The sequence below is a fragment of the Nocardia sp. CNY236 genome, assembly GCF_000482385.1.
Lineage (GTDB): Bacteria > Actinomycetota > Actinomycetes > Mycobacteriales > Mycobacteriaceae > Nocardia.
This window is the reverse complement of record NZ_AXVD01000011.1, coordinates 57,672-115,342: the sequence shown is the minus strand read 5'-3', so window position 1 is coordinate 115,342 and position 57,671 is coordinate 57,672. Positions and strand designations below refer to the sequence as shown.

57 protein-coding genes and 1 pseudogene (1 of these 58 only partly in view) are annotated in these 57,671 nt (G+C 65.9%); 28 read left to right on the top strand and 30 right to left on the bottom strand.

Annotated features, from left to right (window positions below; translation table 11 throughout):
• Positions 1–277 precede the first annotated feature (277 nt).
• The 6 genes from K940_RS27550 to K940_RS0108880 form a co-directional block, all read right to left on the bottom strand.
• Positions 278–1,828 carry an FAD-binding protein gene (locus K940_RS27550; protein WP_051407020.1) on the bottom strand — a complete coding sequence of 517 codons (1,551 nt, stop codon included), beginning with the start codon at positions 1,826–1,828 and terminating at the stop codon, positions 278–280.
• A 51-nt stretch (positions 1,829–1,879) separates the two neighbouring features.
• Positions 1,880–2,176 (bottom strand): hypothetical protein, encoded by a 297-nt coding sequence (locus tag K940_RS0108900; protein WP_051407019.1) that lies wholly within the window; start codon positions 2,174–2,176, stop codon positions 1,880–1,882.
• The gene (locus tag K940_RS0108895; protein WP_028477240.1) at positions 2,173–3,027 is read right to left on the bottom strand and encodes a PHP domain-containing protein; all 855 of its coding nucleotides are present in this window, start codon (positions 3,025–3,027) and stop codon (positions 2,173–2,175) included. Before K940_RS0108895 ends, K940_RS0108900 begins: the two co-directional genes overlap by 4 nt.
• Positions 3,028–3,126: 99 nt before the next feature.
• Positions 3,127–3,708 carry a suppressor of fused domain protein gene (locus K940_RS0108890; protein ID WP_028477239.1) on the bottom strand — a complete coding sequence of 194 codons (582 nt, stop codon included), beginning with the start codon at positions 3,706–3,708 and terminating at the stop codon, positions 3,127–3,129.
• Between the two features lie 3 nt (positions 3,709–3,711).
• Positions 3,712–4,203: a general stress protein gene (locus K940_RS0108885; protein ID WP_028477238.1), complete on the bottom strand. Its 492-nt coding sequence runs from the start codon at positions 4,201–4,203 to the stop codon at positions 3,712–3,714.
• A 12-nt stretch (positions 4,204–4,215) separates the two neighbouring features.
• Complete coding sequence (locus tag K940_RS0108880) at positions 4,216–5,172, bottom strand: CoA ester lyase (protein ID WP_028477237.1); 957 nt, start codon at positions 5,170–5,172, stop codon at positions 4,216–4,218.
• Positions 5,173–5,235: 63 nt separating this feature from the next.
• Here K940_RS0108880 and K940_RS0108875 point away from each other — a divergent pair, with 63 nt between their 5' ends.
• The 10 genes from K940_RS0108875 to K940_RS27535 all read left to right on the top strand — a co-directional run bounded on the left by K940_RS0108875 (position 5,236) and on the right by K940_RS27535 (position 13,952).
• Positions 5,236–6,516, top strand: coding sequence for a magnesium transporter MgtE N-terminal domain-containing protein (locus tag K940_RS0108875; RefSeq protein ID WP_028477236.1), 1,281 nt, complete (start codon positions 5,236–5,238; stop codon positions 6,514–6,516).
• A 46-nt stretch (positions 6,517–6,562) separates the two neighbouring features.
• Complete coding sequence (locus tag K940_RS27545) at positions 6,563–7,198, top strand: DUF1003 domain-containing protein (RefSeq protein ID WP_051407018.1); 636 nt, start codon at positions 6,563–6,565, stop codon at positions 7,196–7,198.
• 84 nt (positions 7,199–7,282) lie between these two features.
• Positions 7,283–8,725, top strand: a complete 1,443-nt coding sequence (locus K940_RS0108865) for a lytic transglycosylase domain-containing protein (RefSeq protein WP_028477235.1) — start codon at positions 7,283–7,285, stop codon at positions 8,723–8,725.
• A 111-nt stretch (positions 8,726–8,836) separates the two neighbouring features.
• Complete coding sequence (locus K940_RS0108860) at positions 8,837–9,700, top strand: lytic transglycosylase domain-containing protein (RefSeq protein WP_028477234.1); 864 nt, start codon at positions 8,837–8,839, stop codon at positions 9,698–9,700.
• A gap of 19 nt (positions 9,701–9,719) precedes the next feature.
• Positions 9,720–10,856: an Mrp/NBP35 family ATP-binding protein gene (locus K940_RS0108855; RefSeq protein WP_028477233.1), complete on the top strand. Its 1,137-nt coding sequence runs from the start codon at positions 9,720–9,722 to the stop codon at positions 10,854–10,856.
• Between the two features lie 85 nt (positions 10,857–10,941).
• On the top strand, positions 10,942–11,262 hold the full coding sequence (locus tag K940_RS0108850; protein ID WP_028477232.1) for a DivIVA domain-containing protein: 321 nt from the start codon (positions 10,942–10,944) through the stop codon (positions 11,260–11,262).
• Positions 11,263–11,408: 146 nt separating this feature from the next.
• The gene (locus K940_RS0108845) at positions 11,409–12,089 is read left to right on the top strand and encodes a cupin domain-containing protein (protein WP_028477231.1); all 681 of its coding nucleotides are present in this window, start codon (positions 11,409–11,411) and stop codon (positions 12,087–12,089) included.
• A 79-nt stretch (positions 12,090–12,168) separates the two neighbouring features.
• A complete protein-coding gene (locus K940_RS27540) occupies positions 12,169–12,768 on the top strand; it encodes a DNA-3-methyladenine glycosylase I (protein WP_051407017.1) in 600 nt (199 codons plus the stop codon).
• Between the two features lie 140 nt (positions 12,769–12,908).
• The gene (locus tag K940_RS31510) at positions 12,909–13,076 is read left to right on the top strand and encodes a DUF3117 domain-containing protein (RefSeq protein ID WP_011211259.1); all 168 of its coding nucleotides are present in this window, start codon (positions 12,909–12,911) and stop codon (positions 13,074–13,076) included.
• The gene (locus K940_RS27535; RefSeq protein ID WP_036527996.1) at positions 13,077–13,952 is read left to right on the top strand and encodes a putative RNA methyltransferase; all 876 of its coding nucleotides are present in this window, start codon (positions 13,077–13,079) and stop codon (positions 13,950–13,952) included. It begins immediately after the preceding gene.
• Here K940_RS27535 and glgA read toward each other — a convergent pair.
• On the bottom strand, positions 13,945–15,129 hold the full coding sequence (gene glgA / locus K940_RS0108825) for a glycogen synthase (RefSeq protein ID WP_036528056.1): 1,185 nt from the start codon (positions 15,127–15,129) through the stop codon (positions 13,945–13,947). The genes K940_RS27535 and glgA overlap by 8 nt on opposite strands.
• A 137-nt stretch (positions 15,130–15,266) precedes the next feature.
• Between glgA and glgC the strand changes: the two are divergent.
• Positions 15,267–16,478, top strand: a pseudogene (glgC, locus tag K940_RS27530) (glucose-1-phosphate adenylyltransferase); the annotation flags it as partial.
• A 66-nt stretch (positions 16,479–16,544) separates the two neighbouring features.
• Here the strand turns inward: glgC and K940_RS0108815 are convergent.
• Positions 16,545–17,177, bottom strand: a complete 633-nt coding sequence (locus K940_RS0108815) for an O-methyltransferase (RefSeq protein WP_369797485.1) — start codon at positions 17,175–17,177, stop codon at positions 16,545–16,547.
• Positions 17,178–17,463: 286 nt separating this feature from the next.
• On the opposite strand from K940_RS0108815, the gene sigE reads away from it, so the two are divergent.
• The 6 genes from sigE (at position 17,464) to K940_RS0108780 (ending at position 22,196) form a co-directional block, all read left to right on the top strand.
• Positions 17,464–18,123, top strand: a complete 660-nt coding sequence (sigE, locus tag K940_RS27525) for an RNA polymerase sigma factor SigE (protein WP_036527994.1) — start codon at positions 17,464–17,466, stop codon at positions 18,121–18,123.
• A gap of 56 nt (positions 18,124–18,179) precedes the next feature.
• Positions 18,180–18,578, top strand: coding sequence for a zf-HC2 domain-containing protein (locus K940_RS0108805; protein ID WP_028477228.1), 399 nt, complete (start codon positions 18,180–18,182; stop codon positions 18,576–18,578).
• 10 nt (positions 18,579–18,588) lie between these two features.
• Complete coding sequence (locus K940_RS0108800; RefSeq protein WP_028477227.1) at positions 18,589–20,124, top strand: S1C family serine protease; 1,536 nt, start codon at positions 18,589–18,591, stop codon at positions 20,122–20,124.
• Positions 20,125–20,157: 33 nt separating this feature from the next.
• Positions 20,158–20,574: a Sec-independent protein translocase protein TatB gene (tatB, locus tag K940_RS0108795; RefSeq protein WP_028477226.1), complete on the top strand. Its 417-nt coding sequence runs from the start codon at positions 20,158–20,160 to the stop codon at positions 20,572–20,574.
• Between the two features lie 52 nt (positions 20,575–20,626).
• Positions 20,627–21,484, top strand: coding sequence for a hypothetical protein (locus K940_RS0108790; RefSeq protein ID WP_028477225.1), 858 nt, complete (start codon positions 20,627–20,629; stop codon positions 21,482–21,484).
• 274 nt (positions 21,485–21,758) lie between these two features.
• A complete protein-coding gene (locus tag K940_RS0108780; protein WP_028477224.1) occupies positions 21,759–22,196 on the top strand; it encodes a hypothetical protein in 438 nt (145 codons plus the stop codon).
• Positions 22,197–22,784: 588 nt separating this feature from the next.
• On the opposite strand, the gene K940_RS0108770 is transcribed toward K940_RS0108780, so the two are convergent.
• From K940_RS0108770 to dapE, 5 genes are all read right to left on the bottom strand, one after another.
• Positions 22,785–23,726: a glucosyl-3-phosphoglycerate synthase gene (locus tag K940_RS0108770; RefSeq protein ID WP_028477222.1), complete on the bottom strand. Its 942-nt coding sequence runs from the start codon at positions 23,724–23,726 to the stop codon at positions 22,785–22,787.
• A complete protein-coding gene (folP, locus tag K940_RS0108765; protein WP_028477221.1) occupies positions 23,723–24,607 on the bottom strand; it encodes a dihydropteroate synthase in 885 nt (294 codons plus the stop codon). Before folP ends, K940_RS0108770 begins: the two co-directional genes overlap by 4 nt.
• Positions 24,608–24,676: 69 nt before the next feature.
• Positions 24,677–25,243, bottom strand: coding sequence for a TIGR00730 family Rossman fold protein (locus tag K940_RS27520; RefSeq protein WP_036527992.1), 567 nt, complete (start codon positions 25,241–25,243; stop codon positions 24,677–24,679).
• Positions 25,234–26,091 carry a TIGR00730 family Rossman fold protein gene (locus K940_RS27515; protein WP_051407015.1) on the bottom strand — a complete coding sequence of 286 codons (858 nt, stop codon included), beginning with the start codon at positions 26,089–26,091 and terminating at the stop codon, positions 25,234–25,236. The genes K940_RS27520 and K940_RS27515 overlap by 10 nt, the downstream gene beginning before the upstream one ends.
• A 20-nt stretch (positions 26,092–26,111) precedes the next feature.
• On the bottom strand, positions 26,112–27,215 hold the full coding sequence (gene dapE / locus K940_RS0108750; protein ID WP_028477220.1) for a succinyl-diaminopimelate desuccinylase: 1,104 nt from the start codon (positions 27,213–27,215) through the stop codon (positions 26,112–26,114).
• Between the two features lie 149 nt (positions 27,216–27,364).
• Here dapE and dapD point away from each other — a divergent pair, with 149 nt between their 5' ends.
• Positions 27,365–28,312, top strand: coding sequence for a 2,3,4,5-tetrahydropyridine-2,6-dicarboxylate N-succinyltransferase (dapD, locus tag K940_RS0108745; protein WP_028477219.1), 948 nt, complete (start codon positions 27,365–27,367; stop codon positions 28,310–28,312).
• A gap of 54 nt (positions 28,313–28,366) precedes the next feature.
• On the opposite strand, the gene K940_RS27510 is transcribed toward dapD, so the two are convergent.
• From K940_RS27510 to K940_RS0108730, 3 genes are all read right to left on the bottom strand, one after another.
• Positions 28,367–29,128, bottom strand: coding sequence for a transglutaminase family protein (locus K940_RS27510; protein ID WP_081706235.1), 762 nt, complete (start codon positions 29,126–29,128; stop codon positions 28,367–28,369).
• Positions 29,112–30,236, bottom strand: coding sequence for an LLM class flavin-dependent oxidoreductase (locus K940_RS27505; protein WP_081706248.1), 1,125 nt, complete (start codon positions 30,234–30,236; stop codon positions 29,112–29,114). Before K940_RS27505 ends, K940_RS27510 begins: the two co-directional genes overlap by 17 nt.
• 146 nt (positions 30,237–30,382) lie before the next feature.
• The gene (locus K940_RS0108730; RefSeq protein ID WP_028477218.1) at positions 30,383–31,801 is read right to left on the bottom strand and encodes an acyl-CoA synthetase; all 1,419 of its coding nucleotides are present in this window, start codon (positions 31,799–31,801) and stop codon (positions 30,383–30,385) included.
• 158 nt (positions 31,802–31,959) lie between these two features.
• Here K940_RS0108730 and K940_RS0108720 point away from each other — a divergent pair, with 158 nt between their 5' ends.
• A complete protein-coding gene (locus K940_RS0108720) occupies positions 31,960–32,811 on the top strand; it encodes an oxygenase MpaB family protein (RefSeq protein ID WP_051407014.1) in 852 nt (283 codons plus the stop codon).
• A 149-nt stretch (positions 32,812–32,960) separates the two neighbouring features.
• Here the strand turns inward: K940_RS0108720 and K940_RS0108715 are convergent, their stop codons facing one another.
• The 6 genes from K940_RS0108715 to cofH all read right to left on the bottom strand — a co-directional run bounded on the left by K940_RS0108715 (position 32,961) and on the right by cofH (position 40,761).
• Positions 32,961–33,593, bottom strand: coding sequence for a TetR/AcrR family transcriptional regulator (locus K940_RS0108715; protein ID WP_028477216.1), 633 nt, complete (start codon positions 33,591–33,593; stop codon positions 32,961–32,963).
• A 68-nt stretch (positions 33,594–33,661) separates the two neighbouring features.
• Positions 33,662–34,555 (bottom strand): proline dehydrogenase family protein, encoded by an 894-nt coding sequence (locus tag K940_RS0108710; protein ID WP_081706247.1) that lies wholly within the window; start codon positions 34,553–34,555, stop codon positions 33,662–33,664.
• A gap of 103 nt (positions 34,556–34,658) precedes the next feature.
• Positions 34,659–36,293 (bottom strand): L-glutamate gamma-semialdehyde dehydrogenase, encoded by a 1,635-nt coding sequence (gene pruA / locus K940_RS0108705; RefSeq protein WP_028477214.1) that lies wholly within the window; start codon positions 36,291–36,293, stop codon positions 34,659–34,661.
• Positions 36,294–36,451: 158 nt separating this feature from the next.
• Positions 36,452–37,576 (bottom strand): succinyldiaminopimelate transaminase, encoded by a 1,125-nt coding sequence (gene dapC / locus K940_RS0108700; protein ID WP_231390292.1) that lies wholly within the window; start codon positions 37,574–37,576, stop codon positions 36,452–36,454.
• Positions 37,569–37,892, bottom strand: a complete 324-nt coding sequence (gene fdxA, locus K940_RS0108695) for a ferredoxin (protein ID WP_028477212.1) — start codon at positions 37,890–37,892, stop codon at positions 37,569–37,571. The genes dapC and fdxA overlap by 8 nt, the downstream gene beginning before the upstream one ends.
• Before the next feature lie 187 nt (positions 37,893–38,079).
• Positions 38,080–40,761 (bottom strand): 5-amino-6-(D-ribitylamino)uracil--L-tyrosine 4-hydroxyphenyl transferase CofH, encoded by a 2,682-nt coding sequence (cofH, locus tag K940_RS0108690; RefSeq protein ID WP_028477211.1) that lies wholly within the window; start codon positions 40,759–40,761, stop codon positions 38,080–38,082.
• 252 nt (positions 40,762–41,013) lie between these two features.
• Here cofH and K940_RS0108685 point away from each other — a divergent pair, with 252 nt between their 5' ends.
• Positions 41,014–41,511: a PH domain-containing protein gene (locus K940_RS0108685; protein ID WP_028477210.1), complete on the top strand. Its 498-nt coding sequence runs from the start codon at positions 41,014–41,016 to the stop codon at positions 41,509–41,511.
• A complete protein-coding gene (locus K940_RS27500; protein WP_051407013.1) occupies positions 41,508–43,172 on the top strand; it encodes a PH domain-containing protein in 1,665 nt (554 codons plus the stop codon). Before K940_RS0108685 ends, K940_RS27500 begins: the two co-directional genes overlap by 4 nt.
• Here the strand turns inward: K940_RS27500 and K940_RS0108675 are convergent.
• From K940_RS0108675 to K940_RS0108660, 4 genes are all read right to left on the bottom strand, one after another.
• Positions 43,147–43,614: a hypothetical protein gene (locus tag K940_RS0108675; protein ID WP_051407012.1), complete on the bottom strand. Its 468-nt coding sequence runs from the start codon at positions 43,612–43,614 to the stop codon at positions 43,147–43,149. The genes K940_RS27500 and K940_RS0108675 overlap by 26 nt on opposite strands.
• The gene (locus K940_RS32890; RefSeq protein WP_196812142.1) at positions 43,611–43,769 is read right to left on the bottom strand and encodes a hypothetical protein; all 159 of its coding nucleotides are present in this window, start codon (positions 43,767–43,769) and stop codon (positions 43,611–43,613) included. Before K940_RS32890 ends, K940_RS0108675 begins: the two co-directional genes overlap by 4 nt.
• Before the next feature lie 98 nt (positions 43,770–43,867).
• Entirely contained in the window at positions 43,868–44,743 is an 876-nt protein-coding gene (gene mshB / locus K940_RS0108665; protein WP_036528041.1) for an N-acetyl-1-D-myo-inositol-2-amino-2-deoxy-alpha-D-glucopyranoside deacetylase, read from the bottom strand.
• Between the two features lie 17 nt (positions 44,744–44,760).
• A complete protein-coding gene (locus K940_RS0108660; protein WP_036527988.1) occupies positions 44,761–46,539 on the bottom strand; it encodes an ABC transporter family substrate-binding protein in 1,779 nt (592 codons plus the stop codon).
• 784 nt (positions 46,540–47,323) lie between these two features.
• On the opposite strand from K940_RS0108660, the gene K940_RS30690 reads away from it, so the two are divergent.
• Positions 47,324–47,863: a hypothetical protein gene (locus K940_RS30690; RefSeq protein WP_028477205.1), complete on the top strand. Its 540-nt coding sequence runs from the start codon at positions 47,324–47,326 to the stop codon at positions 47,861–47,863.
• 39 nt (positions 47,864–47,902) lie between these two features.
• On the opposite strand, the gene typA is transcribed toward K940_RS30690, so the two are convergent.
• Positions 47,903–49,801, bottom strand: a complete 1,899-nt coding sequence (gene typA, locus K940_RS0108640; RefSeq protein ID WP_028477204.1) for a translational GTPase TypA — start codon at positions 49,799–49,801, stop codon at positions 47,903–47,905.
• A 153-nt stretch (positions 49,802–49,954) separates the two neighbouring features.
• Here typA and K940_RS32885 point away from each other — a divergent pair, with 153 nt between their 5' ends.
• Together K940_RS32885 and K940_RS0108630 are read left to right on the top strand one after the other, a co-directional pair.
• On the top strand, positions 49,955–50,131 hold the full coding sequence (locus K940_RS32885) for a hypothetical protein (RefSeq protein ID WP_196812141.1): 177 nt from the start codon (positions 49,955–49,957) through the stop codon (positions 50,129–50,131).
• A 53-nt stretch (positions 50,132–50,184) separates the two neighbouring features.
• The gene (locus tag K940_RS0108630; RefSeq protein ID WP_028477203.1) at positions 50,185–50,493 is read left to right on the top strand and encodes a 4a-hydroxytetrahydrobiopterin dehydratase; all 309 of its coding nucleotides are present in this window, start codon (positions 50,185–50,187) and stop codon (positions 50,491–50,493) included.
• Here the strand turns inward: K940_RS0108630 and K940_RS27485 are convergent.
• The gene (locus K940_RS27485) at positions 50,486–51,736 is read right to left on the bottom strand and encodes a mannosyltransferase (protein ID WP_036528037.1); all 1,251 of its coding nucleotides are present in this window, start codon (positions 51,734–51,736) and stop codon (positions 50,486–50,488) included. The genes K940_RS0108630 and K940_RS27485 overlap by 8 nt on opposite strands.
• Before the next feature lie 331 nt (positions 51,737–52,067).
• Between K940_RS27485 and K940_RS0108620 the strand changes: the two genes are divergently transcribed.
• Positions 52,068–52,853 (top strand): hypothetical protein, encoded by a 786-nt coding sequence (locus tag K940_RS0108620; RefSeq protein ID WP_028477202.1) that lies wholly within the window; start codon positions 52,068–52,070, stop codon positions 52,851–52,853.
• Positions 52,854–52,944: 91 nt separating this feature from the next.
• The gene (locus K940_RS0108615; protein ID WP_028477201.1) at positions 52,945–53,304 is read left to right on the top strand and encodes a hypothetical protein; all 360 of its coding nucleotides are present in this window, start codon (positions 52,945–52,947) and stop codon (positions 53,302–53,304) included.
• Positions 53,305–53,375: 71 nt separating this feature from the next.
• Here the strand turns inward: K940_RS0108615 and K940_RS0108610 are convergent, their stop codons facing one another.
• Together K940_RS0108610 and K940_RS0108605 are read right to left on the bottom strand one after the other, a co-directional pair.
• Complete coding sequence (locus K940_RS0108610) at positions 53,376–54,086, bottom strand: DUF1906 domain-containing protein (protein WP_028477200.1); 711 nt, start codon at positions 54,084–54,086, stop codon at positions 53,376–53,378.
• Between the two features lie 245 nt (positions 54,087–54,331).
• Complete coding sequence (locus K940_RS0108605; RefSeq protein WP_231390291.1) at positions 54,332–55,465, bottom strand: hypothetical protein; 1,134 nt, start codon at positions 55,463–55,465, stop codon at positions 54,332–54,334.
• Positions 55,466–55,885: 420 nt separating this feature from the next.
• Here K940_RS0108605 and K940_RS0108600 point away from each other — a divergent pair, with 420 nt between their 5' ends.
• Positions 55,886–56,536 (top strand): ABC transporter permease, encoded by a 651-nt coding sequence (locus tag K940_RS0108600; RefSeq protein WP_028477198.1) that lies wholly within the window; start codon positions 55,886–55,888, stop codon positions 56,534–56,536.
• A protein-coding gene (locus tag K940_RS0108595; protein ID WP_051407011.1) for an ABC transporter ATP-binding protein crosses the window boundary here: on the top strand, positions 56,529–57,671 show its 5' portion. 54 nt of this gene lie beyond the right edge of the window; 1,143 of the gene's 1,197 nt are visible here — the first part of the coding sequence; its start codon is at positions 56,529–56,531; its stop codon lies beyond the right edge, outside the window. Before K940_RS0108600 ends, K940_RS0108595 begins: the two co-directional genes overlap by 8 nt.

Here is a 57,671-nt window from a genome sequence, read left to right as displayed (position 1 = left end):
CAGGTGGGCCCGGACACGACATGCGGTGTGATCCCTCGGCCGCTACGGTATGTCGCGATGCGGAGATCTCCGTATCTTCCCTACCCGGCGGTGGCGAAGGCAAGGAGTTCGAAATATTGTGCCAGCCTCCGGAGACAATCGGCAAACCGGAATCCATCGAGGCCTGGTCGTGCGGCATCGTCCCGCAGTAGTGCGCGTAGGTTGCGCAGACACGAGCGTCGGCTCGCACGGTGGGCAGGCACCTCGGTGAGTCGGCGTGACCCGCCGCCGCGCAGCATCAGGCCACGCTGTTGCGAGCGTGTTCCACCGCAGCTGTCTCCGGTACGTCCGGGCGCACCCACACTCTGCGCACCCCTCCGGACATCAGGCGCACACGCCAGTCTTCGGTAGCGCCGGGATGATCGGTGCGGCGGTGCATTCCCCGAGTCTCGGTCCGCATCAATGCGCTGTATTTCGTCCACCGAGCCACCGCCAGCAGCGCGGCAGCCTGCCGAGCGCGCAAGCGGTCCAGCCCGGTGCCACCGAGGTCGAATTCCGCTCCGGGCCACATCGCGTCGAGTTCGGCGATGCTGTCGCGCAGACTTCCCGCGCTACGCCAGTAGCTGCGCCGCAATGGCAACGTATGTTCTTGGACGAGCCCGATCACCGCTCGCGGATCGATCCGCGCTACGGGGTTTAGTCCCGCGCCGAAGACCGCGTGGGTCGGGGCGTTCAGGTCGGCCATACGCGCGAAATTCGCCGCACCCGCGCCAGCCCACACTCCCGACGCCATTGCCCACGCGCCGCCCAAGCCACTGGATCCACTCACCGCGCCGGTGATCGGCTCGCGGCTGGCCACATCACCTGCCGCGAACAAGCCCGCCACGGTGGTCGCGCAGTCCGGGCCGGTCACCCGCAATCCTCCCGTGCCGCGCACGGTGCCTTCCAGAACCGCGCGCAGCGGGACTCGACCTGCTCGATCGACGAGACCTTGGCGAGTGAGCCGAGCACGAGCGGCGGGTGGCAAGTCGTCCAGCTCCGCGAATACCCGACGACCGCCGGCGATAGCCGCGAGCACCACCGACCGGTGTCCCGGCAACTGCGCACCCGACTCGTCGTAGACCGGGGCGAGCTGCGAGTGGGCAACCAGCTCGGCATCGTCCACCGGATGTGGGCTGCCGACCGGAGCGAGGCTATAGGCGTTGGAGAATTCCATCCCGGACAACTCGGCGCCGGCCTCCGCGGCGATCAGTAGGCCGTCACCGGTGTTTCCCTCGGTGCCCGCGCCGCCGGACAAGAACGCGCATCCACCGGTAGCGACTACGACCGCACCTGCGCGCACGGTCCAGCACCGGAACCCGTTGCGCTGTTGCAGCCCAGTCGCGCCGGACACGACGCCGTCGCGGTCGACGAGCAACTGCAGTGCTGGATGGTGGTCGAGAACGCGCACGCCGACCGCCCGCACGCTATGACGCATCCGGCGCAGATAGCCCCCGCCGTCGAGCAATACCCGCCTGGGTGTGGCAGGTGCCTTCTCGGCGGGCTTCCGATGGCCCCAGCGCACCAACTGCTCGACCCGATGGTGGGTCTCGTCGAATACGCGATGCATCCAGTCCGGGTCGCCGAGTTTGCCACCCTGCGCATAAGTGCGGCGCACCGCCTCGTCCCGCGCCACCCCGGGCGGAATATGCCACAACGAGGTCGCGGCAAATGCCGTCGGTCCACTCGACCCGCAGCGCGCTTTGTCGACCAGCACGACGGTGGCGCCGGTCGCGGCCGCAGAGACAGCTGCCCAGGTACCAGCGGGTCCACCGCCGATAACCAGTACATCTGTCTCGAGTTCACCCACAAAGAGAAATGTTCGGCCACAGTTCACCCACCCGCAACCGGAATCGAAATATCAGCCCCACCATTGTGTCGCCAGCAAGAGTCCGGCCGCGCAGAAGACGACCAGGGACCCGGCGCAGGCCGCCGGACCTCGATGGCGGTCTGCATAGATTTGCGCCATGACCGCCACCGCGGCGGACGCGACATGCCAGGCCACCGACTCGCCCCCCGGGCCGGGAAAGCCGCGCCGGTCGGCCACCACCGCAGCGCCGACGACGACGAGCGTGCCCGCGAACGTCCCCGCCGCGACGACACCGCTGAGTTCACGCACCGACCGGACGAGGGCGCCACCGGCGCCCTGGTGGCTCACGATCCGACCACCGGCACTCCGGTCGCCTTGCTCACCAACTTCTCGAACTGCACCGGGTCTGTCGTGTTCTCGCCCAGTCGAACGGACTTGTTCGCGCCGTGGTAATCCGACGATCCGGTGGCGAGCAGACCGAGTTCGGCCGCCATACCGGTCAACAGCGCGCGATCGGCCGCGGAGTGATCGGGATGCGCGATCTCCAGACCACCGAGTCCGATTTCGGCCAACTCCCGGATCTGCTCGAGCGCGAGCAACCTACCCCGGGTACGAGCTCTGACGTGCGCCAACACGCTGACTCCGCCTGCTGTGGCCACCATCTCGACCGCGTGACGCAGCGGAGTGTCGGCCTTGTCGATGTGATAAGGGCCGTAGGGAGCAAGCAATTCGGTGAACGCGGCGTCGACACTGGGCACCACCCCCGCGGCGACCAAGGCCCGCGCCAGATGCGGGCGTCCTGCCGATGGCCCCGCCGAGGCGAGTACGGCTTCCGGATCGATCGGCAGTCCGTCGGCGGCCATGCGCTCGGCCATGGCGCGCAGGCGCTGGACACGTTCGACGCGGAGTCGCTCGCGCTCGTCGGCAAAACAGCGATCGGTCGAATCGAACAGATACGCCAGTAGGTGCACGGGCACCGGCCACCCGTCGTCGCACAGACCGACGCACGACATCTCCATGCCCCGAACGAGCACCAGCCCCTTCGGAAGCGCGTCGACGGCCCCTGCCCATCCGGCTGTGGTGTCGTGATCCGTGATCGCGACGACGTCCAGCCCCGCGGCAGCGGCGTTCCGTATCAGATCGGCTGGCTCGTCGGTACCGTCGGAAGCAGTCGAATGAGTATGCAGATCGATGCGCACGCCCTCAGTCTTACCGTGTATCGCCGTCGAGCCGCACCCCGCGGCCTCGAAGTTCCCGCCGCACCGCGGCTACACACAGTCCCGACCACACCCGCGGCCTCACAGCGTCGCCGCCGCCCGTACCGGGTCGTGTACGTCGATCCCTGCCTCGTGCCATGCGTCCCGCAAGGCCTGCGCGCCACGAATCCGAATCCACGCAGCCTCGGTTGCGGTCACCGGTGTGACGGTGAAGTACCGCACGGGCTCGGCAGGTTCGGGCAAGCTCACCTCGGGAATGGCGCTGCCGCCGAGCAGAACCGCGGTGAACGGCGCATTGCGCCACATCGGCTCACCCAAGTCCACCAATGCGTCTGCTTGGAGCACAACACCTTCCACGGCCGGCGTAGCGGCAAGCACACCCAACGATCTGGTCAGCCCCGAACTCGCACCCACTCCGGACCGCAACGTCAGCGCCAACTCCGCACGCGGGCCGCGCACCGGGTCCGCATGCGGCGCGGCCGGATCGCTCATCGGATAGCGGGAGCCGCCCAAGGTCAGGTAGTGCACCAACTCCCCCTCGACGACGCGCAGTATCTCGATCGGCTCCACCCCCAGAAAAGTCACCGACGCGGCATCGACGCTCGATGCCGAGACCCTGAAATGGGCCAGGACGTGCGATCGAACCGTTTCCAGCACATCCATGAGTCAGATCGCCAGTCGAGCGAGCATATCGCGCGCCTGCTCGGCCGACTTCGGATCACACAACACGTCGTAGCGGCCCGCCACCAGCTGCATCGTCGATGCGAAATCGCGCTGCCCTCTGGTCGCCGCGTAGGGGATCGACGTCGAGATGACGCCGAAAACGATGCCGCCGAGCAGCCCCACGAGCAGTGGCCCCAGAGCGCCGTTGGTGGTGAACAGGCTCAGCAGCAAACCGAGGAACAGGCCCAGCCAGGCACCCGACACCACGCCGCCCCCGATTACCTTTCCCCAGGTCAGCCGGTACAGCACTCGCTCGACCTGCATCAGGTCGACACCGACGATGGTTACGTCCTGGACTGGGAACTGGTGGTCGGCCAAGTAGTCGACCGCTTTTTGCGCCTCGGCATAGGTCGGGTAGGAGCCGACCGGCCAGCCGGACGGGGGCGTCGGCAGATTCTGCCGGGCGCGACTCGCGTTCCCCAAGGGATTCGTCATGTCTCTATTCTGCTATCGCTTCCGGTGCTGTGGTGGAGTGAAACGCGTGGTGCGCGTCATTCCGGCGGCCCGCCCCTTCTCCGCGATCACCCGAGCCATCGTGGCGCTCGCCTCGTCGATCATCTCGTCGCCGAGTACGACCGCACCGTGGGCGCCGCCGGCCCTAGAGCTGTGGAAAGCGTAGGCCTCCAGGATCAGTTCGGCTCGATCGTAATCGGTCTGGCGCGGACTGAACGCCTCGTTTGCCGCCTCGATCTGCGCAGGATGTAGCACCCACTTGCCATCGAACCCCAGCGCAGCAGTTCGCGCTGCCGCGCGCCGGAAACCGTCGACGTCTCGAATCTGGACGTAGGGTCCGTCGATGGCCTGGAGTCCGTGTGCCCGAGCGGCGAGCAGGATGGTCATCAGGACGTGGTGGTAGGCATCCCCGGTGTCGTAGCCCTCCGGCTGTTGCCCGACCACAAGCGTTCGCATCCCGATGCTGGCCATGAAGTCGGCCGGACCGAACACCAAGGTCTGCACCCGTGAGCTCGCCGTGGCGATCGCGTCGATGTCACGTAGTCCTCGTGCATTTTCGATCTGCGGTTCGATACCGATGCGGCCGACGTCCAAGCCGTGCACCTTCTCCAGCTGAGTCAGCAGCAGGTCGAGCGCGCGCACCTGGCCGGGGTCGGTCACCTTGGGCAGCACGATCGCATCCAGTCGTGCACCCGCGCCGGCGACCACCGACGTGACATCGAGGTAGGTCCATTCGGTGGTCCAGTCGTTCACTCGGACGGTACGCAGCTGCAGCCCCCAGCCGGAGTCGTTCAGCGCTGCCACGACATTCGCACGCGCCTGTTCCTTGGCCACCGGCGCAACCGCGTCTTCGAGATCGAGAAAGACTGCGTCGGCCGGCAATGTCTTCGCCTTCTGCATCATCTTCTCGTTGCTACCAGGACACGCGAGCACCGAACGGCGCGGTTTCATGATCACTCCCGTCGATCGTGGCGCAGGGCCGAACACCCGCCCGCGAACCTCTAGCCTGGCAGCATGGCAGCTACCAGGGTGTATGTCGCCAGGCTGGCCGGCCTGGTGGTGCTGGGACCGGACGGCGAGTCTATCGGGCGGATCCGAGACGTCGTCGTGGCCATCCGCTACAACCGCCAGCAGCCGCGCGTACACGGCTTGGTGGTCGAATTGTTCACCCGGCGCCGAATTTTCGTACCCATCCTGCGGGTCACCGCCATCGACCCGGGTGTGGTGACGCTGAACACCGGAACTGTGAGCCTGCGGCGCTTCACACAGCGGCCCGGTGAAATGCTCGCCTTGGCGCAGATCGTCGATTCGGTAGTGCGGGTGCAGGACCCCGACCTTCCGGATGTAGCCGGTGTGGACCTGCATGTGTTCGATCTCGGTATCGAACAGACCCGCAGTCGGGACTGGCTGGTCACCAGGGTAGCTGTACGTGGGCATCGGCGGCTGGGACGCCGACGCACCGTGCACGTGGTGGACTGGACCAGTGTCTCCGGCCTGACGCCATACGAAATCGGCAGACCGGGACAGGAGGTCACCCAACTGCTGGAGCAGTTCGAAGGCATGCGCCCGGCCGACGTCGCCTATCTGTTGCGGGAGTTGCCGGAGAAGCGACGGGTCGAGGTGGCCGTCGCACTCGATGACGAGCGCCTTGCCGATGTCGTCCAAGAGTTACCGGACGACGCACAGATCGAGCTGCTCAGCCACCTGGAAGTGCGCCGTGCCGCCGATCTGCTCGAGGCCATGGACCCCGACGATGCCGCCGACCTGTTGGGTGAACTGCCCGAGGGCGAGGCGGAGTCACTCCTGGCTCTGATGGACCCGCAGGAATCCGAACCCGTGCGCAGACTGCTCGAACATTCGCCCTACAGCGCGGGCGGCCTGATGACGCCGCGACCGGTTGTTCTGACACCGTCGACGACAGTGGCCGAGGCGCTGGCACGGGTACGCAACCCCGACCTGACCCCCGCGCTGGCCTCGATGGTTTTCGTCGTTCGTCCACCGACCGCGACACCGACCGGCCGCTATCTGGGCTCGGTACACATCCAGCAGCTACTGCGCGAGCCGCCGGCCCACTTGGTGGGCGGCATCCTCGACACCGACCTGTCCCCCCTGCGTCCCGAGCTGTCACTGGTCGCCGTGACCCGCTACTTCGCGACCTACAACCTGGTCTGCGGACCGGTGGTGGACGAGGAAAGCCACCTGCTCGGGGCGGTCAGCGTCGACGATGTGCTCGACCACCTACTCCCCGAGGGCTGGCGTGATCAGGAAGAGAACGACGAGAGGGGTACGGCATGAGCGGGTACGGCACGAGCAGGTCCGCTCGTTCCGGAAAGGCCACAGCATGAGCGAGAAGGCTTCCGATATGCGGCTCGGCTATGGAACCGCGCGCCAGCGCCTGGAAACCCCGGTCGAATCGCGGTTTCGATGGGATTGGGATGCCGAAGCGCTGGCGCGCAGCAGCGAACAAGTGGCTCGGTTTCTCGGCACCGGGCGATATCTGGCGATCCAAACGCTCGTGGTGCTCGCCTGGATCACTGCGAATATCTTCGTGGTCGCATTGCGGTGGGATCCATATCCGTTCATTCTGTTGAATTTGGCGTTTTCCACTCAGGCCGCGTATGCCGCGCCGTTGATCCTGCTCGCCCAGAACCGACAGGACAACCGTGACCGGGTCGCCTTGGAGGAAGACCGGATGCGGGCGGCGCAGACGAAGGCGGACACCGAGTTCCTCGCGCGGGAACTGGCGGCGCTGCGCATCGCGGTCGGCGAGGTGGCCACACGCGACTACCTGCGTCGTGAATTGGACGAGGTAAAAGGGATACTCGACCGGATCGAGTCCGTGGAATTCCCGAACCGGGAGCATCACGCGGAAGGCCTCGGAAAGTCTGGCCGCAAAAGGGGCTCCGGCCGAAAACCTGTCCTGCCGACCATCGATGATCGGTCGGAAATGCCGAACAACAACCTAACCGGTGAGTAACCTGGACCACGTTGTCCCGAGCGGCCCGGGCCTGCGTAGCTCGGACCGACCGCTCCCGTGACGTCGACGATTGGGTGTGGCCGAATGCGCGTATCTGTTCCGGTGACGGTATCGGCATTGGTTGTTGCTGGTGTCGTAGCGAGCGGGTCGGCGCCCCGGACCTCACACGGAGAGCCGGAAATGGTGGCGGTGGCGTCGGACGCAACCGATGCCGGGCTGTCCCGGACGGTGGGGGTACTGCCCGCGCCGACACAACGGCCGCGGACATTGCGCGCGGTGCAGCCGAGTACGGTGGCTCCGTTCTCGGGCGTTGTTCCCTTGCGAGAGATTTCGCTCCCGGCGCACCGGGGCGGGTTGGGCATTCCAGAGGTCGTGTTGGCCGCGTATCGCAACGCGGAGCTGGCCATGGCATCCTCGACACCGGGCTGCGGACTGTCGTGGAATCTGCTGGCTGGAATCGGGTGGGTGGAGTCCGCGCACGCGCGAGGCGGACGCACCGACGCGGCGGGCACGACGGTGCGACCGATCTACGGACCGGCATTGGATGGCACTCTGCCGGGCAACGAAGTCATTCGCGCCGCCGACGGCGGGTATGTGCGGGCGGTGGGGCCGATGCAGTTCCTACCGGGGACATGGGCGTTGTACGGCACCGACGGCAATGCGGACGGCGTTGCCGATCCACACAATGTGTTCGATGCGGCGTTGGCCGCCGGGAAGTATCTGTGTTCGGGCGGGTTGAATCTGCGCGATCCGGCTCAGGAGTTGCGGGCGGTGTTGCGCTACAACAACTCGATGGCCTATGCGGCGAATGTGTTGAGTTGGTCGGCCGCATATCGCACCGGCGGGGCACCCGCGCCGGTGCAGATTTCCCCGGATCTGGTTCCGCCGGGAGCATTGCCGGTGTCGCCGCCCGTGGCTCCGGAGCACACCGTGGTCGATCCGTCCGATCCAGGTTCGCCACCGCGCATCGGCCCCGAGCAACCTACGCCGGCACCCCCTCCCGAGTCGGAGCAGGTGATGATCGACATCCCCGGTCTGCCGCCGATTCCGTGTGGCATCTTCTGTCCCGCGCCCGCTCCATTGCCCGCGGATCCACCGGAACCATGTGCGGTCCAACCGGTTCCGGCGCCGATGCCGCGAACCGGCCGCCCGGCGGCCGACGACGAGCCATTGTCGTCGGCGAAGCGTTTCGGCCCACCGCCCGGGACGGACCTGTCGCAGGCCGGGGACGCTTCGGCTTCTGATTGCCTACCACCGGAAAGCGGACCCGGTGCCACGCCACCCACCGATCCCGCACAACCGCAACCACCCGCTGCGCAGCCTGCCGAACCACCCGCTGCGCAGCCTGCCGAACCACCCGCCGCGCAGCCTGCCGAACCACCCGCCGCGCAGCCCGAACCCGCGCCCCCGGCCGCACCCACCGAACCGGCCCCGCCCGCGGACGGACCTCGACCGGAACCCACTCCCCAGCCCGCAATCACGTTGCCCTTCGGGATCGTCATCCCGCTTCCCGCACCGCCCCAATAGGGTTCGAAACCACCTCAGATCACGAAGCAGTAACAAAAAGATCTCGGATGGGGTAACCTTCTCTTCGGATATCACGAAGGGCTCACAGCGAGCCGAGGAGGGTCACCCATCGTGGGGCGTCACCGAAAAAAGCAGCCTGCCACCGCCAGACGAAGTTCCGTCATCGCCCTGACCGGATTGTTTCCCGCTGGCCTCGTCACTGTCGCAGCCGCGTCCGATGTGGACGATGCCGCACCGACCACCGTGGCGATTCACGTTCCGGAAGACGATCCCGCCGCGCGCGACGCCGGTCCGGCCGCAGAATTGGCCGCCGCTACCGACCTGGCCACTCACGCGGTCGACGAACCCACTGCACCGAAACCCGAGCCCGAGGTGAAAACCATTGCCCTGCCGGACGGTCGGCAGGCTGCCGCACTACCCGACGGGCCACTGGGCATACCGGGTGTGGCCGACGCGGCATACCGAAACGCTGAACGCATTCTGGCGGAAGAGGATCCGGCGTGCGGTATGCCGTGGTCGCTCCTGGCCGGCATCGGCCGAGTCGAGTCCACGCACGCATTCGGCGGCCGAGCCGACTCCGACGGAAATCCGCTCAGCCCCATCCACGGCCCGGTGTTGGACGGTACGTTGGCGGGCAATCAGGTTGTCTACGACTCCGACAACGGTGCACTGGACGGCCTGTCCAGCTACGACCGCGCGGTCGGACCGATGCAGTTCCTGCCCGAAACGTGGCAGCACTACGCGGCCGACGGCAACGACGATGGCGTCGCCGATCCACAGAACCTCTTCGATGCAACGCTGGCGGCCGGAAAGTACTTGTGCGACGGCGGCAGCAACATGCGTGACCTGTCCCAACAGTCCAAGGCGATCCTGCGCTACAACCACTCCATGGCATATGTTGCGAACGTCATGGCCTGGGAAGCGTCCTACAGCGCAGGAATTTCTCCGCGGCCCGCGGATCTGCCGAAAATTTGACACGCGTAAAATTCCGGCCATGCCGGCAGTTACGGAATCGGATGTGCGGGGTGCCCTCGCAAAAGTCGACGACCCGGAGATCCGCAAGCCGATCGTCGAACTGGGCATGGTGAAAAGCGTCACGATCGATGCCCACAGCGATGTCCACGTGGAGATCTATCTGACGACGGCCGCGTGCCCCCTGCGCACCGAGATCACACAGCGAGTTTCGAGGGCGGTCGCCGACGTGCCCGGCGTAGGGGCCGTGACCGTCGACCTCGACGTGATGAGCGACGAACAACGTACCGCCCTACGCAAACAGTTGCGTGGTGACTCGGCCGACCCGGTCATCCCGTTCGCCCAACCAGGCTCGCTGACCCGTGTCTATGCCGTTGCATCGGGCAAGGGCGGCGTAGGCAAGTCGAGCGTCACGGTCAATCTCGCCGCCGCACTGGCCGCACGTGGCCTGTCGATCGGGGTATTGGACGCCGATATCTACGGCCATTCCATCCCGCGGATGCTCGGCACCGACGCCAGACCCACGCAGGTCGAGCGGATGATCATGCCGCCGGTCGCGCACGAGGTGAAGATGATCTCGATTGCGCAGTTCACCAAAGGGAACACCCCCGTGGTGTGGCGTGGCCCGATGCTGCACCGGGCACTGCAGCAGTTCCTTGCCGACGTGTTCTGGGGAGACCTGGACATCCTGCTGCTCGATCTGCCGCCGGGCACCGGCGACGTCGCCATCTCCCTCGCCCAACTGATCCCGGGCGCCGAAATTCTGGTGGTCACCACACCGCAGCCCGCCGCGGCCGAAGTGGCCGAGCGAGCCGGGGCGATTGCATTGCAGACCCGCCAACGCATCGCCGGCGTGGTGGAGAACATGTCCTGGCTGGATCTACCCGACGGCACCCGAATGGACCTGTACGGTTCCGGTGGTGGGCAGGCCGTGGCCGACCGACTGACCCGCGCCGTCGGCGCCGATGTGCCGCTACTCGGTCAAATCCCGATCGAGCAGGCACTGCGCGAATCGGGTGACGACGGTACTCCGCTGGTATTGCGTGATCCGCAGAACCCGGCGGCCGAGGCGCTGCTGGCAGTCGCCGACAAACTCGCCGTTCGGCGCCGTGGTCTCGCAGGCATGTCCTTGAACATCGACACCACGCGACACCCATGACCGTGACGGATTCCGTGGTGGGCAGCGCGGGCCAGTGCCGCATCGCTCGCTACGCAACCGTCGCGCCGTTCAATAAGCTCGTCGCATGCTCACCATGCTGCTGTACGTGCTGATCGTCGGCGCGGTCGCCACGATTCTGTTTCTTCTCGCCAGCGCGGTGTTCGGGCGTTCGGAGGAGATGGGGACCGTGCCCAAGGGAACCACGGCCACGGTTCTCCCGGTCGAAGGGGTCACCGGAGCCGATGTGCGCGCACTGCGTTTCCAGCAAGTTGCGCGAGGCTACAAAGCCAGTGAGGTGGACTGGGCGCTGACCCGGCTGGCTGCTCGAATCGATGAACTCCAATACCAGCTGGCCATGGCCCAGGCAACCCAGTGGCAGACGCCGCCGGCTCCCGAATCGACATGACCGGTATAGCGACGACCGATTCACGGCGGCCGCGACAGGAATCCTGAGATACCCCGCCGCCGGGGAATACACTTTCGCGATCGAGACCTTCGTCGAGCTGCACAGTCGAGCGTTGTCACCAGCTATACACGCGAGAATGGAGCACCATGTCGAACGACTCATCGCGCGACCGACCGGAGATGAGCCGGCGCGCCGCCCTGGGAACCGGCGCCGCCCTCGGAGCTGGCTTGGCCGCCACGGCCGCCGCATGCGCGGACGCGACCCCGGGCGGGCTGCCGAATGCCGGCGAACTGGACGATAATCTCAGCGAATCGGCACATCTGTTCCATCTCGATGCGACCGAGCCACTACGGTTCGATGGCGGCGATCTGCGGGGCGCCCACGAGAACAATTTTCCGGTCCTGGCAGGACAATGTGGATCGGCCTATGTCGTCCGACTGGAGCCCGGCGGCATCCGCGAACCGCACTGGCACCCCACCGCGTGGGAGTTGAACTACCACATCTCTGGACGTGCGAAGTGGACCATTCTCGGCACTCATCCCGACGGGCGTTACCGTAGCGAGGAATTCGAAGCCCGTGCCGGCGATCTCGTCTTCGCCCCACAAGGCTATTTTCACTACTTCGAGAATGCTCACCGAGACCACCCACTGGAAGTGCTGATCGTCTTCAATACCAGCGCCCAGGAACCCAATGACGACATCGGGCTGCGCGGCGCACTGAATTCCATTCCACGCGCAGTAACTGCGGCGGTGCTGGGCATCCCCGAGTCGGCCCTGAACGGAATACCGACAGATCTGCAACCAGTGGTGATCACCAAACGACGGTGAGCTCGCCGGCCAAGGTCTCGCTCGGGTGCACGGGATGAACGCGCGGGGAGGAACCGCGCGGGGATGATTGAATGGACCAGTGAGCGAAGTTCGAGCAGGTCAAGGGGCGTGTTGGGGAACGACCGGGCAGTTCGCCGACCCTCTCTACCAGGACTATCACGACCAGGAATGGGGCAAGCCCCTCCACGGCGACGACGCCATGTTCGAGCGGCTGTGTCTCGAAGCGTTCCAGTCCGGCCTCTCGTGGCTGACCATCCTGCGCAAGCGGCCCGCTTTCCGCGCAGCATTCGCTGGATTCTCGATCGCCGACGTCGCGGAGTTCGGCGAGGCCGATGTCGACCGGCTGATGTCCGATACCGGCATCGTGCGCAACGCGCGCAAGATCGACGCGGCCATCGGCAATGCGCGCGTCGCGCGCGAGCTCGACGTCGGCTTGGACGAACTGCTCTGGTCCTTCGCACCGCCGCCGCGCCCGCGCCCACGCACCAGTGCCGAAATCCCGGCGAATACCACCGAATCGATTTCTCTGGCAAAGGAATTGAAACGGCGCGGATTCCGTTTCGTCGGCCCGACCACGGTGTACGCACTGATGCAAGCAACGGGGATGGTCGATGATCATCTGGCCGATTGCTGGGTGAACCATGACCGATCCGACACGATCCGACCGGTCACTTTTTGAACTCAGGTATCCGTCCACGTCCGTGATAGGGAAGAATGGGACAGGTGTAGCTCGCCAGATGCCGGCGAGCTGCTGGTTGGTGACAACTGGAGTTCCGAGCAAGTGCGCAGCAGACCGCGCAGATCTGGAGGGAGCAGAGGATGGCGGCCATGAAGCCCCGCACCGGGGACGGTCCCCTCGAGGCAACCAAGGAAGGGCGGGGAATCGTTATGCGGGTCCCACTCGAGGGTGGCGGGCGTCTGGTCGTCGAACTCACCCCAGACGAAGCGGCGGCACTCGGTGACGAACTGAAGAGCGTCACGAGTTGAGTGGCCCGCGCTGACTATTCGGCTCTTGCCAGCGCTACCCGGTTCCTGGCATGCCCCGAATGCGCGCGCACGCAGCGGGATGCCGCAGCGCTCGAGCTCGAACCGCGCGCTCGAGCGCTGCGTTGCGCAGCCGGCCACAGTTTCGACATCGCCAAGCAGGGCTACGTCAGCCTACTGACCGGCGCATCCACCAAAATGACCGGCGACAGCGCGACCATGCTCGACGCCCGTGCGGCCTTTCACCGCGGGGGACATTTCGCGCCGATCGCCGAGGCGGTCGCCGGCGCCGTTTCGGACTGCCCACCCGAGGGTGCGCTACTGGAAGTCGGCGCCGGCACGGGCTACTACCTCGCGCATGCGCTCGAAGCCACGGCTGTCGGGGTCGGCATCGCAGTGGACGTGGCCAAACCCGCGGTACGGCGATGTGCCCGCGCTCATCCCCGCGCGGCCGCCGTGCTGGCCGACGCATGGCGTGAGTTACCGATTCGCACCGGCGCACTCACTGGCGTGATCGCCGTCTTTGCGCCCCGTAATCCTGGCGAGGTCGCCAGAGTACTCGCCGACGACGGTCGATTCGTGGTCGCGACGCCGACCGAACGCCATCTCGGCGAGGTGATCGGCCCCTTGGGTATGGTGCGCGTCGACCCGGACAAGGACCGCAGGCTCGAAGCAGCGATGGCCGGGCATTTCGAACCGCTCGGACGGCGCCTTGTCGAATACTCGATGACCCTCGCCGGGTCCGAGGTCGCGAACGTCGTGGGCATGGGACCGTCCGCCCATCATGCGTCCGCTTCTGCCGAGCGCGGCATGCATCTACCGCCGAGCGTCGAGGTCACCGCCTCGGTCTCGATCGGCATCTACCGACCGGCTACCTGAGCGCGGGGCTGCTCGTGGCTCGCGCGCGGCCGAGTCTGTGGTAGACCTGCAGCGTTCGTGCCGCGATACTCTGCCAGTCGAACTCGGAAACCGCCCGCGCGCGCCCAGCCGCACCGAACGCGGCGGCCAGCGCAGGATCGCCGGCAATCTCGTTCACGGCAGCGGCCAAAGCACGCTCATAGATCTCGGTAGCACCCGCGTCGTAGTGCACCAACCGGCCGCTGCGACCGTCCTCGACCACCTCGGGTATGCCGCCGACATCGGAGGCGACCACCGCGGTCGCACACGCCATCGCCTCCAGGTTCACTATGCCCAATGGTTCGTAGACCGATGGGCACACGAAAACCGTGGCAGTGGCGAGGATTTGCCGAATCTGCTCGGCCGAGAGCAGCTCGCGAACCCAGAACACATTGCCACGCAGCCGGTGCAGTTCCCGCACGGCCACCGCCACCTCCCGAGCCAGGTGCGGGGTATCGGGCGCCCCCGCGCACAGCACGAGCTGGATGTCTGGATGGAAGTCGCGGGCAGCGGCCAAGAGATGGCCCACTCCCTTCTGCCGCGTGATCCGGCCGACGAACGCCACGGTCGGCCGATCCGTCCGCAGGCCGAGTGTCGCAACCACCGATGGCGCGTCGTCGGCAGCCGGGCCGGGGTGCCACAGGCTACCGTCGATGCCGTTGTGCACCACGTGTACCCGGTCCGGGTCGACCGTCGGGTAGGCGTCGAGCACATCGCGGCGCATGGCCTCGCTCACGGCGATGATCGCGTCTGCGTACTCGACCGCATTGCGCTCCGACCACGACGACAGTCGGTAGCCGCTGCCGAGCTGTTCGGCCTTCCACGGTCTGCGCGGCTCCAGCGAATGCGTGGTCAGCACATGAGGAACCCCATACAGCGTCGCGGCCAGGTGCCCGGCCAATCCGGTGTACCAGGTGTGTGAGTGCACCACGTCGACTTCGCCCACGGCATCGGCCATCCGCAGTTGGCTGGACATCATCTGTAATGCAGCGTTGGCCACCGACAGCGACGGATCCGGACGGTGGGCGAACGCATCCACGCGGGCGCCACCCATGCAGTGCACGGTGACATCACAGACCCGACGCAGGTGGTTCGTCAGGTGGGTGACGTGAACACCGGCCCCGCCATAGACCTCCGGTGGATACTCACGGGTCAGCATCGCGACTCGAAGCCGGTCCCGCACGCCGGAATCCGCCGTCGAGCGCCTGCCGTCCGTGCCGAAACCCACCGATACAAACTAGACGTTCGAGTCGGCGCGGGCCACTCACCGACGCCGCACCCGGTAGTTTGGCAGATGTGAGGAGCCAGCCGCACGTACTCGGGATCGTGCTCGCCGGTGGCGAGGGCAAGCGACTGTTTCCACTCACGGCCGATCGGGCCAAACCCGCGGTACCTTTCGGCGGCGCCTACCGCCTCATCGACTTCGTGCTCAGCAATCTGGTCAATGCCGGTTTCTTGCGGTTGTGCGTACTCACCCAATACAAGTCACATTCGCTGGACCGCCACATCTCGCAAACGTGGCGGCTGTCCGGTTTCGGGGGCGAATTCATCACCCCGGTCCCCGCGCAACAACGACTCGGACCGCGGTGGTACACCGGTAGCGCGGATGCGGTGATGCAGTCGCTGAACCTGATCTACGACGAGGACCCGGACTACATCGTGGTGTTCGGCGCCGACCACGTGTACCGCATGGACCCCGAGCAGATGGTGCGCCACCACATCGATTCCGGAGCCGGGGTGACCGTGGCCGGCATTCGGGTGCCGCGCGGCGCGGCGAGTGCGTTCGGCTGTATCGACACCGACGACAGCGGGCGGATCACCCAGTTCCTGGAAAAGCCCGCCCATCCGCCGGGTACGCCCGACGACCCGAACGTCACGTTCGCATCCATGGGTAACTACGTCTTCACCACAAAAGTGTTGGTGGATTCGATCAAGGCGGACGCGGACAACGGTGACTCCGACCACGACATGGGCGGCGACATCATCCCGTCGCTGGTGGCGGCCGGGCAGGCCGGCGTCTACGACTTCGCCGACAACGACGTACCCGGCGCGACCGATCGCGACCGCGGCTACTGGCGCGATGTCGGGACCATCGACGCGTTCTACGACGCGCACATGGACCTGGTCTCGGTGCATCCGGTGTTCAATCTCTACAACCGGCACTGGCCGATCCGTGCGGCGGCGGAAAACCTCCCGCCAGCAAAGTTCGCCCGGGGCGGCCTGGTTCAGGAGTGCATCGTCGGCGCCGGCAGCATTCTGTCCGCGGCCACGATACGCAACTCGGTGCTCAGCTCCAATGTCGTGGTCGACGATGGCGCGACTGTGGAGGGTTGCGTACTGATGCCGGGCGTTCGGATCGGGCGCAGCGCGGTGGTGCGACACGCGATCCTGGACAAGAACGTGGTCGTCGGGGAGGGCGAGAGCATCGGAGTGGAAGCGGCGCGTGATCGCAGCCGGTTCGCGGTCAGCAACGGTGGCGTGGTCACCGTGGGCAAGGGCACGTGGGTCCAGGGCCCGCTCGGTGCCCGAGCGGGCGCCGGAGGGCCATCGGGCGTCAACCCACCGTAGGACTGTTCAGCCGCGCGAAGCGCAGAGCAATCCGTCGCCCACTGGGATCAGCACGCTGGTGAGTCCGGGGTCCTCCGCAACGGCCCGCGTCGCGGCGCGCACGGCCTGTGTGGTCGCATCGCGGTGTGCCGGGTCCGGCACGCGCCCGCCGAGCAGTGCGTTGTACAGCAGAATGGCGCCGCCTTTGCGCAGCAGACGAACCCCTTGGGCAACATACTCCGGATGTTCCAGCGGTGCCGCGTCGATGAAGACCAAGTCGTAGGCGCCATCGGCCAAACGTGGCAGCACGTCGAGGGCGCGTCCATTGATCAGGCGGGTGCGCGCGAGCGGGATATCCGCGGCGCGAAACGCCTCCTTCGCCGCGCGCTGATGCTCGGGCTCGGAGTCGATGGTGGTCAGCGTGCCATCCTCACGCATACCGTCGAGCAACCATAGTCCGCTGATACCCGCCCCGGTGCCGACCTCGACCACCGCCCGCGCACCGAGCAGCTGGGCATACATGCTCAACAGCGCCCCCACCGAGGGCGGCACGGGCACGGCGCCGAGCTCGGTGGCTCGTTCGCGCGCGCTGACGAGGACCTCGTCTTCCACGACGGATTCCTCCACGTAGGCGAGACTTCGCTCCAGATTCGATGCCACGGGTATGAGGCTAACGCCGAGCGAGCAGTCTCGGGGTTGCGAACAACACGTGCCGCCGCCATTTCCCGAACCCGCTTTCTCAGGTGTCCCTCAGGGTCTCCATACCTCGGCCATATCGGGACCAGACAGAGTATGAGCAACGCAAGACCACCGACCGTGGCTCGACCCGGGAACCAGGAACAACAGCACCCCGTGCTTCTGTTGTATCCGAGCATGATGGTCCGTACACGCGGACCGGAGCAGTCCCGAACGTGTGCGGTCCCTAGTAGGAGGTAACCCCATCCGCATGGTCGACGCGGCGCGCGAGTACGCCACCCTCACCGAGCAAACTCGGCCAGTCGAAGCCGACACCGCCGAAGGAATGGCACAGCTGTCGGGAACAGCTGCCTTCGATGCCACCGGCGATCGGTCGGCAATGCCGTCGTGGGACGAGTTGGTCCGGGAACACGCCGATCGGGTCTACCGCTTGGCCTACCGACTGTCCGGTGACGCACAGGACGCGGAGGATCTCACCCAGGAGACGTTCATTCGGGTGTTTCGTTCGCTGTCGAGTTATCAACCGGGCACCTTCGAAGGCTGGCTGCACCGGATCACCACCAACCTGTTCCTGGATATGGTCCGCCGACGCAGCCGGATCAGAATGGAAGCGCTTCCCGAAGACTACGACCGAGTTCCAGCCGAGGGACCCGATCCGGAGCAGGCCTATCACGACGCGCGCCTGGATCCCGATCTGCAATCGGCGTTGGACGCACTGGCGCCGGAGTTTCGAGCCGCCGTAGTCTTGTGCGACATCGAAGGGCTGTCCTACGAGGAGATCGGCGCGACGCTCGGCGTGAAGCTGGGTACCGTGCGTAGTCGAATCCACCGTGGACGGGCCGCATTGCGTGACTACCTTGCGCATAATGGAGGTAGGCAGCGGTTCGCCGCTGATGCGCATCTCGGGTGATTTGCCGAAGTCGGCGTCACCCCAGGACGGACGTCGGTTGAAAGGGTGAGCACCGCATGAGTGGCGACTACAGTACGTCCGGTCGTCCTCCGCATCGCTTCCGTCCTACCGAGCATCTGGCCAGCGAAGCCATCGCCGCGTATGTGGACGGCGAGTTGCGTATGAACGCCTACCTTCGGGCTGCACAACATCTCGAGCAATGCCCGGAATGCGCGGCGGAAGTCGATGCCCAACACCAGGCCCGCATTGCGTTGCGTCGGGCAGACCAGGTCAGGATGCCCTCCGAACTTCGAGACAGTCTCACCAGAATTCCGCTTGCGGAATTGCCCGGCGGCGCATCCAACACCGGCGCCACATCACCCGGCTCCGGCCAGAACCCGCGTGACGCGGCATTTTCCGGGGCGCTGAGCGATTCGTTCACCGCGGCCCGATGGACAACGTGGTGGCGCAAGTAGAGTTTTCCGAGTGACCACCGAATCGACGAATTCCGGATCGTCCGACACCCCGGATTCGACGGCCGATCGCGGAAATCTCCGTCCGCCGGATGCCCCCGTCCTCGGCCCGCGCCCGGTCTACCGACCCCACGTCGACACGCACACCGCGCATGCCTTCCGCCGACCGGCCGGCCTGTCGGGTTCGTTCGCGCAGCCGCTGCCGATTCGTACTGGTGGTTCGGCGCAACAGTCGGTTCCACAACCGCAGAATCGTCCGCCCGACACGGTGCTGGCCGAGGCATTCGGCCGCCCCGTGGGTTCGACCGAACTGCTGCAGCGCGACCCCGAGCCGATCGTCCCGCCACCGGTTGCCGAACAATCCGACCCGTGGCGTGATCCCGACTCCGCGGCGCGCTTGGGCGCTCCCGCGGTAGCGTCCCCACCGCCTCGACAGCTGCCACGCGCCGAGAAGCTCACCGCGCGAGAAGTGCTCTTCGGCTCTCGGGTCGCGCCGACCGCACTGGCCGCGCTGGCATCGGTGGCACTGGTCATCGGTCTACTCGGAGGCGTGGTCGGGCGGTTGACGGCCGAAACCGCCTCGACACTCACCTCGCGCAAGGTCACCTTGCAACAGAACAGTGCGGACTCCGGGTCACATGGCGTTATCGCACAGGTCGCCAATGCCGTCTTGCCCTCGGTCGTCTCGATCCGCGTGACCGTGGGTGAGAACGGTGCTACCGGTTCCGGCGTGGTGATCGACGGTGCGGGCTACATCGTGACGAACAACCATGTCGTCTCGATGGCCGCGCAGGACACGAGCGACCGTGCCGAAATCCTGATCCAATTCTCCGACGGCACCCGAGTTCGCGCCGATATCGTCGGCCGGGATCCGAAGACCGACCTGGCAGTACTGAAGGTCGAAGCGGAAAATCTCACGGTGGCCCAGCTCGGCAAATCCGGTGAGGTCCAAGTGGGTGATGACGTCGTGGCCATCGGTTCGCCGCTGGGTTTGAGCAAAACCGTCACCTCGGGCATCGTCAGCGCCTTGCATCGTCCGGTGCGGCTGCAGGGAGAAGGTACCGACACGAACGCGGTGATCGACGCGGTGCAGACCGACGCATCGATCAACCCGGGTAATTCCGGCGGCGCATTGGTGGACCTGAACGGCCAGGTCATCGGCGTCAACACCGCCATCCGCAGCCAGACCGGCGGCTCGGTCGGAATCGGCTTCGCAGTCCCGGTCGACGTGGTGACCACCGTCGCCCAGACATTGATTCGGGATGGCGAGATTCATCATGCGAAACTGGGACTCATCCCGCGCAGTGGCCAGGTGGCCAACGAAACGACCAGTGGCGCGCAGGTCGCCGACGTGGAAGCGGATGGACCCGCAGCCAAGGCGGGAATCGTCGAGGGCGATGTGATCGTCAAGGTCGGCGACCGTGAGGTGACCGGCCCGGAGGAATTGGTTGTCGCAGTACAGTCGCACGAGATCGGCGAGACGGTGACTGTGGTGTTGATCCGAGATGGCCGGCAGGTGGACGTATCGGTGACGCTGGAATCCGACTGACCCGCTGGTCGCGCCGCCCGGTAGCCTGATGATGTGTTCAGCAGTATCGGCTGGGGTGAGACGCTCGTCCTCCTCGTCGCCGCCCTCGTGATCCTCGGCCCGGAACGCCTACCCGGCGCCGTGCGGTGGACCATGCGCAGCCTGCGTCAAGTGCGTGACTACGCGAGCGGCGCGACCTCTCAGCTTCGCACGGAACTCGGGCCCGAATTCGAGGATCTACGCAAACCGCTGGCCGACCTGAACGAACTTCGTACCATGACGCCGCGCAAAATGGTGACCAAACACCTTCTGAACGACGACGATTCACTGCTGCGGGATCTGGACGACACATTGTCCCAGACCAAGGACGTGTACGGGACGAAAAGTACGAGGTCGAGCTATCCGACGCCCGCAATGGACAAGCCGTTGGAACGCAACGAACGTCCCCCGATCGACACCGATGCCACGTGATCCGTCAAGAAGTCTAGACACCATGTGGTATTCGGCTGTCTAGACTTCGCACATGCCGGCCGACGACGTGGCGCGCGTATTCGCGATCGAAGACAGGGTCGAGCGACTGAAGGCGGCCACCGAAAGGGTCGCGGCAGCCCAACAGACCATCAACGAACTGACCAGGATTCGTCGTGCCGTAATCCGCGAACTGCACGCCGACGGCTGGACTTTCGCCAGAATCGGTGCAGCAGCTGGTCTTTCCCGTGCTCGCATACACCAGGTGAGTATGCAAGGGCCGGCGCCGGAAGGTCTGTTCTTCGGACATGGCCCGCTGACCGTACTCGTACCCGAACTACGTGCCGGGCGGGTGATCGGCGCGCCGGATCCGGCTGCGCCGCAACGGTTGGGGCAGCTGCTGCGACAACTCGGATTCTCGGTCACGGTCGAGCATTTTCTCCCGGGACGCCGAATCGACCTCCTCCGTGATGGATTGATCGTCCTCGGGGGTCCGGAACTGTCGCCCAGTCTGCGTCAGCTGATGACCGCCGATCCACGGCTGCGTCGCGCGGTGGCCAGAGCCGGCGATGCCCGCCGGGCGATCGAGGACCGCGCGGCGCGGCGAGTGTATCGACCCGGCGGCCCGGATCCACACGACATCGCCTATCTGGCCAGGCTGCCCCGCCCCGATGGACTCGGCAGCGTACTGATCATCGACGGTATGCAACCGGCGGGCTCGCTCGGCGCCATCCGGCTGCTCGCGACCCGGCTGGCCAATTTGCACGAACGCGCGAGCAATCACCGATTCTCGGTCCTGGTCTCGTGCCGTTTCGATCGCGCCACCGGCGAACCGCTGGAAGCCGAACTGCTCACGCCGGTCTACCGGCACGACCCGGAAAAACGGACACCCACGCTGGGTGTGCGGCGCTGAGCTATCGCCTGGCGACTAGCGCCGGCCATCTGCAAGGTGCTGATCGCGGTCGCGGACGCACCCTGGCGAACGCCACAGGCCGGCGCGCCGCGCCGGACATCTGGCCACCTGCGCATCGTGCGCGACCGACCATCTAAAATTGCTAGCAGATAGCCGCGCTGCGATGTAGCCCGATCACACAATCGAAGATCGAGGTCGGCGTCCGTGTCCTGCACGCGGCTGCACGTCGAGCGCCCACCTCGGCCCACACCAATGACAACGACTCGAGGAAATCGTGCATCTGCTTCTGCTCATCAGCAGCGTCGTCTTGGCAGCCGCACTGATCGGCGCGGTCGTCGCCATGCTCTTGCGGCCTCCGCCAGCGCGTATCCACCTGACTGTCGCCGATCTACAGGCCCGACTTGCGCGGGAGCAGGAAACCGGATCGCCCGAGACCGACGGGACGGCCGACTCCGACGAAGCGGCGAATTCCGACCACGATGTCGCCACCGACGATTCCACGCGACCACACGAACCCGCGATCGGCACAGGACCGCTTGCCGACAGTGGTCGCAACCCAGTCGTTCCCATGGAACGGCGCCAGTTGCCCGAACCGTCGACTCGGGCCCGGGACGAGACCACGGACATCACCGACACACCCGTCCATGGCGACTCGGCCGACACGCCGTCGACCGAGCCTCGACCAACCGAACAGCGCCGCAACCGCCAGTAGCCAGCTCATAGCGGAAATGCCTCTCCGGGGTGATTGGACTCCGGCGCGCGGGGCATACCCATGACAAAGCAATCAATTCCGGCTAACAGCATGGTGCAACCTCTTGCACAGCCTGCTATGCCACTTCACACTAAATTTGCTGAATGTTTGCCATCTCAGTTGACGGTGCGCTGCGCTTCGGCTCCGCCACACCCGCCCGGCTCGCCCACCGAGAGGAGAACACGCGCCGTGACCGCCACCCAGATCGCCGTCCTCTGCTCACTCGCAGGCGCCACGAGCCTGGTCGCGGCCTTCGCGTTGTGGTACAGACCAACCGTCCGGCGACGACGAACCCACGACACCGAGCACGGACTGGCGCGCGAGATCGCCGCCCCCCTCCCGACCTGCCCGATCGGTAAACCGCAGCAGCTGCCCATGGACCCATTGACCGTGGCAGAAGCCCACGAGCTGATGCAGCGGCACCGGATATGCGAACCTGCCGAATGTGTCTACAAGAACGCTGCGTTTCGCACTTTGATCGAGGCCGGGTACATGCGAGATACCCGCGCGGGAATCCGACCCGACCACGCATCGGAACAACTCGACCGTTCAGGCCGCCGCCCGCGCGGGCCGCAGGGTGTTCATCGGCGGACGGTCGATCAATGACACCTCGGTACTGCGTGCGGTGAATTCGTCACCGACCATGGGGAATTGGGTCAGTGCCGCACCGGAATCCCGGACGCCACTGCGACCGAGCGCGGTGCCGACGATCTGGCGACTCATCACCCCCAAATCGGCCAGCGGACGATTGCGATGTGTACGAGTGCCCAAGTTGACCTGGCCGATCGCGGACATACCGAACTGGTCGTAGGTGTCCAACAGCAGGCCGATCTCCACGCCGTAGCCCGGTGCGAACGGCACCGACGTGAGCAACTCCCGGGTTCCCGCGTACTCGCCACCCAGTGGCTGGAGCACGTGCGACAGCTGCGGTCGCAGCGCCGCCAGCAGCGGACGTGCGACCAACTCGGTGACTCGGCCGCCGCCATGAGCCTCCACCGCACCGCCGAACCGAAGTGGCCGACGATAATAGGCTTTGGATAGATGCAGGCCGTTCATCGTGAGCAATGGGCCGAGCAGCTTCGGCACGAAATGCGGATCCGGATCGATCAGATCGGAGTCGACGAAGGCGATCAGATCCCCGCCGGTGACGGCCAACGAGCGCCACAACACCTCCCCCTTACCGGGGACGGGTTCCAATTCCGGCACGGCCTGCTCTCTGGTGATCACCTCGGCGCCTGCTGTGCGAGCCCGGTCGGCAGTGGCATCGGTAGAACCGGAATCGAGCACGACGAGCTCATCGACCAATCTGCCGACCAGCGGTCGGATACTGGCCACTACTTCGGCCACGGTTCGTTCTTCGTTCAATGCGGGCAGCACCACCGACACCGTTCGGCCTGCTTTGGCGTCGATGAGCTCGTCCACCGTCCAGTTCGGGGTGTCCCACGTATTCGTTTCCGCCCAGCTGGGCTCACAGTGTTGCACGACTGTCATACCAGACCTCGCAAGGTTCGTACGGGGGGCCGGATGCCCTGGATCGCGGCGATCATGTCCACGACCCGCCGGGTAGCGGCAACCTCGTGGACACGAAAGACCCTGGCGCCGGCCGCCGCCGACCATGCTGTGGCCGCCAATGTGCCCTCCAGCCGCTCGGAAAGGCCGACACCTAGAGTCTCTCCGATGAAATCCTTGTTGCTCAGCGCCATCAAGACTGGCCACCCGGTATTTACAAGACTGTCGACTCCGCGCAACAGTTCGAGGCCGTGGTAGGTGTTCTTTCCGAAATCGTGGGTCGGATCGATCAGAATCGAGTCACGCCGTACCCCTACCGCGAGCGCATCCTCCGCTGCACGCACCACCGTCGCGGTGACCTCCTGCACAACGTCGGCATACCGCACCCGGTGCGGCCTGGTCCGCGGCGACGCTCCGCCGGTGTGACTGCACACCACGCCCGCGCCGTGGGTGACGGCCACGGAGATCAGATCCGGGTCGGCGCCCGCCCAGGTGTCGTTGATCAGATCCGCGCCCTCGCCGACCGCCGCCGAAGCCACCTCGGCGCGCCAGGTGTCCACGCTGATCAGTAATCCCGGATATTTTGCGCGGATCGCCGCGATGAACGGGACCACGCGGCGGGTCTCCTCGGCCGCGTCGACCGAGGTTCCGGGTCCGGCCTTGACACCACCGATATCGATCAGATCCGCGCCCTCGTCCACGGCGCGTGCCACGGCGTCCATCGCAGCGGCGTCGGCGAATGTAGCGCCTGCGTCGTAGAACGAGTCCGGCGTGCGATTCACGATCGCCATGACCAACGCCCGATCAGCCGCGACCGGCCGACCGCACAACGTGGGAAGCCGCGCAGCGGTCGAGCTGAACATGTCAACGACTGTAGACGAACACCCTTTCCGGTCGGTTGGATGTCGCTGCCCGGCGGCTGCGCTCGGGTGTCATCCCTCGGTCCGCGCCGCCTGCAGCGCAGCGAATGCCGACGGGACATCGCTCGCTACGGTAATCCGGGACATCGCTGTCCGGGAGACGAATTTCCGGTCGTAGAGCTCCTCCAGCCAGGAGAACAGTCCGTGGAAGAATCCCTGGTGGTCCAGCACCACAACGGGTTTGTCGTGCTGTCCGAGGTAGCCACCGGTCCAGGTCTCGAAGAACTCCTCCAGGGTACCGATGCCACCGGGCAGAGTGAGAAACGCATCGGCACGGTCTTCCATCACCTGCTTGCGTTGGCGCATGGTGTCGGTGACCACCAGTTCGTCGGCGTCGACGTCGGCGACCTCTTGGTGCACCAGGTGTTTCGGAATCACCCCGATGGTGTGTGCGCCTCCCGCGCGCGCCGCGGTCGCGACCGCTCCCATCATCGAAACGTGCCCGCCGCCGGACACCAACTGCCACCCGCGCCGAGCGAGTTCGGTGCCGACTCGAGCGGATAGCGACAAGCAATCCGGGTCCGTCGTGCTCGCAGAGCAGTAGACACAGACAGCGAAAGACTGTTCGCTCACGACCATTCCTTCGTCGAACCGGCGGCGTCGGTGGCGCTCGAACCGATGGTGTCGGTGGCGCCGACCGAGTTCGTGCCGGCCACCACCATGGCCACGACCTCTTCGACGCTGTCGGTCACCTGCAGCAAGCTCGAATCCTCCGCGGAGATCTTACCCGAGCGCCCGAGTGTGTCTCGCAACCAACCGAGCAGCCCCGACCAGTACTTGCTGCCGAACAAGATGATCGGAAAGCGAGTGATCTTGCCGGTTTGCACCAGTGTCAGCGCCTCGAAAAGCTCATCGAGTGTCCCGAATCCACCGGGCAGGCATACGAAGGCCCGCGCGTACTTCACGAACATCGTTTTGCGCACGAAGAAGTAGCGGAAGTTGATCCCGAGATCCACCCACTCGTTGAGGGTCCGCTCGAAGGGCAACTCGATACCGAGGCCGATCGAGTAGCCGCCCGCCTCGCAGGCGCCCCGATTGACCGCTTCCATGGCGCCCGGCCCGCCGCCGGTGATCACCGCGAACCCGGCCGCGGCCAACGCGGCGCCGATTGCATGCCCGGCCTGGTATTCGGGATGGTCCACCGGGATGCGCGCCGAACCGAAGACGGTCACCGCAGGCGGGGCTTGCGCGAGCGCACCGAATCCCTCGACGAACTCCGCTTGAATACGCAACACCCGCCACGGGTCGGTGTGTACCCAGTCCGAATCACCACGCCCGTCCAGCAGACTCCGGTCGGCGGTACCGACATCGTCTCTACGATCACGCCGAAGCAGAACCGGACCGTGATACGAGGCTGTCGACTGCGGTTCCTCGGGGACTTCACGGCCCTCGGCGGGGACTTCACGGCCCTGGGCGTCGGCGGACATGGCTGCAACGCTACCGCGGCTCAGATCGATGTCCCGGTCAGAAAGTCGCGCAACATGGCAGTGACAGCGGTGATCTGTCGCACCGAGACGTGTTCGTCGCGGGTATGAGCGAGATTCGGGTCGCCGGGACCGAAATTGACCGCCGGAATGCCCCGTGCAGCGAAACGCGAGACATCCGTCCAGCCGTACTTCGCGCGTACGCCGCCCGCACCGTGGCCCCGCACCGAGTCGACGAGGTCCCGGGCCGCCGGCGCGGTCAGCCCCGGGAGCGCTCCCGGTGCGGCGTCGGTGACCTCACAATCGAGGTCGAGTCCGGAGAAGACCTCCCGGACGTGCGCGATCGCCTGGTCCACGGTGCGGTCGGGGGCGAAGCGGAAGTTGACGTCCAACTCGGCCGCGTCGGGCACCACATTGCCGGCCACACCACCGACCGCTCGAACCGCGGACAACGACTCGCGATAGACACAACCGTCGATGTCGACCTGCCGCCCTTGGTAGTCGCACAACCGCTGCAGCGGCGCGGCCAATCGGTGGATCGCATTGTCGCCCAGCCACGCTCGTGCCGAATGCGCACGCTCGCCCGGGGCGCGTAGCCGAACGCGCACCGTGCCTTGGCAACCCGCCTCGATCCAGCCACCGGACGGTTCGCCCAAGATGGCGAGGTCGGCGGCGAGCCAGTCGGGCAGCTCCCGCTCGATTGCGCCGAGCCCGTTGAATTCCGCGGCGATCTCCTCGCCGTCGTAGAAGACCATCGTCAGGTCGTGCACCGGGTCGGTGATGGTCGCGGCCAAGTGCAAGAACACCGCGTCACCGGATTTCATGTCGACCGAACCGCAACCGTAGAGCAGCTGCTCACCGGCCGGGCTCCGGTCGAGGCGGCTGGGCACATTGTCGGCGATCGGCACGGTGTCCAGGTGTCCGGCCAGAATCACCCGGGTCGGCAGCGCCCGATCGGTTCGCGCCAACACCACGTTTCCGTGTCGCAGCACCTCGAAGCCGGTCGTCTGGTCACGCAGCGCCCGCTCGACCTCGTCGGCAATGGCTACCTCGTCCCGCGACACACTGGGGATGTCCACGAGAGCAGCGGTGAGGGCTATCGGGTCGGCACGTAGGTCGATCGTCACGCAGTCAGCGTACGGACTGCGTCTCGGTCACAGCGACAGGTGCGGGCGCGATGCTCCACCTGTTCCACGAGCGTGACCTCGTCCGTCCCACAGGCGCTACCTCGGAGCAACCGCGCCCGCGCTTCGGCGGGCCGGTAACCTCTAGTGCCGTGAGCATCCAGGGAGCAGCAGCAGTCGGAATCGCCAGTGTGACCGCGGATGGGACTGTGTTGGACACGTGGTACCCGGACCCGCAGCTGGGCGAGTTCGCCGAGACCGGCACCAAGCGACTGGACGACGTACCCGCGGAGTACGCGGCGCTGCTCGGCTTCGACGAGGCCCGCGGAGTCGACGTGGTCGCAGTGCGCACCACGATCGCCGACCTCGCTGCCGCGCCGATCGACGCGCACGATGTCTACCTGCGCTTGCACTTGCTCTCCCACCGCCTGGTCACCCCACACAGTGTGAGCCTGGAGGGCCAGTTCGGCCTGCTGACCAATGTGGTGTGGACCAATCACGGTCCGGCCGCTGTCGAGGGATTCGAGGCCACCCGCGCCCGACTCCGCGCCCGCGGGCCGGTCACGGTGTACAGCGTCGACAAATTCCCGCGCATGATCGACTATGTGCTACCCACTGGCGTCCGCATCGGCGATGCGGATCGGGTTCGGCTCGGCGCACATCTGGCTGCGGGCACCACAGTCATGCACGAAGGCTTCGTGAATTTCAACGCCGGTACCCTCGGGGCGTCCATGATCGAAGGTCGCATCTCCGCCGGCGTCGTTGTCGGCGACGGCTCGGATGTCGGCGGCGGCGCCTCCACGATGGGCACCCTGTCCGGTGGCGGCACCACGGTGATCTCCATCGGCGAGCGGTCGCTGCTCGGCGCGAACTCCGGCCTGGGTATACCGCTGGGCAACGACTGTGTCGTCGAGGCAGGGTTGTACCTGACCGCGGGGACCAAGGTCACCGCCCCGGACGGCGCTGTGATGAAGGCGGCCGAACTGGCCGGCCGCGACAATCTGTTGTTTCGTCGCAATTCCACTACGGGCGTGGTCGAGGTGGTTTCCCGCAAAGGCGTCGGGATCGCCCTCAACACCGATCTCCACGCCAACGACTGAGCCTCGTCGAGGCTCGTCGTGCGGGATCCCGGTCCATCGGAACCTGGGAGCAGGCTATCGGCCGAGCCGGACCAGATCTGGATCCGGTCCGGCCCACAGCCGGTCGTCGGCAGCGACACGCTGCTCGTCGATGTCGGAATCCAGAGCGCCGAGGACTTCTCGAGCCAGCCGCATGTACCAGGCAGCCACCTGCGGTGGGTAGTCCGCGTAGCTGCCGTTGTCTCGAAGCACCGCTCCCTCCACGGTGGGTATGTCGGTCCGACCGTCGAACTCCACGGTGTACGGCTTTCCCAGCCGTTGCGCGGTCGGGGCGTCGATGGTGGCATCCAGTTTGATCCATCGGCCATGGAGGAACGCTTCGCCGAGCGAATGCCAGGGCAGCGGTCGACCTGCCCGACCGCCACACATGCGGCGCACCTCGGGCGCGAGGAATTCCATCTCGGGCGCATCGAGCGACTGGAAGGCGACACGCGCGGGGATCTTCGCTGCCCGACACAGAGCGACGAAGGTATTCGCCTTACCCATGCAAAAAGCGACGTCGTGTTCGATCACGTCGCTGGCGGCACTCTTGCCCTCCGCAAGATATCTGAACGACGCAAGGATATCGTAGGGAATGTCACGAACATACCGATATATATTCCCGAGGTGAACGAGGACATCCGACGATGCGCTCGTGAGTTCCTCGGTTTTCGCCACCACAATGGGATGGTCGGAGTTCGCATAGGGCGTGGGGCGAAGGTATTCGTCGTCGGCAGCTGCTACCGCAGAGTTGTTGGCGGCCGAATTATTGGCGGCCGAATTATTGGGGTAGGTCATCTCGTTGCTCTCTCCCTGCTTGGCTGTTCGGTTCGTCGCCACGGGCGCCGACCGCGTCGTTCCTCGACGATGAATCGCCGAAGTATCGGATCACCTCCTCCCCTGCCACTGTCAGATACTCGGTATCGGCAACATCGGGGACAAAGAAAAGAAAGTCACGGATTCCCGCGTTCTCATACTCTCTGATTCGCGCTGCACACTTCTCCGGTGAGCCGATGATCAACCCGTCGGCCGGAATGGATCGGAATCGTGTCCGAATCCGTTGCTGCGATTCCGGGTGGGCGACCGGGGCGAGTAGGGCGGTCAGTGCCAAGCGCAGTGCCGCGGGCTCACGACCCGCTTTCTCGCACGCGCGATCCAGAAAATCCCGGCGGTCTGCGCACCGTGTCGGGGACCACCAACGCACATTGATGCCGTCGGCATACCGAGCGGCAATGCGATGAACCCGGTCGCCTTCGCCGCCGACCCACAGCGGCGGATGTGGACGTTGCACCGGCGTTGGATCGCACACTGCGCCGTCGATCGCGTAGTACTCACCGTGGAAGGCCGGGGATTCGTCGACCCAGATGTGCCGTATGAGCTGCAACGACTCGGCAAGCGCAGACACTCGGTCACCGGTCGGCGGGAAGGGAATTCCATAGGCGTCGAATTCTTGCCGAAACCAGCCCGCTCCCAGGCCGAGTTCCACCCGCCCGGCGGAGATGACGTCGAGCGTGGCGGCCATCTTCGCGAGCACCGACGGATAGCGGTAGGAGTTGCACAGGACATTCGTTCCCAGCCGAATACGTTCTGTGTCTCGTGACAGTGCAGCCAGCGCGGTCCAGCATTCCAATTGCGGGATGGAGTGTCCGTTCCGGTGACTCGCCTGTTGTCGCCCGGACGAATCGCCGCCGATACCGACTTCCTGCACATAGTCTTCGGGGCTCAGCGTGAGAAAATGGTCACACAGCCATATGGACTCGAAGCCCAGTGTTTCGGCCTCTCGCGCTGTTCGCACCATATCCGGATAGTTCCCGACGGCCAGTCCTCGAACTGCGGACGATAGAATGATGCCGAAACGAGAATTCCCGGATTCACTCGACGACCCGTGATCAATGGTCGCTGACATGTCATCGAACCATCCTTCCATCACCGAAGAACGAAAACTCTGAAGGGTCCGCATCAGGGCCTGTGTTCGCTCTGCCACGAAAGCGCGCGAACCGAGATCGCGCACCGGGTGCAACGGTCCCGACACCAGTATGCGATCAGCGATGGTCAGCCGAGCAACGCTTTGCGCACCTTGCCCATGGCGTTGCGCGGCAGGGTATCCACCACCCGAATCTCGCGGGGGCGTTTGTGCACCGAAAGCTGTTCGGCCACATGGTCGATCAATTCACGCGCACTGGCCTCGTGCCGCAACACAACGAACGCAGTGATGCGTTGACCGAGATCGGCGTCCGGTAGCCCGACCACCGCCACCTCGGCGACCGCCGGGTGCCCGAGCAGCGCAGTCTCCACTTCGCCCGCGCCGACACGATAGCCACCGGACTTGATCAAGTCGACCGATTCTCGACCGACGATGCGATGGAAGCCCTCAGGGTCGATGACGGCGACGTCTCCCGTCCGGAACCACCCGTCGTCGGTCCAATTCGCCGCAGTCGTCTCCGGGCGGTTCAGGTAGCCGTCGAAGACCATCGGGCCACGTACCTGTAGGCCACCGATGCTTTCCCCATCGTGCGGGACCGGAGCACCGGACTCGTCTCGGAGTCGGGTCTGCACACCATGCACCGGCAGGCCCACCCAGCCGGGTCTGCGTTCCCCATCGGCCCGAGTGGACAGTGTGATCATGGTTTCGCTCATGCCGTATCGCTCGATCGGCGCGTGTCCGGTGAGCGTGCGCAACCGCTCGAACACCGGCGTCGGCAGTGGTGCGCTACCGGAGACCAGCAGTCGGGCGCCGGCCAATCGCGCTGCAGCATCGGGGTCGTCCACGATCCGCGACCAGACGGTCGGCACGCCGAAGTACAGTGAGCCCGGGGCCTCGGCATAGGCTTGGGGCGTGGGTCTGCCGGTGTGGATCACCGGGCTGCCGACACGCAGGGCGCCGAGCATCCCGATCACGAGCCCATGCAGGTGAAACAGCGGAAGCCCGTGCACCAGAACGTCACTCGCGGTCCAATCCCACGCCTCGATCAAGGCATCCAGGCCGGCCGCGATGGCCGCTCGCCCGAGCACGACCCCCTTGGGCGGCCCGGTGGTTCCGGAGGTGTACAACACGACGGCGGGCGCGCCGGGGTCGGGTTCTGGATAGGTGTGCCACGACCGGGCGTGCCGTCGGACCGGCACCACCGGTAGGTCGGCGCCGTCCGGAGCCTTCCCCAGCCAGATCTGCGCGCCCGAATCGGTCAGAATGTGCGCCCGTTCCGCAGCGCCGGAGTCCGGCGGCACCGGTACGACGGGGACGCCGGCGATCAGGCAACCGACCACCCCGAGCACCGTATCCACCGTGGGCTCGGCAAACACTGCCACCCGCTCGGCGGGTCCCATGCGCTCGGCCACCGACGTGGCCGCACCCAGCAGGTCGCCGCGCGAGAGCGTGGTCCCCTCGATGGTGACCGCATTGGGGATGTCCTGCCCGTGCACGAGAGCGTGCGGGCTCGAACAACCGAGTAGCGGGACCGAACCGAAGGACATTCGGTCATCCTACGTCGCGGCGATCTCGGTCGTGGTGCTCTCTTGGCGAGCAGACCGCCTGAACCACACCTCCACCGCGTCGCCCAGCACGCCGTTGACACCTGCGCTGATTCGGTGAGAAAATTGTTGTGTAACTTTCTCATCTGGTGAGGTCGACGATGCCCTGGCCACCGCATACTCCACCTCGAATCGACCGTGCTGGTTCCGTCGAGCTGGAGCGCCACATCGACGGGATCGCCGGCTTCCTCGGCGGTACCGCGAATGTCATCATGCAACTGAGCGCGCCGCCCGTTGGGCGCGGCGTGGTGGAAAGCACCGTCGACAGCGGCAAAGTCATGCTTCATCCGATCAAGCGGTTGCGCACCACCCTGACCTATCTTTCGGTGACCCTCCTCGGCACCGACGCCGAACGTGCCGCCTATCGCCAGGCAGTCGACGTCGCACATCGACCGGTTCGTTCGGGTGCGTCGAGTCCCGTGCGATACAACGCCTTCGACCCGACCCTGCAGCTATGGGTTGCGGCCTGCCTGTACTGGGGCGCGAAGGACCTGTACGAACGCATGCACGGTCCCATGGACGACGCGACCGCCGATGCCTTCTTCCATCTCGGCGCACGGATGGGCACCACCCTGCAAATGCCGCACACACTATGGCCTGCCAACCGGCGCGACTTCGACGAATACTGGGCGAGGCAACTCGCGAACACCAGCATCGATCCGACCGTCCGCGCCTACCTCCACGACCTCGTCGACCTGCGCATGCTGCCCCGCCCGGTCCAACTGGCCTTCGGACGCATGCACCGCTTCGTCGTCACGGGGCTGCTGCCGGCACACCTACGCTGCGAAATGGGCCTGACCTGGAGCCAGCGTGAGGACCAGGTGCTCGATCACGTCCTGCGCACCCTCGGCGCCGCGTCGGCCGCACTGCCGCAACCGATTCGAGTGTTCCCGTACAACGCCTACCTATTGGACATGCGTCTTCGCCGCCGGCTCGGCCGGCCGCTGGTCTGATCACGACGATCGGACCGTGCAGGACCTGCAGGCGGGTGGACGCTCCACACTCGTCGAGCCACTGCGTCGTACCCGCCGGACCCTACGCTGCGGGTCGTACGCTCCGGCGTGTGTGGCTCCCTCTGCCACACAGGCTTCGAGCACGCTGCTCAGGGCGCCCGGAACGAGGCCACGACGTGGTTGCGCGCGAACTGCCGAATAGCCGCGTCGTCCCCGAGCGGGATCACCGTCTGCGAGGTCAGTGCCAGCGACAGTGCCGTACGGGCGATCATCTCGGCCAACGGTGCCGGATCGTAGTGCGGCAGCCTGCCTTCCCGCTGCAGCCGCATGATGAACTCGGCGACGTAGTCTCGGCCGAGTTCGACGACCGGGGCGCCGTCGATGGTCAGGTAGGGCAATACGAGTTCGGGTTCGGTGGACAGTAGTCGGTGGATCAACCGATTTCCCCGCAGTCCTGTGATGAACGCGGCGAACAGTTCGACGATCTGATCCTCGGCGCTCGCGTCCTGGTCGACCTGCCGCTGCAACACGGCGTCGACGGTGCCGATGAACTCGCGCGTCTGTCGCAGCCCGACAGCTTTGATCAGATCGGGCTTGCCGGCGAACCGCCGGTAGAGCGTGGCCAGCGACACCTTGGCGCGCCGTGCCACTTCGACCATGCTGGTGCGCTTGATCCCGAAATCCAGGAACGCCAGCAGCGCGGCATCCAACACCTGGGCCTGGTTGCGGTCCTCCGGCGGCATGTCGCGAACGAGGGGCAACAACCGGGTTGCGGTGGTCATGACTTCTACCCTATCCGCAACGAGACGATGACACGCTCACCATCGCATGCTGCCATGCGCAAACCGGATCAGGATCCGTCCCGCAGAGCGCGCACGAAGAACGCCACATTGGCCGGCCGTTCGGCCAGCCGTCGGGTCAGGTAGCCGTACCATTGGCCGCCATAGGGTACGTAGACCCGTACCGCCTGGTCCGCATGGACCAGGCGCGCCTGTTCCCGATCCCGGACGCCGTAGAGCATCTGGTGTTCGAACTCGCCGGCGGCCCGATCGCTGTCGGCGGCCATCCGCTCGGCGGCGGCGATGACCGCAGGATCGTGCGAGGCGATCATCGGGTATCCGCGACCGTGCATCAGAATCTCCAGGCACCGCAGGTAGGACCTGGTCACCTCGCTCGCACGCTGGAACGCGACATCCTGGGGCTCCCGATAGGCACCCTTGCACAATCGAATGCGGGTTCCCGCGCTCGCGAACGCGCGGCAGTCCGCTTCGGTGCGACGCAGATACGCTTGGACCGCCACCCCTAGCCACGGGAACTCGGTACGCATGGCTTCCACGGTGGCCAACGTCGGCTCGGTCGTCGAATGATCCTCCGCGTCGACACACACCCATACCCCGGCCCGCACCGCTTCGGCACACAGGGCGTACAAGTTCTCGGTTGCGACCGCATGCCCGTCGACGGCCAATGCCTGGCCCAGCGCGGACAACTTCACCGAGACCTCGATCGGCTGCACGGCGGCGACCGCCGGCGGCGCTACTCGAGCCAGATCCCAGATCAGTTCCCGGTATTCCGCGAGCGTGCGCTGCGCCTGCGCCCGATCGGTGGTGTTCTCACCGAGGAAGTCCACGCTGATCATCCGGCCGCCGGCCAACAACCCAGCAGCCACGGTGAGTACGTCGTCGCGGGTCTCACCGGCGACGAATCGGCGCACGATCCGGGAAGTCGGCGCAAATCCGGTGAGCATACGCTGTATCCGCGACGACGACGACGCGGCCAAGATCACCGGTCGCAGCGGATTCACCACATCGCCTCCCGGTCGCCGCCGCGCCTGGCCACAACGGGGTGCATTACGACTCCATGTGCGGATAGCGGTGATCCACAGGCGGTACGAAGACTTCCTTGGTCACGCGTGGCGCTACCCAACGCAAGAGATTCAACGGCGAGCCGGCCTTGTCGTCGGTACCGGATGCTCGAGCACCGCCGAAAGGTTGCTGACTCACCACAGCGCCGGTGGGCTTGTCATTGATGTAGAAGTTGCCAGCGGCGAATCGCAACGCCGCGCTCGCCTGCGAAATCGCACTGCGGTCCTGTGCGAACACTGCGCCGGTCAATGCGTAGGGCGCCGCCGACTCGACGTCGGCGAGCACCGCTGCGAACGCTCCGGGATCGGCGTCGTCGTAGACGTACACCGACAGAATCGGCCCGAAGTACTCGGTGGCGAACGATTGATCGTGCGGATCGTCGGCCAACAGAACGGTCGGCCGAACGAACCAACCCTCGCTGTCGTCGTAGCCGCCGCCGACCGGAATGCCGATTCCGGCATCCGCTGCTCGCCGAATGGCGGCAACATTCTTGTCGAATGCGCGCTGATCGATCAGTGCTCCACCGAAATTCGACAACTCGGCTACGTCGCCGTAGCTCAACTCGCCTGCGGCGTGCAGGAACTCCTCTCCCATCGTGCGCCACACCGACCGCGCGATATACGCGCGAGAGGCGGCGGAGCACTTCTGGCCCTGGTATTCGTAGGCGCCGCGAATCAGCGCGGTGCGCAGCGCATCCGGGTCGGCCGAGGAGTGCGCGACGATGAAATCCTTTCCCCCGGTTTCGCCGACCAGACGGGGATAGCTGTGGTAGTGGGCGATATTCGCGCCGACCTGTTGCCACAGATGCTGGAAGGTCGTAGTGGAACCGGTGAAGTGGATACCGGCCAGTCGTGGATCGGCCAGCGCCACCTCCGACAGTCGCTCGCCGGCCCCGGTGACCATGTTGATCACGCCGGGCGGTAGACCGGCCGCCTCCAGCACCCGCATGGTGTAGAACGCCGACAGGGTCTGAGTCGACGACGGCTTCCACACCACCGTGTTGCCCATCAATGCCGGCGCAGTTGGCAAGTTTCCAGCGATCGCGGTGAAATTGAAGGGAGTGATGGCGTAGACGAACCCTTCGAGCGGCCGATGGTCCATGCGATTCCACACTCCGGCGGTGGACCGTGGCTGTTGCGCGAGGATCTCGCGGGCGAACGCAACGTTGAATCGCCAGAAGTCGACCAGTTCACACGGGGCATCGATCTCGGCCTGGAGGACCGACTTCGACTGCCCGAGCATGGTGGCCGCGGCGAGGGTCTCTCGCCATGGCCCGGCCAGCAGGTCGGCGGCGCGCAACAACACCGCAGCACGCTCCTCGAAGGGCATCGCCCGCCATCCGGGCGCCGCCGCGATCGCCGCGTCGATGGCGGCATGTGCTTCCGAATGCGTGGTATCGGTGTAGGTCCCCAATACCTGCCGGTGCCGATGCGGCGCGACGATATCGTGACGTTCACCGACTCCGGGCCGGTGTTTGCCGGCGATCACCAGCGGCACATCGACAGAATCAGCCGACAGCTCAGCAAGTTTGCTAACAAGTAGCTCGCGTTCTGGACTTCCCGGCGCGTAGGAGTGTGCCGGCTCATTGCCGGGCACGGGGACAACCGTGACAGCGTCCATACCTCAGGCTAACCCCACTGCCCCGAGATACCCGTATGGCGACACACCAGCCGCCACGAATCGACGGACGGATCACCCGAACCGCCAGGCGTGCCACCGAAACCGCACACCAGAAGGACCCGCCGCGAGCCGTTCGGCGGCCGTCCCACGGCCTACCTTCAGCTCGCTGCGAGCCGTTCGGCGGCCACGGCAATGCGCTCGTCGGTCGCGGTCAGCGCGATCCGGACGTGCTCCCGCACACCGGGCCCGTAGAAATCGCCGGGCGCGACGAGAATGCCGCGGGCGGCCAGCCACTCCACAGTGACCCGGCACGGTTCACCCCGCGTCGCCCACAGATACAGACCTGCCTCGGAGTGATCGATGCGGAACCCGGCCCGGGTCAACACCTCGTGGAGCACCTCACGGCGCGCGCGGTAGCGCTCGCGCTGTCGAGAGGCATGATCGTCGTCGTCGAGCGCAGCAGTCATTGCGGCCTGGATCGGAAGCGGCATGATCATTCCGGCATGTCTGCGCACCGTGAGCACCTCGGCGACCAAGTCCGGGTCGCCGGCCACGAAACCCGCGCGATAGCTGGCAAGGTTGGAGGTCTTGGACGTCGAGTGCACCACGAGCAAATTGGTGTGATCACCATCACATACTTCGGGGTCCAGCAGGGACACCGCTCGCCCCTCCCACACCAGACCGAGGTAGCACTCGTCGGAGGCGACGATCGCGTCGCGCTCACGCGCGAAGGCCACGACCTTCCGCAAATGATCGACGCCGAGCACTCGCCCGGTCGGGTTGGCGGGTGAGTTCACGTAGATCAGCGCAGGACTCTGCGGGCCGAGTTGGTTCAGGCCATCGGCGCGAACCACCGTGGCACCGGCCAACAACGCACCGACCTCATAGGTGGGGTAGGCGATTTCGGGAATCACAACCACGTCGTTCGGACCGAGCCCCAGCAGCTGAGGCAGCCCCGCGATCAACTCCTTGGTGCCGATCACGGGCAGCACGGCCGCTGGGGAGACTCCCGTTATCCCATGGCGTCGCCGCAACGCATCGACAATGGCCGTGCGCAGCTCGTCGGTGCCGCGCGTGGTCGGGTATCCAGGCGTGTCGGCGACCGAACTCAATGCCGCTCGGATCAGCGGATCGACCGGGTCGACCGGAGTGCCCACGGACAGGTCGACGATCCCGCCAGGGTGCGCGGACGCGGTGACCTTCGCGGAAGCAATGGTGTCCCAAGGAAATTCCGGCAGCCGATGGCCGACCCGGCGATGCGACGCCACGAGGGGATCACTCACTCGCCATCGGGGGGAGCTCCTTGATCAACGGCGGGTCGTAGTCGATCTTACCCAACTTCGTGGCACCACCGGGCGAACCGAGCTCATCGAAGAAGTCGACATTGGCAGTGATGTATTCGCTCCACTGATCCGGAGTGTCGTCTTCGTAGAAGATCGCCTCCACCGGGCACACCGGCTCACATGCACCACAGTCCACGCACTCGTCGGGATGGATGTACAGCATTCGACCACCCTCGTAGATGCAATCCACGGGGCATTCCTCGATGCATGCCTTGTCCTTCACGTCAACGCACGGTTCAGCGATGATGTAAGGCACTACCGGTCTCCTAGTCTGTTCCTCGCCTGCGGGACGGCCCGCCCTGCGAAACCCTATCCCGGGGTTCCACATTACTACTGGTCAGCCTGCCCTAACCTGCGACGCTCCGCACACCGCCATCGGAGTCGAAAAGGCCCCTCGACGACGATGTCCGGCCATCGCATCCCGCCTCGGGCGGTGGCCGGCACTACCCGACCGTCAATGGCAGCAGCGACGCCTTGCGCTCGGGCACACCGTAGGTCGTCGTCCGCTCACGAGCCGGTCGACCGATCCCCGTGGCGATCTCGACCAGGTCGGCGACGGTTTTCGCCGAGCCGTGCTGGGACCCCGCCATCCGGGAGATGGTCTCTTCCATCAGCGTGCCCCCGAGATCGTTGGCGCCGCTGGACAACATCACTCGGGTTCCGACGGTCCCGAGTTTGACCCAGCTGGTCTGAATGTTCGAGATCCGGCCGTGCAGCATGATCCGGGCCACGGCATGGGCAGCGCGGTTGTCTCGTTTGGTCGGCCCCGGCCGCGCAGCGCCGGCAAGGTACAACGGGGCACTCTGGTGCACGAACGGCAGCAGGACGAACTCGGTGAAGCCCCCGGTCTCGTCCTGGATTCCACGCAACACCCGCAGGTGCCCGATCCAATGCTCCGGATTGTCCACGTGGCCGTACATCATGGTCGAGCTGGACCGGATGCCCAGCTGGTGCGCGGTGGTGATCACCTCGATCCACGCAGAGGTGGGCAGCTTGCCCTTGGTGAGCACCCACCGCACCTCGTCGTCCAGAATCTCGGCTGCCGTGCCTGGAATGGTGTCCAAGCCGGCCTCCTTCAATGCGACCAACCAGTCCCGAATACTCAGCCCACCCCGGGAGGCGCCGTTCACGATCTCCATCGGACTGAACGCGTGCACGTGCATGGAGGGCACCCGCCGTTTGACCGCCCGAACCAAGTCGGCGTACCCGGTAACCGGCAGGTCGGGGTCGATACCCCCCTGCATGCACACCTCCGTGGCGCCCTCGACATGCGCTTCCCATGCACGATCGGCGACCTCGTCGGTACTCAGCGTGAATGCATCCGCGTCGCCTTTGCGTTGCGCGAAGGCGCAGAACCGGCACCCCGTGTAGCAAATATTGGTGAAATTGATGTTCCGGTTCACCACGTAGGTGACCTCGTCTCCGACGGCCTCGCGACGCAATTCGTCCGCCAGCCCGGCGACCGCGTCCAATTCTGCGCCGTCCGCGGTGGCCAACGCCAGATATTCCGTATCACCGAGCCCGGCCGGATCGCGTTCGGCGGCGCGCAATGCGGCGAGCACGTCGGCATCCAAGCGTCGGGGCGTCGCCGCGGCGAGATCCCGCGCTTGCTCGCGGATGGTGTCCCAGTCACCGAAGGCGCCCACCACATCGGTCGACGGCAGCCGGTCGGCGCCGGCGGCGTCGATTGCGCGGTCGGTCGAGTCGTCATCGAGGTCACCACTCGACCGGCCCGGGGCGAGTCCGGCGTCACTGCGATGCTCGGTGCTGCGGCCATCGATGTCGATGGCGGTGTGGAGATCGACGCGTCCGGTCGACTGCCATGATTCGTCCGGCTCCTGCCAGGGCAGGCCCACCGGGGTTACATCCGGCTTCGCCAACCCGGTGACCGGATCGGTGAGCGCCGCGACGTGTCGACCGATGCGCGGATCCATCCATGGGTTACCCGCCAGCACGTACTTCGGGTGTGCAGAGGTGCGTTCGACCAGCTGATACCCAGCCGACTCGGTGATCTCGCGCAACGTGTCCAGATTCGGCCACGGCCGCTCGGGATTGACGTGGTCGGGCGTGACCGGCGATACCCCGCCCCAGTCGTCGATACCGGCATCGATCAGCGCACGGCACTCGGCGTGTGACACCAGGTTCGGCGGCGCCTGGACCGCAACGCCGGGGCCGAGCAGGATACGTGTAACGGCGATGGTGGCAAGAAACTCGTCGATTCCCGCATCCGGCGTCTCCCGCATCGCGGTGTCGTCCTTGGCGCGGAAGTTCTGCACGATTACTTCCTGGATATGTCCGAAAGCCTTGTGCTGCTTTCGGATCTGCAGGATCGATTCGGCCCGCTCGGCCATGGTCTCACCGATACCGACCAGAATTCCGGTGGTGTAGGGCACCGACAGCCGGCCCGCATCGGCGATGGCGCGCAACCGCACCGCGGGATCCTTGTCCGGGCTGCCGTAATGGCAGTTGCCCTTCTCGGTGTACAAGCGGGTCGCGGTGGTTTCCAGCATCATGCCCAGCGACTGCGCGACCGGTTTGAGCCGGGCGATCTCCGCCCACGACATCACCCCTGGATTCAGGTGCGGCAACAGGCCTGTCTGTTCCAAGACCATGATCGACACGGCGCGCAGGTAGTCCAGCGTGGAGTCGTACCCGCGCTCGTCCAGCCACTGGGCAGCCTCCGGCCACCGATCCTCCGGGCGGTCACCGAGGGTGAACAGCGCCTCCTTGCACCCCAACGCCGCGCCACGCCGGGCGATATCGACTACCTCGTCGGGTTCGAGGAACAGCCCTCTGCCCTCGGCGCGCAGCTTGCCGGGCACGGTGACGAAGGTGCAGTAGTGGCATCGGTCCCGGCACAGCCGCGTCAGCGGAACGAAGACATTGCGGGAATAGGTGAGTGTCTTCGCACGCTGGCCGGAAACCAGACCGGCATCGCGCACCCGCGCGGCGCTGCGACACAGGTCCGCGAGGTCCTCACCGGTGGCGTGTAGGAGCACCGTCGCCTCGTCGACGTTCAACGAGACGCCGTCGCGGGCCCTGCGCAACGCCCGACGCATGGCCGACGGGCTCGGCGGTGCGGACGGGATGCTCGGGTGCGGTAGGTCGGTCACGTCCTCGATCATGCGCTACACATCCCGAAACTGTCTCCCTCCAGTGCTCGAAACGAGGCGAACCACATCGGCGTCACAAGCGCCGAGTTCGCCCACCGTCTCTTCCACGCCGGACATCGGCACGGTTGAGCGGTGACAACTGCAGGCCGGGCTCGGCTATTCCAGGCCCGCCGCGACGGGGTTCCCGCACGCACCGATCGTCCGTGTTCCCGCGCAGCGCGATTACGGGCGGCAGCGGGTCTGTGACCATGCGACCATGGTCGCATGTCGCAGCCACGCACGATCATGACCGATCCCGCTTGGCGCCCCAGCCCCAAGGCCAGATTGCTGTGGACCGTGCAGATCGCGCTGGCCTGGATGATTCCGTTCGTGGCCCAAATCGTATGGGCAGCGCTCGACTCCGCGCATCGCGGATGGCAGCTGGTGGTCTTTCTCCTCACGCTCGCATCGGCAGTCCTGCACATCGGTGTGGTGCCGTGGTGGCGCTACGCGGTGCATCGCTGGGAGGTCACCGACGAGGCGGTATACACCAGGGTCGGCTGGCTCGCTCAGGAGAGTCGCGTTGCGCCGATCTCGCGGGTCCAGACCGTCGACACCGACCGTGGACCGCTGGAGCGCCTGCTCGGACTGGCGACGGTGACCGTGACGACCGCTTCCTCTGCCGGTGCGGTGCAGATCAGCGCCCTGGATCTCGCGGTGGCCGAGGAGACCGTGACTCGATTGACTCGGATCGCAGCCCAGCATCGCGGAGACGCGACATGAGTCAGACGAATACCCTGTCGGCCGAGCCGGCGTGGCGACGGCTCGACAAGCGGATGCTGCTGGTGCACCCGATCACCGCGACGATCAGATTCATCCCGGTGCTGGTCGGTTCGGTGATTCTCGGTACCAGCAGCGGCAATCCGTTGTGGAGCATCATCCCTGTCGTGCTGATCGTGGGCCTCGCAGTCGCCCAGTGGTTCACCACCACCTATCGCATCGGGGCCACGCACATCGAACTGCGCACCGGCGTGCTGTCGCGCAAGAAACTCTCGGTGCCACGGTCTCGGATCCGTTCGGTGGACGTCGAGGCGGACCTGCTGCATCGGGCGCTCGGCCTCGCGGTGCTCTCGATCGGGACGGGGCAGCACGCGGACTCGGGCGAACAGTTCGAGCTGGATGCATTGGCGGCGGCGGACGTACCGCGACTGCGCGCCGAATTACTGGCACAGGCAGCAGATACGGCGAACTCACCGCCGGTACGAGCCGGACCGTGGCACAACACGACCGACGGCGCGGGTCCGCATATGCGAAAAGCGCGTGATATCGGCCACTGGAAGCCGGCCTGGGTGCGCTACGCGCCGCTGTCACTGACCGGGTTCGCAATCATCGCCCCCATCGTCGGCCTCGCCTTCCAATACGGACTCGGCGAGACTTTGTTTCGATCGAATGCGATTGCCGATGTGGAAGGACGCGGCGTGCTCGTGCTCGCGCTCGTCACAGCCGCGCTGCTGCTCGTGGTCGTCCTGGTCGTGAGCGCTGCCGCGTGCGCACACTATGTGACCACGTACTTCGGGTTGCGCGTCGACCACGACGGCACGACCCTCCACGTGCGCCACGGCCTGTTCACCGTGCGCCAGGTCAGTCTCGACCTGGCCCGACTGCGCGGCGCGACGGTGAAGGAACCACTGTTGCTTCGCTTGGCGGGCGGAGCCGAACTCGAAGCGATCATGACCGGCGAGAATCCGCGTCAAAAACTTCTACCGCAGGCGCCGCGCAGCGCTGTCGAACATACGCTGAGCCATCTACTCACCCCCGACGACCGCAGCGAGCACGATGATCCGATCCGTTTCGGTGCGGCCCCCGACAATCCGGCCTCGACGGGCTCGCGTGCCTACACCGCGCCGGATCGCGCACCGCTGCAGGCACACGGCCCGGCCGCCCGGCGCCGCAGGTACACCCGCGCCCTGCTGCCGGTCGCGGGCATCACCGTGGTCCTGGCCGGTATTTCGCTTGCTGGACCGGGGGGTTCCTGGTGGTGGTGGCTGATGCCCGGCTGCGCACTGCCGCTCGCGCTCGCACTGGCCGAGGACCGCTACCGCGGCCTCGGTCACGCGGTGTTGCCCAGCACGGCGACCAGCCCGACGTGGCTGATCACCCGGTCCGGATCGCTCGACCGGGATCGGGACTGTCTGGAGGCGCCCGGCGTGCTCGGTTGGACCGTCCGGCAAACCTTCTTCCAGCGCCGCGCCGGGCTCGCCACAGTGGTCGCCGCGACTGCCGCGGGCAAGAAGCGCTATGCAGTCATCGACATCGCGGTCGACGACGCTTGGCGACTGATCGAAGCCGTGACCCCGGGGCGGCTCGGTATGCGGACAACGGCCGCACGCATCGATGACGCGGCGCAGCAGGGCGCGCCTACGTGCGGACTCGGGGGCGGTTGACCGCGCCCGCATTCACATGAAAATAGCTGTAGACCAGTGGCGGGACCGATCCGCAGAGCAACAGCACCGCGGTGCGCCAATCGCTGCCGAGCATGACATCGCCGCCAGGGCCGGGGCTCGCGCAGATCAGGAAGCCCAGCATCCAGGCGATCACCGGCAGACCCATGGCCAGATTGCGCCGAGTAACCGCCCGCACACCGGCAACGAGCGCGACATTCGACACACCCGCTACAACAGCGGAGACGGGAAAAACGATAGAGCCGAGGTTGCTGGGGAGCTCGAAGTTGCTGGGAAGATACAGCACCTCGAGCGACAACAGCAGTGGCGCATCGAGAACCAGGACGACGATCGCTACCCTGCCCAGAATGCGATCGAGGGCGTCGTCGAGCGTCGTGTCACCGTGATCGCCCATGATGTAGCGGTCGTCGATCTGCGCTGTCACGGCACCGGCGGGTAGCCCAGCAGCGTCAACAAGTGACTCTGCATGTCGACGAACGAATGCAGCACGGTCACGTAGAGGTCGTGTTGCGCTTGCCAGTGCGGCTTCATGCTGTCCACGAACGCGACGATCGCGTCCTGAAGTTCCCAGTTGTACATGCCGCCGAGTCTATTCCGGCGCTACCCGACACGAGTCGGTTCCTGGACCGACCCGGAATCCGCCGTGCGGCTCGGCGGCACCCTTGCGTGCCATCCGGTCAGTCCAAACCCCCGAACAGGTCGTGTTCGCGCCCGTCCGATCCCACCGGGCCACGCCGACCCCGCACGAGAACGAAGTGCTCGTGCGGCAGTATCGGCTGAGCGATAGTGTTCGACAGCGCGAACTCCCGTCCCGACGACGCGACGACGACTTGTGTGGCATGCGCCCGCAACGCGGCTCGCTTGGCGGGCAACTCGTCGGAGACATCGATGATCGTGGTCACCGCGGAGCTGGGCACGCATGCGAGCTCCCCGTCGCCGGGCAGCCGCCAGCCGGGCGGCAGCGCGCCGGGAAGACCCTCGACCGTACGTCGGGCCAGTGCCGTGGTGTGTTGGCCGAGCAGGTCGGCGTCGGTCACCGTCCAGTAGAACTTCGGGACGTCCCAGCCTCTGCCGGCTGCGACATGCACTGCAGCCGTACTGATCTCGTGTGCCCGAATGTGATCGGGGTGGCCATAGCCGCCGTCCGGATCGTAGCCGACCACCACACGCGGTCGAACCTGCAGGATCACCTCTGTCAGCGCCAGCACTGCATCGTCTCCGGAATGCACGAACGCCATCGGATTCCGCGCGGACGCCGTGCCCGCCATGCCGGAGTCGCGCCAGCGACCCGCACCGCCGAGAAACCGCGGCGGACCCGCGCCCAGCTGCTCGAGTGCACGGGTCAGCTCGAGGATCCGATAGCCGCCGAGTTGGTCGGCACGGTGGGCGACCAACTGCGCCCACTGCTCACCGATCACTTCCCCCTCCTCGCCGAGGGTGCAGGTGATCACCGTTACCGGTATCCCACGCCGGCGATAGTGCGCGATCGTCCCCCCGGTGGTGATGGATTCGTCGTCCGGGTGCGCATGGACCATCAGCAGGCCACCTGCCATGGACGCGGCCGCCGAGCTCACGACACCATGCGCCACATGGACGCGTCGCCGAAGATACCGACGTGGACGGCGCCGCTGAGCGAGGCTCCGTCCACCTGGGGGCCCGCCACCGCGACCACGTTGTCCTGCACGATCGGCAGCACTGTCGCCATGGCCCACAGCATGGGTTCGGCGTCGGCGAGCACCCGACCGACGTCGACGCCGTGCAGTGCCGCGTCGATCGCCGGCTGCAGGGCCGGATCACAGACCCCGGACACATTGCTCGGCGCCCGGCGCGCCGCTTCGGCGACCGCTTGCGCAGCGCCGGGGATCTCGGCGACGGGTGGCGGCGGGCATCCATAGCGCGAGGCCAACACCGTCGCCGGGTCCGAACCTACGGTCTCCCAGCCGACGATCGCGTCGATGGTCCCTTCGAGCAACTCCTCGCCATAGAGTTCGTCGGCGGCGATGCTGCGCACCTTTGCCTCGATACCCGCGCTGCGCAGCTGGTCGGCGGCCGTATTGGCCACAGCGAGCGCAGTAGCGTCGTGGTCGGCCGCGCCGATGTGCACGGTGAGCGCTTCGCCGTCTCTGCCGATACTGCGCGGTTGCGGTGCGGGCGACGTGTGCGATATCGCCGGCGGCGGCTCCGGTGCGCGGCCATAGCCCGCGGCGGCCAGCAAGCCGAACGCCTCGTCTTCGGACAGTCGCGGCGGAGCGGTCGGCAGATAACCGGGGTCGGATGGCGCGAGCACCTGCGCACGTGCTGGCTCGACCCAGTCTCCGGTCTGGGCGCCCACCGTCGCCAACAGGGCCGGGTCGAGCAACGCCAGGACACCCGAGCGCACCCGCGGGTCACTCAGCGCATCTGTGCGTCCGTTGAGCACCAGCTGTAGTACGCGCGACTGCGGCATGATCGCGGTCCGCACCGAAGGGACCGCACCCAGCTGGGCTTGGGTCGCGACGCCGCCGTGAACCAGCGCCATCTGGACGTCGCCGACACGCAGCGAACCCGCCAGTTGCGCGGTCGTGCCACCTCGTCGCAGCAGAATCTGATCCGGTAGGGCCGGGGTATCCCAGTAGCGGTCGTTGCGTTCCAACAGCATCTCCCCGCGACCTGGGTCGGCCGATCGGATCCCGAAAGGGCCGCCGGAGACCCGGATACCGTTGACCTGGCCGTTCATGCCTCGGGAGAATCCCCCGGGCGCGTCCTTCAGCAGATGGGAGGGCACCAGATTGGTGAACAACTCCCGCCAGCCGGGGTAGGGCTGCGACATCGTGACGGTGACCGTCTTGCCGCCGGCCGAGGAATTCACATCCGTGATCAGCCGATAGCCGGCTGGATCGGCCACCCCGGGTTCGGAGATCATCTCTTGCCACAAGTAGCGGAAGTCCTCGGCGGCGATGGGCGCTCCGTCCGACCACGACGCCTCGTTACGCAACTTGTAGACGATCGTGAACGGTTCCTCTCCGATCACATCGGCCGACAGCAGTAGGGATGAATCCGGCACCCATTCCGTCGCTCCCGGCACCACCGGACTCGGCACGGGCCGGAACGGACTCGGCAAGATCAGCGACGCGATCGCGGAGGTGGCCGGCGACAGATCCGCGCGCAGATGTGGATTGAACGACATGGCAACGGTATCCATGGCGACCACGACAGTTGTTTCGGCCAGTTCGACGGGCGGGGTCTTCGGGCTGTCGGTACTTTCGATGGGCGGCGGCGGATTCGCCGCACAACTGCCGATCAGGATCAGCACTGCCACGGCCGACAACACGATGCGCCCGGCCGCGCGTTTTCTTACGCCCGCTTTCACGGACGGGAACTCTACCGCACTTTCGCATCCGACCGTAGAATCACTGCTCATACACCCCTGGACATTCATGGAACGACGCGAGGGCGGTGGCCAACAATCTTCGACGACAAGCCTGCGAGCAATTCCGTCCAACCGCGAGTAAACAATCAATAGCAAATAATTAGCAACACAACTTTCATACTCGCCGTGCCATCTGGAGCGAAGAGAGGAAACACGGCCCGGAAAAGCAACCGCATCGTAACACGCCAGACTCCCGCGTTCGACGATTCGGCATGAAAGAAAAGCGAGCTGCCACCATCGCCGACCAGCGGTCGAATTCGACTACATATCGACGTCAGCACACTCCCACAGCAGCACCCACCCGCCGGTGAACACGACCGCCGCCCGAACGTTCCCACCAGCGACATGTCGCCGCACCGGCTGGACATCTGCGACCGAGCCACAGTCGACCGATTCGCGCCAGGCGTCGTACGGAGTGTGAAACCGCTGCGATCGCAATGCGCCGAATATAGTTACGGCAATATAGTAGCAAATTCGTTGAAACAACAGCAGGAATCACTATTGATGGAACAACTAGCCATTCGATCCACAGAGGATCGTTCATACGAACCACCGGAGACAGATATCGTCGGTCGAAATCAGTTGGAATTCGATTCTCGGCCGATGAACGATCGGGTCACGCATGTGACCGACCAGCCTCGGCGAAGCACATTCGATACCGGCCGCGCAGGACTTCGACAAGAAAAGCATGGGAGCGCCACGACGATGATCTACCCTCGGATACGTGGATCCCGCAGTGCACGTGCTCGCCACAGCATTCATCGATGACCCGCTGATGACCTACTTCTGGCCCGACCGTAACCGCCGTAGGCGTGCGCTGCCGAATTTCTGGAGTTCCCGCCTCGAAGCCCGCCGCCGAAGCGGCCTGATCGACACTCGGCACGACGAGTACGGCGCGCTGGCCAGCGTCGTGCTGTGGGAACCGGCGGGGGTGATCGCGCCCACCGTTCGCTATCCCAGCCTGGTTCGAGCCCTGGGAACGGCGCTTCCCCGCGCCCTCGCCGCGTCCCGGCGCATCGATGCCCTGCGGCCCGAATATCCACACCTGTACATCGCGGTCGGGGCCACCGTGCCCCATCTGACCGGTCGAGGTCTGGCCGCAAGCATGCTGCGACCCAGAATCGAAACCAGTGCAGTGGACAGCTTCTTCGTCGCCACCAACCCTGCCAGCGCCTCGATCGGTCGACATCTGGGATTCGAGCAGGTCGGCGAGCTGAAGATCGGCCACATAGTTCTCACAGCCCTCTTACGCAAGGCAGCATGAGGACATACGGAACACCAGTGGCCAGCGGAACCTCGGTGACTAGCGAGCCGCGCGATCGCGGGCCTTGCGCCGCGACAACTCCCGAGCACGTTCGTTCCGATCGAGGACCACCTTGCGCACCCTGACCGCCTCTGGAGTGACCTCCACACACTCGTCGGCGGCACAGAACTCCATGGCGCCCTCCAGATCCAGCTGCAGGGGCTTGGCCAGCGTTTCGATCACATCGGCGGTCGAGCTGCGCATATTGGTCAGCTTCTTCTCCCGAGTGACATTGATGTCGAGATCTTCCGCCCGAGGGTTGATGCCGACGACATGGCCCTCGTAGGTCACCGCGCTCGGTTCGACGAAGAACTGGCCGCGATCGGCCAGCTGAATCATGGCGAACGGCGTCACGGTACCCGCCCGGTCCGACACCAACGAGCCATTGTGCCGGGCGCGGATCTCACCGGCCCACGGCGCATAACCGTGGGCGACCGCATTGGCGATGCCGGTGCCGCGGGTCTCGGTGAGGAAGTCGGTCCGGAAGCCGATCAGCCCGCGCGACGGGACGATGAACTCCATGCGAACCCAGCCGGCGGCATGGTTGCTCATCTGCACCATCTTTCCCTTGCGCGCGGCCAGCAGTTGGGTGATCGCGCCCAGGTAATCGTCCGGGCAGTCGATGGTCAGCTCTTCGTACGGTTCGTGCACTGTGCCATCGATCGTCTTGGTGACCACCTGCGGCTTTCCCACGGTAAGCTCGAAGCCCTCCCTGCGCATGGTCTCCACCAGAACTGCCAACGCCAACTCGCCGCGGCCCTGCACTTCCCAGGCGTCCGGCCGGCCGATATCGAGGACGCGCAGCGACACGTTGCCGACCAACTCCTGGTCCAAGCGAGCTTTCACCATGCGGGCGGTCAACTTGTGTCCCTGCACCCGACCCACCAGCGGCGAGGTATTGGTTCCGATGGTGACCGAGATGGCCGGCTCGTCCACGGTGATGCGTGGCAGCGCGACCGGTCGATCGATGTCGGCGAGGGTATCGCCGATCATGATGTCTGCGATGCCCGCGATCGCCACGATGTCACCCGCCGTCGCGACCTCACCGGAGCGGCGCTCCACGCCGATCGTCTGCAACAGTTCGGTGATCTTCACCTGTTTGACCCCGTCAGCGTGCATCCATGCGACGTTCTGTCCTTTACGCAGTTCGCCATTGTGCACGCGGACCAGCGCGAGTCGGCCGAGGAACGCCGAGGCGTCCAGATTGGTCACGTGGGCCTGCAACGGCGCCGTCGGATCGCCTTTGGGTGCGGGAATGCATTCCATCAGCACGTCGAACAGCGCATCGAGATTCTCCGCGGCCGGTGCGTGCCCGTTGTCCGGACGCTGCACCGACGCCTTGCCTTCCCGACCGGAGGCATACAGCACCGGAAGGTCGAGTGCGAACTCGGCAGCCTCGGCGGCGGCATCATCCAGGTCGGATGCCAGATCGAGCAACAGGTCGTGACTTTCCTCCACGACCTCCGCGATGCGGGCGTCCGGACGGTCGGTCTTGTTCACCACCAGAATCACCGGCAACGCAGCGGCAAGCGCCTTGCGCAGGACGAATCGAGTTTGTGGGAGCGGACCCTCGGATGCATCCACGAGCAGCACGACGCCGTCCACCATGGACAGACCACGCTCTACCTCACCCCCGAAGTCGGCGTGACCCGGCGTGTCGATCACATTGATGACAGTGACCGAACCGTCCGGGTGGTGCCGGTGCACCGCGGTGTTCTTGGCGAGGATGGTGATGCCCTTCTCGCGCTCCAAGTCGCCGGAGTCCATCACGCGATCGACGAGCTCGGCGCGCTCCGCGACCGCACCGGACTGCCTCAGCATTGCGTCGACCAGAGTGGTCTTGCCGTGATCGACGTGAGCCACGATGGCGACATTGCGAAAATCGCGTGCAGACGACACGCCCGAATCCTCCTGCTGTTGGGTAGTAGTGCCGGTCGGCCCCTGCAAATAGGTGGAGAATCGAGACTCACCGGGCATCACGGCCAGCCCCACCCTACGGCAGTCCGATTCCCGCAGCGCTCCAGGCGTCGTAGTAAGGGTATGCTAACCATCGTGGGCAAAGTCAAGGCAAAGCAGGTTTCGAGCCTGAAACCGAAGAAGAAGTGCTGTCGGAAGAAGACGCGCTGCTTGACGTGCCCGGTGGTCATCACTCGAATGAAGAAGTGTGAAGCCGCGGGCATCCGCGGCAAAGAGCTGAAGAAGGCACTCGAGCGTGCCCGTGCTGCGTGACCCTGCCGACCCTGCGTCCCGGGGGCGGCCCGAGGCAACGAGGAAGGACAGTCATGGCGCAACAGACATTGCTCTCCGACACCGAAATCACCGAGGCACTGACGGAGCTACCGACGTGGACCCGATCCGGGGACACCTTGGTTCGCGTTGTGAAGGCGCCCTCGTTTCCGGCGGGCATCGACCTCGTGCGCAGAGTCGCCGAGGCCGCCGAGGAGGCCGATCACCATCCCGATATCGATATCCGCTGGCGCACGATCACGTTCGCGGTGTCCACTCACTTCGCCGGGGGGATCACCGCGCTGGACATCGCGCTGGCACGCCGCATCGATTCGCTCGTGGCGCACTCCGATCGAACTACCTGACCGGGATCCTGTGCGTGGTTCCCGCAGCGGTGGACGCGGGGACCACGCCTGCGGACGCACCCTGAGGTGACCTACCCTGGCGCCGCCCATGCCAGGCGACCCAGAGGTAGGTTGCCACGACGCCGAATACGTCGACCGCCGCTGGCCAGGCCAGCAGGCCCGGTCGGGAGATCGCCCACATGCCGTCCTGGAAGAAGGACAACACCCACGGCACGCCGACAAGCGTAGTCGCCAGCCAGAATCCAGCGATGACGCGCGCACCGGGCGCCGCGCGCAGCGGTCCGTAGAGCAACCACAACACCGTGGGGAGCAGCCAGACCCAGTGATGCGACCACGAGATCGGCGAGAGCGTCAGCCCGAACAGTTGCACCATGACCAGGGTGCCCAGTCGGTCGTCGGGCCCGAGCACCCGCCAGGCCGCAAAACCCGATGCCGCCACCGCCGCGATCGCCGCGATCCACCACGGTCCGAATTCCACGTCCTCGCCCAGAATTCGGCTCAGCGCCCCGCGCATCGACTGGTTCCATACCGAACCCACCGGCCCGATGCGATCGGCGTCGCCGAGCAGCGTGCCGAAATACCGTCGAGCCTCGAGCGGCGCGATCACGAAGCTCGCCCCCACAGTCGCCGAGAAGACCAGCGCCGACCAGGCGACGGTCGCCCATCGCCGCCGAGCGAGGAAGTACAGACTCGTGATCGCGGGCGTGAGTTTGATTCCCGCGACGAGGCCGACCAGTCCGCCGGAAACCCACCACCGCGAACTACGCACCGCAAGCATCGCACCGAGCACCAGAAACACGTTGACCTGGCCGTAATCCAAAGTGGTTCGGACCGGCTCCATCCACAGCCCCACCGCGGTCCAGCCGGCCGTCGCCGCTCGCCACTGTGACGTACGCACTGCATCGGCGCCCAGCACGAGTTCGAAACCAATGCGCACCACCGCATACAGCGCAGCGGTCACCGCTAGCAGCCAACCGATGGCTACAGCGGTGAACGGCAGATAGTGCAGCGGGAAGAAGACCAATGCCGCGAACGGCGGATACGTGAACGGTAGCGGGAAATCGGGAGTGTCCTCGGAATACGTGAAGTCGTAGAGCCGATCATTCGGCAGTGCTGCCGAACCGTCGACGTAGACGTGCAGGTCGACCAGGTTCATCCCGTTCGGCGACAACACCATCCACAGCAACCGGGCCAACACGGACACGCCGAGCGCCAGCACAGCCCATCGGAAATGACGTTTCAAGTCGCTGGCTTTCGGCTCGGGTATGTCGGCTCGGCTTCCCGGACCGCACGGCGCGGGCGGCGACTTGCGGGCGGACGGCACGAATCAGACTAGCGGCAGCTGAAATCGACTCGATTGCCCCCTCGAATCACCGATAACATTTATATCAACTTCAACACCAGTAACAGTACTAACAGTACCAACAGGTTATGGTCGGCTGACACTGATCGTCCACACGAATATTCGGACACGAATGGCTGTACACGTAGCCCCAATGTCCCTAGAGTGAGCCCGAATCGATGGCGTTTCGCAATCGAACCATGATGCACCCGAGCTAAGGACGGCCAGACCAGTGCTTCGCACCCGAAGAACGCGGATCGCGGTGTCGGCGCTCGCCTTGGCGGCGAGTGTCACGCTCGTCGCACCGACGACCGCCATCGCTGCCCCCGTGCCCACACCGGCCGCAACGACGAATGTCGTTCCGACGGTTCCCGAGGGCGTCCCGGTGGACGCGCTGGCCGCGCTCGTCCCGGCCATCGTCGGGGCCATCGCCGGCCCAACGGATGTCGCCGGCCCCCAGGCGGCGATTCTGGACCAGGCGCGCATCCTGCTGGCGACGCTGAACCTGCCGCCAGAGATCGAGTCGACGCTCGAGCGGATCATCACCTTCCTGGACGGCAGTGGCGGCGGTGGCCCGGATTTGCCGGAGGACGGCCCGGTGATCGCGCAGTTCCTGTATCCGACGGTCGGCAAGGGCTGCATCGGCCCCACCTCGGACTCGGTCGGCACCGCACTGGCGGTACCCGGCCCAGCGACCCTTCCCCCTCCCGGCCCGCAGGCCAGTCAAACCGGTTTCGTGTTCACCGCGCTCGGCACCACCTCACCGACGCCGGTTCAGGACCCGCCGATGACCGTGCAATGGCTGAACCTGGACACTCGTGTATCCGGCATTCTGCCGCTGACCGACGAAGCCAAGATCAATCCGGGTGGTCCGGCAACGCTGTCGGCGATCGCCGATACCGGTTCCGGCCGAATCGTCGCCGTGATCGGCGGATCGCTGACCACTGGAGCCGACTCCGACGCTGCGCCGCGAACCTGCTCGTTCCTGCCGACGCTGGGCTTCTTCACCGTCGCGTGAGACGAACCGGCCGAGATCCGCTCCGGTGCATCCTGCGCGGATCTGCCGGACCGGCGGGCGCGCGGGCGCGAACTGTGGTAGACCGCTAACTATGGCGTCCGTCGATCCTGTGATGCGGCCGGATCTTTCGATCCGGAGCAAGCATTCGCATCGCTCGATTCTGTCGATTCGGTCCGAAGGCTCGATCCTGTCGATCGGTTCGGCCTATTCGGTGTTGTCCATCGGCAGTGTCGGATCGGTGCTGTCGATCGGGTCTGTGGGGTCGTTCGGATCGGTGATCTCTTCGTTTTCGTTCGCCAGCCTCGGTTCGGCCTTCTCCGGTCTGTCTCGATGGTCGTTGTTGTCCTGGCTGGGCGATCGTGCTGCTCCAGAAGAGCGCCCGCGCCTACAAGTCGTGCCGGACGACGAACCCGACCTGCGAGTCACACCGATGAGCCACTGCCAGACCTAGGGAATCCACACAACAGGTACGCCGGTCGCCACTGCCGCGCCGGCACCATTACCACTGCCGAGCCGGCACCATCACCACTGCCCGAACTCGGGCGCCAGCACGGTGTTGACGTCGATTCCTACACCATCGATGGATCGCTTGTCGATCTCGAACTGGTGTAGGTGCGCAACAGGGTGCACGAAGCCGGGAGGCGTACCCCAATTGTGCTGCCAGTACCAGGAACCGAGTCCACCCGCAGCGGCCAACTCGATGGTGGGCGTATTCGCATAGACACCGGTGCGTTGTCTACCGAGCACAGTCTGCCAACCCAGGAGATACGGCGCGATCATGGTGACGAACTCGACGACCGTGGGGTTGTCGTCGATCGACGCGTAGATCGGCGCATCGTCCGGGCCGCCCGCGGCCTGGTGCAGCTCCAGCCCCCGCGCGGCGTGCCGTTTTCCCGCCTCCAGCCCACCGCGCCAGTCCGCGGTCGGCCCCTTGCCGAATTGGTAGCACGAGACGATCTGCAGTCCGACCGACTGCAATTGCTCCACTTCCGTGGCGCGCAGCGGCTTGCCGGTCATCCACTCGGCGCCGGGGCGGCGATCGGACACGTATCGGATCACGCCGATGTGGCCAGCAGCGCGGATCGCAGCGGCCGAGGGAACGCCGGCCGCATAGTCGACCAAGGTACCGAGCGCGGGACGGGCGGACGCCGGAGCCGCGGCGGTCGCACCGACCACGGTCGCGGCGGCCACGTAGGTGAACAGATCACGTCTGGATACCGCATGAGACTGCATCGTGGACTCCTAGGCGGAACGCATCGGGCACTGCTCGGCGGAACACACCATGGACTACCAGCGCGACACACCGTGGTTTCGGTGTCGCAACCGGGAACGGCAGCGGGGCCCGGCGCACCTTCCCCATAACCCGATGCGCGCCGGCAACCTCGAACGCACACTCATTTCACCACATTCACATTGGAACCGCTAGACCCACACGACACATTCTTCACATGCTCCACAGGCCGAACGACGACGCGCAGTCACGCCGCGCCGTCGATACGTGCGGCAACGTCGATCGTGCGCATCGAGGCGTCGGCCAGTTCTTGGCGGACCACGGCTGCGACCTGCTCGGGCACCTGTTTCTTGATCCGGGCCAGTGCGCCGAGGACTGCCGCGCGCACGCCGTGCGCGGTGAACTCCATCCGGATATCGGCCGGGTCCGGAGGCGGCACGTCGATCACTACCAGCAGCGGCTCGGCCGCTCGGGCGACGAGCGCCAACGGCACCTCGATATGAGCGCGATAGTGGTTGGCCTTCATCACATCCACCGTGATGTCCAGGATCACCGGCAACGTCAGGTCGAAGGTCACCGTGGGTGCAGCCCGATCGGCCAAACGCGGTGTCAGCACGGCACCGCGGACGGTGACGACCGCGCTCGAGCGCGGGCCCGTGCGTAGTGGACCGACCTCGATCGATCGCCCCTCCAAGCCCGCCACCGCCTGGTAGACCCGGCTGCGCGTCACGATACGGGCGAAGAACCGGCGCCCGAACTCGCCATATCCGATCCAGTCGAACTGGGCATTGTCCCGATGCGCCGAACGCGTGTCGTCGATCAGGGCTTCGACATCGAACACCAGTGCACGCCGGGTTTTCGGCTCGGCCAGCATGGCGTTCACCCGGGAGGCGACTTCTCGCTGCATCACCCCCGCGATCGGGTCGAGCAACCACTCCCAGGCCGATTCCACCGCCTGGGCGCGCAGCACGAAGCTGATGTCCCGTCGCTGGATACGCGGGATGTCTATGACGATGAGCAACGGGTCGGCGGTGCGCGCGTGCAGGGTCAGATCGATCTCGACCCTGGCCTCCAGCCGCAGCTTCTTGCCGCCGAGCAGCACCTTCAGCGTGAGCGACACCGGAACGGTGACCTCGAAGGTCACGTGCGGACCGATGCGGAACACGCGGGGCTTGCCGACGCTGCCCTGAGCGAGGACCCCAGCGCGTCCGACCGGGCCGAGCGAGACCGGACCGACGGTGACGCTGTGATCGGCCATACCTGCGATGGCGGATTCGATCCGCGCCGCCGTCACGGCGTGCGCCACGAAACGCTCGCCGAATTGGGCATAGTCGATCCAGACCAGGTCACTCGACTCGTCGAGTGGCTGCACCACTGGCACCGAAACCCTCACCTCTCGATGGACGACCCATACGGCCCGCGACCGGCCTCGCGTCACTCGAGTCCATGCGTCGCGACCCGAGATCCCCGTCCCGCCGATGAGGGGAAGGCAGGGCGGGGACCGCGACGGCGCTGCCGGGCACCGCCGCCTCCATGGTAGGACTGTCCGGGCCAGCGGTTCACCCACCCGCGCGTCGATCGACGTCGACGACAGCGGTCGCCCACCCGAATCGGCGGTCGCCCACCCGAATCGTTCGCGTCCCACCCTCCTGGGACCCGGCTCCACCGTACCCCCAGAGTGGGATGTGATCGCACGGGACCTCCACGACCCCACCCGATCCGGATGGACCCGACAACCCAGCACAGATCGCCGGCTTCAGGGTAGGCTCCGCAGAAGACCAGCCGATGGGGAGGCCCGGCCCTGGATACTCTGTGGACATTCGTCACGCAACGACGACACCAATTGCTCATCGACTCCTACCTGCACGTCTCGGCCGTGGCGCAAGCGGTGCTCGTGGCTGCTGCCCTGTCGGTGCTGATCGGAGTGCTGGTGTATCGCAGCCCGCTCGGCTCGTCGGTCGCCACCGCACTGGCCGGCGTGATGCTCACCATTCCCTCGTTCGCATTGCTCGGCCTGCTCATACCGTTTCTCGGTCTGGGCGTCGCGCCCACCATCACCGCACTGGTCGTGTACGCATTGCTGCCGATCGTCCGCAACACCATCGTCGGGCTGGCATCGGTGGATGTGACCGTCACCGACGCGGCGCGCGGGGTGGGGATGAATCGTCTGGGTGTCCTCACTCGGATCGAGCTGCCGCTCGCCTGGCCGGCCATCTTGGCCGGCATCCGGGTGAGCACTCAGCTGAGCATGGGCATTCTCGCCCTCGCCGCATACGCCAAAGGTCCGGGTCTGGGCAATCTGATCTTCTCCGGACTGGCCCGCCTGGGCAGCCCGAACGCCGTACCGCAAGCGTTGGTCGGCACGGTACTCATCGTCGTGGCCGCGCTCGCGCTCGACGGAATCTATGTCCTACTCGGACGGCTCACCACCTCGAGGGGTATCCGTGACTGACACCCACGCCCACACCGCACCGACCCCACCCACCGTATCCGGTGTCGGCATCGAACTCGACGCGGTCACCAAACACTATCCAGGACAACGTGATCCAGCCGTAGCCCAGGTCTCCTTGACCATCCCGGCCGGCGAAATCGTCGTGCTGGTCGGACCGTCCGGCTGCGGCAAGACCACCACCATGCGAATGATCAACCGGCTGATCGAGCCCACCTCGGGCACGATCACCATCGACGGCCGAGACGCCGCCACGATGCATCCCGATCATTTGCGCCGCGGCATCGGCTATTCGATTCAGCAGGCCGGTCTGTTCCCGCACCTGACGGTTGCGAAGAACGTGGCCACCGTGCCCGGATTGCTCGGCTGGGACCGACAGCGCATCGCCGCTCGGGTCGAGGAGATGCTCGAACTGGTCGGTCTCGACCCTGCCGTCTTCCGCCAGCGCTATCCGCGCCAACTCTCCGGCGGCCAGCAACAGCGCGTCGGGGTGGCTCGGGCGCTGGCGGCCGACCCACCGATACTGCTGATGGACGAACCGTTCGGCGCCGTCGACCCGATCACCAGAGGACTGCTCCAGGACGAGTTGTTGCGCCTGCAAAGCGAATTGGGTAAAACCATCGTCTTCGTCACCCACGATTTCACCGAGGCGATCAAGCTCGGCGATCGCATCGCGGTCCTGGGCGATCGTTCCCGAATCCTGCAATACGACACTCCCGGCGCGATCCTGGCCGACCCGGCCGACGAGACCGTCGCCGGCTTCGTCGGGGCGGACGCTTCGCTCAAACAACTCACCTTGACCCGAGTCCGCGATGTCGAACTAAGTCGATGCCTCACGGCCACCGAGCAGGACTCGGCCGAGCAGCTGCGCGCGACACTCACCGACCGTGCTTGGCCCTGGGCATTGGTGCTCGACAGCCATCGCCGCCCACTGCGCTGGGTCTCGGCGCAGCAATTGGCACATACGGATTCGTTGCGCGAGGTGGGCTCCCCGCCCCGAGGCACATTGTCGCTGCAGTCGACCCTGCAGGAAGCACTGGAGGCGCTGCTGGCCCATCAGAGCGCGACTGCCGTGGTCACCGGCGCACACGGCGAATACGCGGGGTTGATCACGATCGACACCTTGGTCGGGCATCTG

What these genes read in the sequence shown, in the direction of transcription:
- K940_RS0108890 (WP_028477239.1), bottom strand. Translation starts at nt 3,708, where the DNA reads ATGGATGTGCTGGAAACGGTTCGATCGCACGTCCTGGCCCATTTCAGG.
- K940_RS0108885 (WP_028477238.1), bottom strand. Translation starts at nt 4,203, where the DNA reads ATGACGAATCCCTTGGGGAACGCGAGTCGCGCCCGGCAGAATCTGCCG.
- K940_RS0108880 (WP_028477237.1), bottom strand. Translation starts at nt 5,172, where the DNA reads ATGAAACCGCGCCGTTCGGTGCTCGCGTGTCCTGGTAGCAACGAGAAG.
- K940_RS0108875 (WP_028477236.1), top strand. Translation starts at nt 5,236, where the DNA reads ATGGCAGCTACCAGGGTGTATGTCGCCAGGCTGGCCGGCCTGGTGGTG.
- K940_RS27545 (WP_051407018.1), top strand. Translation starts at nt 6,563, where the DNA reads ATGAGCGAGAAGGCTTCCGATATGCGGCTCGGCTATGGAACCGCGCGC.
- K940_RS0108865 (WP_028477235.1), top strand. Translation starts at nt 7,283, where the DNA reads ATGCGCGTATCTGTTCCGGTGACGGTATCGGCATTGGTTGTTGCTGGT.
- K940_RS0108855 (WP_028477233.1), top strand. Translation starts at nt 9,720, where the DNA reads ATGCCGGCAGTTACGGAATCGGATGTGCGGGGTGCCCTCGCAAAAGTC.
- K940_RS0108850 (WP_028477232.1), top strand. Translation starts at nt 10,942, where the DNA reads ATGCTCACCATGCTGCTGTACGTGCTGATCGTCGGCGCGGTCGCCACG.
- K940_RS0108845 (WP_028477231.1), top strand. Translation starts at nt 11,409, where the DNA reads ATGTCGAACGACTCATCGCGCGACCGACCGGAGATGAGCCGGCGCGCC.
- K940_RS31510 (WP_011211259.1), top strand. Translation starts at nt 12,909, where the DNA reads ATGGCGGCCATGAAGCCCCGCACCGGGGACGGTCCCCTCGAGGCAACC.
- glgA (WP_036528056.1), bottom strand. Translation starts at nt 15,129, where the DNA reads ATGCTGACCCGTGAGTATCCACCGGAGGTCTATGGCGGGGCCGGTGTT.
- sigE (WP_036527994.1), top strand. Translation starts at nt 17,464, where the DNA reads ATGGTCGACGCGGCGCGCGAGTACGCCACCCTCACCGAGCAAACTCGG.
- K940_RS0108805 (WP_028477228.1), top strand. Translation starts at nt 18,180, where the DNA reads ATGAGTGGCGACTACAGTACGTCCGGTCGTCCTCCGCATCGCTTCCGT.
- K940_RS0108790 (WP_028477225.1), top strand. Translation starts at nt 20,627, where the DNA reads ATGCCGGCCGACGACGTGGCGCGCGTATTCGCGATCGAAGACAGGGTC.
- K940_RS0108770 (WP_028477222.1), bottom strand. Translation starts at nt 23,726, where the DNA reads ATGACAGTCGTGCAACACTGTGAGCCCAGCTGGGCGGAAACGAATACG.
- folP (WP_028477221.1), bottom strand. Translation starts at nt 24,607, where the DNA reads ATGTTCAGCTCGACCGCTGCGCGGCTTCCCACGTTGTGCGGTCGGCCG.
- K940_RS27520 (WP_036527992.1), bottom strand. Translation starts at nt 25,243, where the DNA reads ATGGTCGTGAGCGAACAGTCTTTCGCTGTCTGTGTCTACTGCTCTGCG.
- K940_RS27515 (WP_051407015.1), bottom strand. Translation starts at nt 26,091, where the DNA reads ATGTCCGCCGACGCCCAGGGCCGTGAAGTCCCCGCCGAGGGCCGTGAA.
- K940_RS27510 (WP_081706235.1), bottom strand. Translation starts at nt 29,128, where the DNA reads ATGACCTACCCCAATAATTCGGCCGCCAATAATTCGGCCGCCAACAAC.
- K940_RS27505 (WP_081706248.1), bottom strand. Translation starts at nt 30,236, where the DNA reads ATGTCAGCGACCATTGATCACGGGTCGTCGAGTGAATCCGGGAATTCT.
- K940_RS0108730 (WP_028477218.1), bottom strand. Translation starts at nt 31,801, where the DNA reads ATGTCCTTCGGTTCGGTCCCGCTACTCGGTTGTTCGAGCCCGCACGCT.
- K940_RS0108720 (WP_051407014.1), top strand. Translation starts at nt 31,960, where the DNA reads ATGCCCTGGCCACCGCATACTCCACCTCGAATCGACCGTGCTGGTTCC.
- K940_RS0108715 (WP_028477216.1), bottom strand. Translation starts at nt 33,593, where the DNA reads ATGACCACCGCAACCCGGTTGTTGCCCCTCGTTCGCGACATGCCGCCG.
- K940_RS0108710 (WP_081706247.1), bottom strand. Translation starts at nt 34,555, where the DNA reads ATGCTCACCGGATTTGCGCCGACTTCCCGGATCGTGCGCCGATTCGTC.
- pruA (WP_028477214.1), bottom strand. Translation starts at nt 36,293, where the DNA reads ATGGACGCTGTCACGGTTGTCCCCGTGCCCGGCAATGAGCCGGCACAC.
- cofH (WP_028477211.1), bottom strand. Translation starts at nt 40,761, where the DNA reads ATGATCGAGGACGTGACCGACCTACCGCACCCGAGCATCCCGTCCGCA.
- K940_RS0108685 (WP_028477210.1), top strand. Translation starts at nt 41,014, where the DNA reads ATGTCGCAGCCACGCACGATCATGACCGATCCCGCTTGGCGCCCCAGC.
- K940_RS27500 (WP_051407013.1), top strand. Translation starts at nt 41,508, where the DNA reads ATGAGTCAGACGAATACCCTGTCGGCCGAGCCGGCGTGGCGACGGCTC.
- K940_RS32890 (WP_196812142.1), bottom strand. Translation starts at nt 43,769, where the DNA reads ATGTACAACTGGGAACTTCAGGACGCGATCGTCGCGTTCGTGGACAGC.
- mshB (WP_036528041.1), bottom strand. Translation starts at nt 44,743, where the DNA reads ATGGCAGGTGGCCTGCTGATGGTCCATGCGCACCCGGACGACGAATCC.
- K940_RS0108630 (WP_028477203.1), top strand. Translation starts at nt 50,185, where the DNA reads ATGGCGCAACAGACATTGCTCTCCGACACCGAAATCACCGAGGCACTG.
- K940_RS0108615 (WP_028477201.1), top strand. Translation starts at nt 52,945, where the DNA reads ATGGCGTCCGTCGATCCTGTGATGCGGCCGGATCTTTCGATCCGGAGC.
- K940_RS0108610 (WP_028477200.1), bottom strand. Translation starts at nt 54,086, where the DNA reads ATGCAGTCTCATGCGGTATCCAGACGTGATCTGTTCACCTACGTGGCC.